Source organism: Halovibrio salipaludis, from assembly GCF_002286965.1.
Lineage (GTDB): Bacteria > Pseudomonadota > Gammaproteobacteria > Pseudomonadales > Oleiphilaceae > Halospina > Halospina salipaludis.
In genome coordinates, this window is record NZ_NSKD01000001.1 from 789,869 (window position 1) to 845,488 (window position 55,620).

At 64.1% G+C, this 55,620-nt stretch carries 56 protein-coding genes (2 of these 56 only partly in view); 25 read left to right on the plus strand and 31 right to left on the minus strand.

The features are described from left to right. Positions 1-115, plus strand: the end of a protein-coding gene (locus tag CK501_RS03850) for an acyl-CoA thioesterase (protein WP_095616383.1). Its footprint begins 329 nt before the window's first position; 115 of the gene's 444 nt are visible here — the last part of the coding sequence; its start codon lies beyond the left edge, outside the window; the stop codon is at positions 113-115. A gap of 17 nt (positions 116-132) precedes the next feature. Beyond that, positions 133-1,077 carry an NADP-dependent oxidoreductase gene (locus tag CK501_RS03855; RefSeq protein WP_095616384.1) on the plus strand — a complete coding sequence of 315 codons (945 nt, stop codon included), beginning with the start codon at positions 133-135 and terminating at the stop codon, positions 1,075-1,077. A gap of 55 nt (positions 1,078-1,132) precedes the next feature. Here the strand turns inward: CK501_RS03855 and CK501_RS03860 are convergent, their stop codons facing one another. From CK501_RS03860 to tcdA, 5 genes are all read right to left on the minus strand, one after another. Then, entirely contained in the window at positions 1,133-1,642 is a 510-nt protein-coding gene (locus tag CK501_RS03860; RefSeq protein ID WP_143421377.1) for a DUF6795 domain-containing protein, read from the minus strand. A gap of 35 nt (positions 1,643-1,677) precedes the next feature. Next, positions 1,678-2,850, minus strand: a complete 1,173-nt coding sequence (locus CK501_RS03865) for a lipase family protein (RefSeq protein ID WP_095616386.1) — start codon at positions 2,848-2,850, stop codon at positions 1,678-1,680. Positions 2,851-2,890: 40 nt separating this feature from the next. Then, entirely contained in the window at positions 2,891-3,421 is a 531-nt protein-coding gene (locus CK501_RS03870) for a DUF6795 domain-containing protein (protein WP_095616387.1), read from the minus strand. Positions 3,422-3,602: 181 nt separating this feature from the next. Continuing rightward, positions 3,603-4,445 (minus strand): fructosamine kinase family protein, encoded by an 843-nt coding sequence (locus CK501_RS03875; protein ID WP_095616388.1) that lies wholly within the window; start codon positions 4,443-4,445, stop codon positions 3,603-3,605. Positions 4,446-4,447: 2 nt separating this feature from the next. Further along, positions 4,448-5,266: a tRNA cyclic N6-threonylcarbamoyladenosine(37) synthase TcdA gene (tcdA, locus tag CK501_RS03880; RefSeq protein WP_095616389.1), complete on the minus strand. Its 819-nt coding sequence runs from the start codon at positions 5,264-5,266 to the stop codon at positions 4,448-4,450. A gap of 136 nt (positions 5,267-5,402) precedes the next feature. On the opposite strand from tcdA, the gene CK501_RS03885 reads away from it, so the two are divergent. The 6 genes from CK501_RS03885 (at position 5,403) to CK501_RS03910 (ending at position 16,164) form a co-directional block, all read left to right on the plus strand. Continuing rightward, a complete protein-coding gene (locus CK501_RS03885; RefSeq protein ID WP_198949371.1) occupies positions 5,403-6,023 on the plus strand; it encodes a TetR/AcrR family transcriptional regulator in 621 nt (206 codons plus the stop codon). A 56-nt stretch (positions 6,024-6,079) separates the two neighbouring features. Further along, positions 6,080-7,288: an efflux RND transporter periplasmic adaptor subunit gene (locus tag CK501_RS03890; RefSeq protein ID WP_095616390.1), complete on the plus strand. Its 1,209-nt coding sequence runs from the start codon at positions 6,080-6,082 to the stop codon at positions 7,286-7,288. Beyond that, positions 7,288-10,428: an efflux RND transporter permease subunit gene (locus CK501_RS03895; RefSeq protein ID WP_095616391.1), complete on the plus strand. Its 3,141-nt coding sequence runs from the start codon at positions 7,288-7,290 to the stop codon at positions 10,426-10,428. The genes CK501_RS03890 and CK501_RS03895 overlap by 1 nt, the downstream gene beginning before the upstream one ends. Then, entirely contained in the window at positions 10,421-11,860 is a 1,440-nt protein-coding gene (locus tag CK501_RS03900) for an efflux transporter outer membrane subunit (RefSeq protein ID WP_095616392.1), read from the plus strand. Before CK501_RS03895 ends, CK501_RS03900 begins: the two co-directional genes overlap by 8 nt. A gap of 129 nt (positions 11,861-11,989) precedes the next feature. Beyond that, positions 11,990-12,979 carry an efflux RND transporter periplasmic adaptor subunit gene (locus tag CK501_RS03905; RefSeq protein WP_095616393.1) on the plus strand — a complete coding sequence of 330 codons (990 nt, stop codon included), beginning with the start codon at positions 11,990-11,992 and terminating at the stop codon, positions 12,977-12,979. After that, the gene (locus tag CK501_RS03910) at positions 12,979-16,164 is read left to right on the plus strand and encodes an efflux RND transporter permease subunit (RefSeq protein ID WP_095616394.1); all 3,186 of its coding nucleotides are present in this window, start codon (positions 12,979-12,981) and stop codon (positions 16,162-16,164) included. The genes CK501_RS03905 and CK501_RS03910 overlap by 1 nt, the downstream gene beginning before the upstream one ends. Here the strand turns inward: CK501_RS03910 and CK501_RS03915 are convergent. Genes CK501_RS03915 through CK501_RS03925 form a run of 3 tightly spaced genes read right to left on the minus strand, consistent with a single transcriptional unit; the run spans position 16,139 to position 19,116 of the window. Next, the gene (locus CK501_RS03915; protein ID WP_095616395.1) at positions 16,139-17,059 is read right to left on the minus strand and encodes an alpha/beta fold hydrolase; all 921 of its coding nucleotides are present in this window, start codon (positions 17,057-17,059) and stop codon (positions 16,139-16,141) included. The genes CK501_RS03910 and CK501_RS03915 overlap by 26 nt on opposite strands. After that, positions 17,056-17,925, minus strand: a complete 870-nt coding sequence (locus tag CK501_RS03920; RefSeq protein ID WP_095616396.1) for an EamA family transporter — start codon at positions 17,923-17,925, stop codon at positions 17,056-17,058. Before CK501_RS03920 ends, CK501_RS03915 begins: the two co-directional genes overlap by 4 nt. A gap of 9 nt (positions 17,926-17,934) precedes the next feature. Then, positions 17,935-19,116: a BaiN/RdsA family NAD(P)/FAD-dependent oxidoreductase gene (locus CK501_RS03925; protein ID WP_095616397.1), complete on the minus strand. Its 1,182-nt coding sequence runs from the start codon at positions 19,114-19,116 to the stop codon at positions 17,935-17,937. Positions 19,117-19,198: 82 nt separating this feature from the next. On the opposite strand from CK501_RS03925, the gene CK501_RS03930 reads away from it, so the two are divergent. Next, positions 19,199-19,840, plus strand: a complete 642-nt coding sequence (locus tag CK501_RS03930; RefSeq protein WP_095616398.1) for a TetR family transcriptional regulator — start codon at positions 19,199-19,201, stop codon at positions 19,838-19,840. A 5-nt stretch (positions 19,841-19,845) separates the two neighbouring features. Here CK501_RS03930 and CK501_RS03935 read toward each other — a convergent pair whose 3' ends face one another. The 8 genes from CK501_RS03935 to speA form a co-directional block, all read right to left on the minus strand. Continuing rightward, positions 19,846-21,705, minus strand: a complete 1,860-nt coding sequence (locus tag CK501_RS03935) for a sensor domain-containing diguanylate cyclase (RefSeq protein ID WP_095616399.1) — start codon at positions 21,703-21,705, stop codon at positions 19,846-19,848. 61 nt (positions 21,706-21,766) lie between these two features. Further along, positions 21,767-22,642, minus strand: a complete 876-nt coding sequence (locus tag CK501_RS03940; RefSeq protein WP_095616400.1) for a LysR family transcriptional regulator — start codon at positions 22,640-22,642, stop codon at positions 21,767-21,769. A gap of 213 nt (positions 22,643-22,855) precedes the next feature. Continuing rightward, on the minus strand, positions 22,856-23,761 hold the full coding sequence (locus tag CK501_RS03945; protein WP_095616401.1) for a phospholipase A: 906 nt from the start codon (positions 23,759-23,761) through the stop codon (positions 22,856-22,858). Between the two features lie 78 nt (positions 23,762-23,839). After that, positions 23,840-25,615: an acyl-CoA dehydrogenase C-terminal domain-containing protein gene (locus CK501_RS03950; protein ID WP_095616402.1), complete on the minus strand. Its 1,776-nt coding sequence runs from the start codon at positions 25,613-25,615 to the stop codon at positions 23,840-23,842. An 80-nt stretch (positions 25,616-25,695) separates the two neighbouring features. Then, positions 25,696-26,439 (minus strand): SDR family NAD(P)-dependent oxidoreductase, encoded by a 744-nt coding sequence (locus tag CK501_RS03955; RefSeq protein WP_198949372.1) that lies wholly within the window; start codon positions 26,437-26,439, stop codon positions 25,696-25,698. Positions 26,440-26,449: 10 nt separating this feature from the next. After that, positions 26,450-27,091, minus strand: coding sequence for a ChrR family anti-sigma-E factor (locus CK501_RS03960; protein WP_095616404.1), 642 nt, complete (start codon positions 27,089-27,091; stop codon positions 26,450-26,452). After that, positions 27,088-27,732, minus strand: coding sequence for a sigma-70 family RNA polymerase sigma factor (locus tag CK501_RS03965; RefSeq protein ID WP_095616405.1), 645 nt, complete (start codon positions 27,730-27,732; stop codon positions 27,088-27,090). Before CK501_RS03965 ends, CK501_RS03960 begins: the two co-directional genes overlap by 4 nt. Before the next feature lie 68 nt (positions 27,733-27,800). Beyond that, positions 27,801-29,690, minus strand: coding sequence for a biosynthetic arginine decarboxylase (gene speA, locus CK501_RS03970; protein ID WP_095616406.1), 1,890 nt, complete (start codon positions 29,688-29,690; stop codon positions 27,801-27,803). Positions 29,691-29,810: 120 nt separating this feature from the next. Between speA and speE the strand changes: the two genes are divergently transcribed. Genes speE through CK501_RS03985 form a run of 3 tightly spaced genes read left to right on the plus strand, consistent with a single transcriptional unit; the run spans position 29,811 to position 32,810 of the window. Further along, positions 29,811-30,698: a polyamine aminopropyltransferase gene (speE, locus tag CK501_RS03975; protein WP_095616407.1), complete on the plus strand. Its 888-nt coding sequence runs from the start codon at positions 29,811-29,813 to the stop codon at positions 30,696-30,698. Between the two features lie 43 nt (positions 30,699-30,741). Next, positions 30,742-31,956 carry an MFS transporter gene (locus CK501_RS03980; protein ID WP_095616408.1) on the plus strand — a complete coding sequence of 405 codons (1,215 nt, stop codon included), beginning with the start codon at positions 30,742-30,744 and terminating at the stop codon, positions 31,954-31,956. Continuing rightward, positions 31,953-32,810 (plus strand): class I SAM-dependent methyltransferase, encoded by an 858-nt coding sequence (locus CK501_RS03985; protein WP_095616409.1) that lies wholly within the window; start codon positions 31,953-31,955, stop codon positions 32,808-32,810. The genes CK501_RS03980 and CK501_RS03985 overlap by 4 nt, the downstream gene beginning before the upstream one ends. A gap of 65 nt (positions 32,811-32,875) precedes the next feature. On the opposite strand, the gene CK501_RS03990 is transcribed toward CK501_RS03985, so the two are convergent. Both CK501_RS03990 and glnK read right to left on the minus strand, forming a co-directional pair. Next, a complete protein-coding gene (locus tag CK501_RS03990) occupies positions 32,876-34,120 on the minus strand; it encodes an ammonium transporter (protein WP_095616410.1) in 1,245 nt (414 codons plus the stop codon). 70 nt (positions 34,121-34,190) lie between these two features. Next, on the minus strand, positions 34,191-34,529 hold the full coding sequence (gene glnK, locus CK501_RS03995; protein WP_095616411.1) for a P-II family nitrogen regulator: 339 nt from the start codon (positions 34,527-34,529) through the stop codon (positions 34,191-34,193). A gap of 300 nt (positions 34,530-34,829) precedes the next feature. Here glnK and CK501_RS04000 point away from each other — a divergent pair, with 300 nt between their 5' ends. Genes CK501_RS04000 through trmB form a run of 3 tightly spaced genes read left to right on the plus strand, consistent with a single transcriptional unit; the run spans position 34,830 to position 37,375 of the window. Continuing rightward, positions 34,830-35,093, plus strand: coding sequence for an accessory factor UbiK family protein (locus CK501_RS04000; protein WP_095616412.1), 264 nt, complete (start codon positions 34,830-34,832; stop codon positions 35,091-35,093). 33 nt (positions 35,094-35,126) lie between these two features. Continuing rightward, positions 35,127-36,638, plus strand: coding sequence for a YifB family Mg chelatase-like AAA ATPase (locus CK501_RS04005; protein ID WP_095616413.1), 1,512 nt, complete (start codon positions 35,127-35,129; stop codon positions 36,636-36,638). A 32-nt stretch (positions 36,639-36,670) separates the two neighbouring features. Continuing rightward, a complete protein-coding gene (gene trmB, locus CK501_RS04010; RefSeq protein ID WP_095616414.1) occupies positions 36,671-37,375 on the plus strand; it encodes a tRNA (guanosine(46)-N7)-methyltransferase TrmB in 705 nt (234 codons plus the stop codon). On the opposite strand, the gene CK501_RS04015 is transcribed toward trmB, so the two are convergent. From CK501_RS04015 to CK501_RS04060, 10 genes are all read right to left on the minus strand, one after another. Further along, complete coding sequence (locus tag CK501_RS04015; protein ID WP_095616415.1) at positions 37,369-37,920, minus strand: hypothetical protein; 552 nt, start codon at positions 37,918-37,920, stop codon at positions 37,369-37,371. The two genes, trmB and CK501_RS04015, sit on opposite strands and share 7 nt — an antisense overlap. Continuing rightward, positions 37,917-39,077 carry a radical SAM family heme chaperone HemW gene (hemW, locus tag CK501_RS04020; RefSeq protein WP_233128835.1) on the minus strand — a complete coding sequence of 387 codons (1,161 nt, stop codon included), beginning with the start codon at positions 39,075-39,077 and terminating at the stop codon, positions 37,917-37,919. The genes CK501_RS04015 and hemW overlap by 4 nt, the downstream gene beginning before the upstream one ends. Next, positions 39,061-39,669, minus strand: coding sequence for an RdgB/HAM1 family non-canonical purine NTP pyrophosphatase (rdgB, locus tag CK501_RS04025; protein WP_095616417.1), 609 nt, complete (start codon positions 39,667-39,669; stop codon positions 39,061-39,063). The genes hemW and rdgB overlap by 17 nt, the downstream gene beginning before the upstream one ends. After that, on the minus strand, positions 39,659-40,111 hold the full coding sequence (locus CK501_RS04030) for a DUF4426 domain-containing protein (RefSeq protein WP_095616418.1): 453 nt from the start codon (positions 40,109-40,111) through the stop codon (positions 39,659-39,661). Before CK501_RS04030 ends, rdgB begins: the two co-directional genes overlap by 11 nt. 13 nt (positions 40,112-40,124) lie before the next feature. Continuing rightward, on the minus strand, positions 40,125-40,718 hold the full coding sequence (gene metW / locus CK501_RS04035; protein ID WP_095616419.1) for a methionine biosynthesis protein MetW: 594 nt from the start codon (positions 40,716-40,718) through the stop codon (positions 40,125-40,127). Beyond that, a complete protein-coding gene (gene metX, locus CK501_RS04040; RefSeq protein ID WP_095616420.1) occupies positions 40,708-41,865 on the minus strand; it encodes a homoserine O-succinyltransferase MetX in 1,158 nt (385 codons plus the stop codon). The genes metW and metX overlap by 11 nt, the downstream gene beginning before the upstream one ends. 69 nt (positions 41,866-41,934) lie before the next feature. Continuing rightward, the gene (locus CK501_RS04045; RefSeq protein ID WP_095616421.1) at positions 41,935-43,869 is read right to left on the minus strand and encodes a dynamin family protein; all 1,935 of its coding nucleotides are present in this window, start codon (positions 43,867-43,869) and stop codon (positions 41,935-41,937) included. A gap of 121 nt (positions 43,870-43,990) precedes the next feature. Next, positions 43,991-44,551: a YggT family protein gene (locus CK501_RS04050; protein ID WP_095616422.1), complete on the minus strand. Its 561-nt coding sequence runs from the start codon at positions 44,549-44,551 to the stop codon at positions 43,991-43,993. Positions 44,552-44,735: 184 nt separating this feature from the next. Next, the gene (gene proC, locus CK501_RS04055; protein WP_095616423.1) at positions 44,736-45,578 is read right to left on the minus strand and encodes a pyrroline-5-carboxylate reductase; all 843 of its coding nucleotides are present in this window, start codon (positions 45,576-45,578) and stop codon (positions 44,736-44,738) included. Beyond that, entirely contained in the window at positions 45,578-46,282 is a 705-nt protein-coding gene (locus tag CK501_RS04060; protein WP_095616424.1) for a YggS family pyridoxal phosphate-dependent enzyme, read from the minus strand. The genes proC and CK501_RS04060 overlap by 1 nt, the downstream gene beginning before the upstream one ends. Between CK501_RS04060 and CK501_RS16670 the strand changes: the two genes are divergently transcribed. Genes CK501_RS16670 through cobU form a run of 6 tightly spaced genes read left to right on the plus strand, consistent with a single transcriptional unit; the run spans position 46,272 to position 50,876 of the window. Further along, positions 46,272-46,541, plus strand: coding sequence for a hypothetical protein (locus CK501_RS16670; protein WP_143421378.1), 270 nt, complete (start codon positions 46,272-46,274; stop codon positions 46,539-46,541). The two genes, CK501_RS04060 and CK501_RS16670, sit on opposite strands and share 11 nt — an antisense overlap. Before the next feature lie 7 nt (positions 46,542-46,548). Beyond that, entirely contained in the window at positions 46,549-47,583 is a 1,035-nt protein-coding gene (locus CK501_RS04065; protein ID WP_095616425.1) for a type IV pilus twitching motility protein PilT, read from the plus strand. Positions 47,584-47,604: 21 nt separating this feature from the next. Next, on the plus strand, positions 47,605-48,729 hold the full coding sequence (locus CK501_RS04070) for a PilT/PilU family type 4a pilus ATPase (protein ID WP_095616426.1): 1,125 nt from the start codon (positions 47,605-47,607) through the stop codon (positions 48,727-48,729). Continuing rightward, entirely contained in the window at positions 48,722-49,549 is an 828-nt protein-coding gene (locus CK501_RS04075) for a FecCD family ABC transporter permease (RefSeq protein WP_158223035.1), read from the plus strand. Before CK501_RS04070 ends, CK501_RS04075 begins: the two co-directional genes overlap by 8 nt. Continuing rightward, positions 49,549-50,337: an ABC transporter ATP-binding protein gene (locus tag CK501_RS04080; protein WP_095616427.1), complete on the plus strand. Its 789-nt coding sequence runs from the start codon at positions 49,549-49,551 to the stop codon at positions 50,335-50,337. Before CK501_RS04075 ends, CK501_RS04080 begins: the two co-directional genes overlap by 1 nt. Beyond that, positions 50,334-50,876 carry a bifunctional adenosylcobinamide kinase/adenosylcobinamide-phosphate guanylyltransferase gene (cobU, locus tag CK501_RS04085; RefSeq protein ID WP_095616428.1) on the plus strand — a complete coding sequence of 181 codons (543 nt, stop codon included), beginning with the start codon at positions 50,334-50,336 and terminating at the stop codon, positions 50,874-50,876. The genes CK501_RS04080 and cobU overlap by 4 nt, the downstream gene beginning before the upstream one ends. Here the strand turns inward: cobU and CK501_RS04090 are convergent. Together CK501_RS04090 and cobT are read right to left on the minus strand one after the other, a co-directional pair. Continuing rightward, on the minus strand, positions 50,839-51,471 hold the full coding sequence (locus CK501_RS04090) for a histidine phosphatase family protein (RefSeq protein ID WP_095616429.1): 633 nt from the start codon (positions 51,469-51,471) through the stop codon (positions 50,839-50,841). The two genes, cobU and CK501_RS04090, sit on opposite strands and share 38 nt — an antisense overlap. After that, a complete protein-coding gene (cobT, locus tag CK501_RS04095) occupies positions 51,464-52,513 on the minus strand; it encodes a nicotinate-nucleotide--dimethylbenzimidazole phosphoribosyltransferase (protein ID WP_332888969.1) in 1,050 nt (349 codons plus the stop codon). Before cobT ends, CK501_RS04090 begins: the two co-directional genes overlap by 8 nt. Positions 52,514-52,643: 130 nt before the next feature. On the opposite strand from cobT, the gene CK501_RS04100 reads away from it, so the two are divergent. The 4 genes from CK501_RS04100 to cobD are packed head-to-tail and all read left to right on the plus strand — an operon-like array spanning position 52,644 to position 55,616. After that, positions 52,644-53,366, plus strand: coding sequence for an AzlC family ABC transporter permease (locus CK501_RS04100; protein ID WP_095616430.1), 723 nt, complete (start codon positions 52,644-52,646; stop codon positions 53,364-53,366). Further along, positions 53,353-53,667, plus strand: coding sequence for an AzlD family protein (locus CK501_RS04105; protein WP_095616431.1), 315 nt, complete (start codon positions 53,353-53,355; stop codon positions 53,665-53,667). Before CK501_RS04100 ends, CK501_RS04105 begins: the two co-directional genes overlap by 14 nt. After that, on the plus strand, positions 53,667-54,602 hold the full coding sequence (gene cbiB, locus CK501_RS04110) for an adenosylcobinamide-phosphate synthase CbiB (protein WP_095616432.1): 936 nt from the start codon (positions 53,667-53,669) through the stop codon (positions 54,600-54,602). Before CK501_RS04105 ends, cbiB begins: the two co-directional genes overlap by 1 nt. Positions 54,603-54,605: 3 nt before the next feature. Beyond that, positions 54,606-55,616: a threonine-phosphate decarboxylase CobD gene (cobD, locus tag CK501_RS04115; RefSeq protein ID WP_198949373.1), complete on the plus strand. Its 1,011-nt coding sequence runs from the start codon at positions 54,606-54,608 to the stop codon at positions 55,614-55,616. Here the strand turns inward: cobD and CK501_RS04120 are convergent. Then, positions 55,607-55,620, minus strand: the 3' end of a protein-coding gene (locus CK501_RS04120) for a DUF3413 domain-containing protein (RefSeq protein ID WP_095616434.1). Its footprint extends 1,846 nt past the window's final position; 14 of the gene's 1,860 nt are visible here — the last part of the coding sequence; its start codon lies off the right edge, out of view — the gene reads right to left on this strand; the stop codon is at positions 55,607-55,609. The two genes, cobD and CK501_RS04120, sit on opposite strands and share 10 nt — an antisense overlap.

Genomic DNA, 55,620 nt, shown 5'->3' on the forward strand with positions numbered 1-55,620 from the left:
GACCCTGGTGGAAGCCGAGTCCCGCCATGTCTGTATTGATACCGCGACCCAGCGTCCGGCCCGGATTCCGGAACCCATGGCCGAGTTGCTGAAAAAGGCCAGCCACGACCAGTAATCCCTGGAGGATATGCCATGCGCCAGATCGTCATTCCCGAATTCGGAGATGCCAGCGTCCTTGAACTGCGTGAAGCGGCGCTGCCCGAGCCCGGCGAGGGCCAGGTGCGGGTGCGCGTGGCCAGTGCCGGGGTCAATCCCATCGACTTCAAGACCCGCTCTGGCCAGGGATTCGTGGCCAATGCCATACGTGATCATTTGCCCTGGGTGCCGGGCTTTGAAGTGGCTGGCACCATTGATGCGGTGGGCGCCGGTGTTGATGGCTGGCAAAAGGGTGACCCGGTCGTTGGCATGACCGGATTCCCTCGGGCCGGTGGCGGTTACGCGGAGCAGACCCTGGTGCGCGCCGACGAACTCTGCCGGGCGCCGGAGGGGCTGAAACTGGAAGAAATCGGCGGTGTGCCCCTGGCCGCGCTTACGGCCTGGCAGGGCCTGTTCAGCCACCTGGGGCTGCAACCCGGCCAGAAGCTCCTGATCCTCGGGGGTGCTGGCGGGGTTGGCCATTTCGCGGTGCAGTTCGCCGCCCAGCACGGCGCCCATGTGGTGACGACCGGCTCCGGGGCCAACGAGGATTTCCTCCACCAGCTTGGTGCTGACGATGTCGTCAACTATGAACAGGAAGACGTCCATGACGTCTGCTATGGACTGGACGCCGTACTTGACCTGGTCGGCGGCGAAGCCGGCAAGGCCGCGCTCAGCACCCTCGGGGAACACGGTAAGCTTGTCACCGTTCCCACGGTAACGGCCCAGGCCATCAAGGACCTTGCCGCCGAGAAAGGCATACAGGCCGCCGGCTACGTGGTTGAGCCGGATACCGACCAGCTCGAGGAGATCCTGGCCCTGCTCAACCGCCGTGACGCGGAACTCCACATCTCCGCCGCCTTCCCCCTCGGTGATGCGGCCGCTGCCCATCGCCGGCAGGATGATGGGCATGTGCGGGGGAAGTTGGTTTTGCAGCCATAGATCGGGCGAGAGCTGGCGTGATGTTTTCAGGGTAACTCGGTTATCTTTCTACCGCTCACTCCCATCGGCAGATGCTATAGACATCGTGAGCAAAGCGGGCCTCACCGGCGACAGGGAAGTGGTGAAGTTTCTCGGAGTTCGACAGATCGCAGTAGAGTGATCCCAGTTTTTCGACGACGGTCTGTTCCGGTTGGATGCTTGGGGTATTCGCATACCACAGTAAGTAAGCTTGGCCATCTTTTTCGGCATCGACAATCTGGCGGATTCTGGTCTCATCGAACATACGGCCTGGAATCCGTGAACGAATCCATTTCTCTGGAAGCTGAAAGTACCCCTCGTCGTCAGTTCGTGTCTGATCAGTGTATTCATCCTCGTAAGTGAGCTCGCGGATGACTTTTACGTTTGGTACGGGGTTCCCTCCTTCAAGAATCTGCCCCTCCACTTTTGGAGAGAGAAGGACGTCGTAACGTTTGAATGCTCCAAGCATATCGGACATAACCTCAACCGGGTTGGTGATATCACTGACAGCTACAAGAATCAGCACGCTGGGGATCAGGACTGACATGCTCCGATAGGTTGCCTTTAAACAAAGCCTCCCATTCACAATGACTCCAGAGCTTTTTTGACGCTGCGGTTCAGCGTTCCGATTGTGGTTTCGAATACCCATCGGATGAACTGATAGGTGAGCTTTGTCACTGTCACTGCAGCTTTCCCGGCAAATACCAGCATATGACCCAGAAGGCCCGCTGTCTGCTCGGCGAACTCCGTTGATGCCTCAGCGATTTTCTCCAGCGAGCGGGCCAGCCGATCATAGAAAGTCAACGCAGAACTCATTGTGGCCTGACCGGCCACAACGGAATAGTAGCCAGCGTCCTTGAGCAGCGTGATCAGGGCAGCGTTCAGCTTTTCGGACCAGTAGTTTGTGAAAGAGGCTTGGAGACGATCTTCGTAGCGGAGCCGTACGGTCTGGTTAAGGAAACGCATAGATTGGCGTTTCAGTTTTCCCCAGTCATCGGTTTCCGCCGTATTCCGATAACCAGGTGTTCCCTTGTGTCCCATTCTGTGCGCGGAGAAATTTATGCCTTCAGCGCTATCAAGCCTGTATTCACCAGCGCCTTCATTGGGTGCATGGATAAATGGCCAAACGGGGGCTAATGGAACGGGATCAGCACCATGTGTACAACGGTAATGGGCATCGATTTGGTTCGTGTTTTTCGTAGCATAGCCTTTCAGGCCGACACGAGGCGCGCCAAAGGTGTACAGTTTTACTTTTACAGGGAATTGAGATTTGAGCCAATCGGCGGTGAGTGAGGCGAGGGCGCCACCGAGACTGTGGCCTACGCAATGGACAGTGTGATTGGGGCCAGCTTGCGTGAGTCGCTTCGCAAGCCTGTCATTGAACGAAGGCCTCATACTTGCAAAAGCTTCTTCAAAGCCTGAGTGCACGCTTTGATTATTGATCCCGGTTGCAATGCCTACGTCAAAATCGGTCAGGTAATCTGCAATCGAACTGCTACCCCGGATCGCTATGAGCGTTGAATTACGATGCCTTTCTCGTCCCTCACCTATGACCGCGAAGCCAGTTGTTTGAGTATAAAGTCCGAAGATTCCTCCCGTTTCCCCCATGACTGGGCTCGGTTTGCCTTTGAAAGAGAAACGACGCTCGAGCTGAGTTGAGAGCGGCATTGGGATGTTCCCCATCGAATCTGGGGAAAAAACGCTGTAAACGGCGTCAGCACACTCCGCCGCTATGCTTGGTGACAGTGTTTCCATTATGAAGATCCTTCTTCACATTTGAATTGATCGTCCTGATTTATTCCCAGCGGCAGATACTGCCAACATTATGTTCGAATTGGGGATGTTCGTGATTATAGAAATGATGTGTTTGGTCAGGGTTGGAGATATCGCAATCGAGGCGCCCTAAGCGCTCGCGAAAGGCTTTGGGTGTTTGGAGATCTTCCGTTGCGGCTTGCCACAGGATATATGACTTTCCATCGACTTCGGCGTGTATGAGCTGTATCACCCTAGCCTCAGTCAAAGGGCGCGCCGGTAAAGACGATCGAATCTGCCGTTGCGGGAAAGCGAAGTTACCTTCAGAGTCAGTTCGTGTCCTATCAATATAGGACTTGCCATAATGAACCTCCCGCGTAATCAGGATACCTTCCAGCGGTTTCCCCCGAGCTGTAAGGCGCCCTCTCACCTTCGGCGAAAGATGCACATCATAACGCTTGAACCATCCGAACATATCGGCCATGACCTCGCTGGAATAGAGCATGTAGCCGGCAGCCACGAGGATCGGGATGAGGGCGAGCAGTCCTTGGGGGGTGGCACGATGCTTGGTCATACAGCCACCTGCGGTGCCGTTTGCCTGCAATGGTGCATCCGGGTTGGATCTGCAAAAGCGGTGCGGGCCATTTCCCTGTCCTGAGGCTGACGTCCTGTCGTTTAATCAGTGGGAATTATGCCACTGGTTCCCGCGTCGTCAAAGCAGCCTCATGATGGTGTGAGCGGCGTCACAGGCCTGGTCAGCTGAAACGCTTCAGCGTCTGCCGGACACCTCCAGCCCAGGGCCCACCGAACAGGTTCAGGTGGTTCAGCTCGTGGTAGAGGTTGTACAGCGGGGCCCGTTCCTCCCAGTCCCGTTCAACCGGGCTGTTGGCGAGGTAGGCTTCGCAGAACGGGCGCGGCTGGCTGCCGAACATCGTGGTCATGGCCAGATCTGCCTCGGCCCAGCCATAGTGGGTCGCCGGGTCGATCAGTACCGGTTCGCCGCCGGGGCCGCAGTGGATGTTGCCGGACCACAGGTCGCCGTGGATCAGGCTGGCGGGCTGTTCGGGGATCCAGCGGTCCAGGCGCCCGGCGAGCCATTCCAGTTGTCGGATGTCCCCCTGGTTCAGCCGGCCGCTGTCCCGAGCGATTCTTCCCTGGTGGAGGAGGCGGGCCTCGGCGAAGAACCGGAAGCCATCGCGCATGCGCGGATTGGGCTGGGGCGTGAGGCCGCAGAAGTTGTCCCGCTCGAAACCGAACTCCCCAGCGGTGACGCTGTGCAGTTGCGCCAGCTGTTCCCCGAGTTGCCGGGCGAAGTCCTGGCCCGGCCGGCCATCCAGCCACTCCAGAACCAGCCCGTCCTCAGCAACCGCGACCACTGAGGGAATGCGTACGGCATTCGCGCTGCCCAATGCCTGCAACCCTGCCGCTTCCGCCTCGAAAAAGCCGGCCGGTGGTGAGGGGTGAGTCTTGAGAAACAGCGTCCGGCCGTCTTCGAGCGTCAGCCGGGCGGCATCGTTGATGCTGCCACCGCCAATGGGCTGGGCGGTGGCAATCGGGCTGTCGATCTGCGCTGCGAGGCTCTCGGGGATGCGGGCCATGGTCACTGGTCGTCGGTTTCTGCTCTTGCGCGCATTGTTTCATGGCGGCGGGCCAGATGTTCAAGCACCTTCGAGGCGGCCACGAAGCCGAAGGTACCGGTCACGAAGCTGGCAGCACCAAAGCCCGTGCTGCAGTCCAGCCGGGTAGGGCCGTCCCCGGGCTTTTCATGGGTGGTGCCGCCATCCGGCGAGGGGTAGGTGAGCTGTTCCTCGGAATAGATGGCGGGGATAGTAAAGCGCCGCTTCGGGTTGCGTGAGAAGCCGTATTCCCGGCGCAGCAGGTTGCGCACCTTGGCAAGCAACGGGTCCTGGGTGGTGCGGCTGAGATCGGCCACGCGGATGCGGGTCGGGTCCATCTGGCCCCCGGCGCCCCCGGCGCAGATCACCCATTGTTTGCGCCGGCGGCAGTGGGCCAGCAGGGCCGCCTTGTGGTTGACGCTGTCGATGGCGTCCACCACCGCCTCGCAGTTCCCGGGAAGCACGTTCTCCATGTTGCGGGTGGTCACGAACTGCGGAACCGCTGTAACCCGGCATTCCGGATTGATTCCCTGGAGCCGCTCCGCCATGACCTCTACCTTCGGGCGCCCGATGGTTCCCACCAGCGTGTGGACCTGGCGGTTGGTGTTGGTCACACAGATGTCATCCATGTCGATCAGGGTAAGGGCGCCAATGCCACTGCGGGCCAGTGCTTCGGCCGCCCAGGACCCCACACCCCCGATCCCGGCGATGACCACATGGGCTCCGGCAAGGGTGCGTGCGGTGTCCTGGCCGTAGAGGCGCTCCATGCCCCCAAAGCGCTGGGAAAAGGAATCCGGCGTCATGGCGGCTCCTTGGTGGGTTTCGGTTTGTGCGGATTCTACCAGAAACCGGGTTTCAGGATTACGGACTTGTCAGTCCAGATTAAGATCCGTATGATCCGACGGACTAGTCAGTCCGTTTCCCGTGAGGCCGATACACGTGACCGATTCACCGCGCCCGACGCGCACCCACAAGGCTCCGGAACAACGCCGAAAAGAGGTCCTGGAGGCCGCCGCCGTGGTGTTTGCGGAGGTGGGGTACCGTTGCGCTGAGATGGATCGCATTGCGGAGCGTGCCGGTGCCGGCAAGGGCACGGTTTACCGTTGTTTTGCCAGCAAGGAAGCCCTTTTCATGGCAACCGTTGAGAAGGCGCTGGAGGACCTGACCTGTTATGTGAATGAGGCGGTTGACCCGCTTGAGGATCCCCTTGAGCAGCTTCGCCTGGGTATCCGCCGTTACCTGGAGTTCTTTGAGTGTAACCCCGAGACGGTGGAGCTGTTCATCCAGGAGCGGGCGGAGTTCCCGAAGAACGGCAAGCCCCTCTACTTTGTGTACCAGGAAACCAGCGGCGGCAAATGGCGCGCCCGGTTCGAAAAGCTGATCGAACAGGGTCGTATGCGGCCGGATATGTCGCCGGCACTGGCTCAGGAAGTCTTCAGCGACCTGCTCTATGGGGCGGTCTTTTCCCAGCTTCTTGCAGGCGATCGGGAATCGCGTGCGCAGCGGGCGGATGAAATTAGCGCATTACTGTTCAGGGGCATCCTCAAGCCCGAGGGTTGAGCCGGCTGAACGCAGTTTTAACCACACCGATTTGTCACTTTGCGGAGAGAGGAACCATGAATCAGTTGACCCGGACAGACGTCAGAGGGAGCAGCCGAGCCCGTCGTATTGGCGGACTCAGTACCGCGCTGGTACTGACGCTGGGGCTGACCGCCTGTGGCGGCAGTGGTGACGGTGGTCAGGGCCAGAAGGGCGGCGGGACGCCGCCTCCACCGGTGTCGGTCACTGAGGTTCAGACCGAGGATGTGACCATTCGCGAGGACTATGCCGGGCGTGTCCGGGGTGCCCGTGAAGTGGCTGTCCGGGCCCGCGTCGAGGGCGTTCTGGAAGAGCGCCTCTACGACGAGGGCAAGGTGGTCAAACAGGGTCAGCCCCTGTTCCGGATCGATCCGGAACCCTTTGAGGTGGCCCTGCAGGCCGCAGAAGCCCAGCTCCAGTCCGCCCGGGCGGATCTCAACCAGGCTGAGCGGGAGTGGAACCGGGTTTCCAGTCTCTACGAGAAAAACGCGGTCAGTGAGCGCGAGCGGGACAATGCGCAGTCCGCGTTCGAACTGGCACAGGCCCAGGTGGCGGTTGCAGAGGCCGAAGTCGAACGTGCTGAGCTGGAACTGGGTTACACCGATGTGGAGGCGCCGGTAACCGGCGTGACCGGCCTCGAGACCCAGTCCGAGGGTAACCTGATCGAGCGCGGCACCGAGCTTACCCACATCACCCAGATGAACCCGGTGCATGTGCGCTTCGCGCTGCCGGAGAACGATGCCGCGGCACGCCGCCGTGCGCGCGAAGCCATGCAGTCGGGTAGCAACGGCGATCATCGCAGCACCGCGAAGCTGATCCTTCCGGACGGCTCTGAATACGAACACACCGGTACCATCGACTTCACGGCCAGCACCATTGACCCGGAAACCGGGACCGTTACGGCGCGCGCGGTGTTCCCGAACAAGGAGCAGCGCATTGTGCCCGGCCAGTTCGTCCGCATCCGGGTGAAGCTCAACACACTGGAGGATGTGATGACCGTCCCCGCCAAAGCGGTGAGCGATGGCGGGAACGGCGGCCTTCAGGTCTTTGTGCTCGACGACGACAACAAGGCCCAGCCCCGCTCGGTTGAGACCGGCCAGGTGGTTGATGGTCGCCGCATCATCACGGACGGACTGGAAGCAGGTGAACGCGTTGTGGTCGGCGGCATGGCCGGCATCAGGCAGCCGGGTATGAAGGTGAAAGTCGAGAACGGTCAGAAAGGCCAGAATGGCGGGGAGAGTAACTGATGTTCCGATTCTTCATTGACCGCCCGATCTTCTCGGCGGTCATCTCCATCATCATCCTGATTGCCGGTGCGGCTGCCCTCATGGGATTGCCCGTGAAGCAGTACCCGGACGTGGTTCCGCCGGAAGTGGTCGTGGAGGCCAACTACCCCGGGGCCAGTGCCGAGGTTCTGGCGGACAGTGTGGCGGCACCGCTGGAGCAGGAGATCAACGGCGTTGACGACATGATCTACATGGAGTCCGCCAGCACCGATGCCGGCAGTGTGCAGATCACCGTCTCCTTTGAGGTGGGCACGGACCCGGACCAGGCGACGATCAACGTCAACAACCGGGTCCAGAGGGCCATGTCCAGTCTTCCCCAGGCGGTACGGGATCAGGGCGTGACCGTTGAGGCGCGCTCCACCTCGATCCTGCAGGTGGTGGCACTGTCCTCGAAATCCGGTGATACCAGCACCATTGAGATCTCCAACTACGCGCTGCTGAACGTCATTGACGAGCTGGTCCGCACACCGGGGGTGGGTAACGCCTCGCTGTTCGGTGCCAAGGACTATTCCATGCGGATATGGCTCCAGCCGGACAAGATGGCGGAATACAATGTCTCCCCGATGGATGTGGCCAGTGCGCTGCGTTCCCAGAACGCGCAGTATGCTGCCGGCCGACTGGGGGCGCAGCCGGCACCGGTGGATCAGGCATTCACCTTCAGCGTGTCCACACCGCAGCAGATGTCGGATCCCAGGGAGTTCGAGGACATCATGCTGCGCACCACCAGCGATGGCGCCTCGCTGCGCCTCGGAGATGTGGCTCGGGTTGAGCTGGGGGCACAGAATTACGATTTCTCCGCCTCCTTCAATGGCCAGGCAGCCGTACCGGTGGGGGTCTATCTCCAGCCGGGCGCCAACGCACTGGAGACAGCGACCAACGTTCGTGAGGCGCTCAGGGACCTGGAGGAGCGCTTCCCGGAGGACCTCCAGTACGAGATCCCTTACGACACCACCACCTTCATCCAGATGTCGATCCAGGAGGTGCTGATCACGCTGGTGATCGCCCTGGTTCTGGTGTCGCTGGTGACCTTCATCTTCCTGCAGCACCTGCGCGCCACCCTGATTCCCCTGGCGGCCATTCCGGTTGCCCTGATTGGCACCTTTGCCGGTATGACGCTGCTTGGCTTCTCGGTGAACCTGCTGACCCTGTTCGGACTGATTCTTGCCATCGGGGTTGTGGTGGATAACGCCATCATCGTCATGGAGAACGTTGAGCGGCTCATGCAGGAACACAATATGAGCGCCTATGAGGCTTCGGTGGAAACCATGGGGCAGGTTTCCGGCGCGGTCGTGTCCTCCACGCTGGTCCTGGTGGCGGTGTTCGCACCGGTTGGCTTCCTTGGCGGGCTGACGGGCGAACTCTATCGCCAGTTCGCCGTGACCATTGCGGTCTCCATTGTCATCTCCGGGATTGTCGCGCTGACGCTGACTCCGGCCATGTGCGCACGCCTTCTGGATGGCGAGCCGAAGGATGTGTCAAAGCCATTCCAGTGGTTCAACGCCGGTTTTGAGAAGATCACCAATGCCTTTGTCGCGGGTGTGACCTGGATACTGAATCATGCGGTGATCGGTGTGACTCTCTTCTTCCTGTTCATTGGCAGCACTCTCTGGATGCTGGATCGTCTGCCCTCGGGGCTGGTGCCCCAGGAAGACCAGGGGTTTGTGCTGATGGCCTCCTACCTGCCTCCGGCATCAGCGCTGGGCCGGACCGAGGAAGTGCGTGAGGAGCTGGTCAACAGGGTTCTGGAAATGCCGGAAGTGGAGAACATTGTCGCCTTTGCCGGCTATGACCTGCTCGCTGGTGCGCTGCGCCCCAATGCGAGCATCGCCTTTGTGACCTTCAAGGACTGGTCGCAGCGTCAGGGCCCGGGGCAGTCCGCCTCGGCAATGACGAAGAAGATCATGGGCGCCGGAGCCGGTGTGGAAGAGGCGAACGTCATGTCATTCTCGCCACCGCCGATCCAGGGGCTGTCCCTGACCGGGGGCGTGGAGGCATTCATCCAGGACCAGAAAGGCATGAGCACCGAGGAGCTGCATGCACTGGCCCAGGACATGGTCGAGGCCGCCAACGCCCACCCGGTGCTGACCAATGCCCGTACTGACCTGGACGTGAGCATCCCCCGTTACCGGGCGGACGTTGATCGTGAAAAGGCACGGGCCCTGGATGTGCCCATCAGTGAAGTCTTCTCCGCCATGCAGAGCACCTTCGGTACCCTGTATGTGAACGATTTCACCATGCGGGGCCGGAACTGGCAGGTGAACATGCAGGCTGAAGGTGAGTTCCGCAGCCGCCCGGAGGATCTGCGGCGTGTGTTCGTGCGCTCGAACAGTGGCCAGATGATCCCGGTCAGCTCGCTGGTGACGCTGACGCGGGAGACAGGGGCGGACATCATCAACCGCTTCAACGTCTATCCCGCTGCCAACATTGCTGCGGATCCGGCAGAGGGCTATACGACCGGTGATGCCATGAACGCACTGCGCGAGGTTGCGGACGAGAACCTCGGGTCCAACACGCCCCTGGGCTGGATCGGTCAGGGCTATCAGCTGGCGGCTGCCGGGCAGGCAGGGACCATTGCCTTTGCCCTTGGCCTGGTCATGGTATTCCTGATTCTCGCGGCGCAGTACGAGCGCCTGACCCTGCCGCTGGCGGTGGCCACGGCGATTCCGTTTGGCGTATTCGGGGCCGCGCTGGCCTCGCTGCTGCGCGGCTTCCCCAATGACATCTATTTCCAGGTGGGGCTGCTGGTACTGATCGGCCTGGCGGCGAAGAACGCCATCCTGATCGTGGAATTCGCCGCCCAGAACCGCAAGGAGGGGCTGTCGCCCAAGGACGCGGCCATAGCGGCCGCCCAGCAGCGCTTCCGGGCCATCATGATGACGGCGCTGACCTTCATCATCGGCTCCCTGCCTCTGGTGGTGGCTACCGGCGCCGGCGCTTCCAGTCGCCAGGAAATCGGCACCGTGGTGGTTGGTGGCATGATCGTCGCCAGCACCCTGGCCCTGTTCTTCGTGCCGCTGTTCTATCGGCTTTTCGAGGAGTTCTCGATCTGGTTGAGCAATCGCGGGAGCAACAACAGCTCCAGAGAGGTTTCCGATGCGTAGGCTACTGTTTGCAACACTGACGTTCCCTCTGCTCCTGGCCGGCTGTGCGGTCGGCCCGGAATACAAGGAGCCCCAGGTGGACCTCCCGGAGGAATGGCCGGACGAGGTGCTTCTGACCAATGATGAGCGTGCGGACTGGTCCAACTGGTGGCACCGGTTTGATGACCCCACGCTTAATCGCCTTGTGGAACGGGCCCTGGACGACAACCTCAATATGCAGCTGCAGTACCAGCGGCTGCAGGAGGCCCGGGCGCGGCTGGGGCTGGCGGATGCCCAGGAGATGCCCACTATCGAGGGCCAGGCTGATGCCGCCCGGGGGCGTGAATCCGGGGCTGCCAATCCGCTGGGCGGCGGGACCACCGACAACATGTTCTCGGTGACCGGCCTGCTCAGCTATGAGGTGGACCTCTGGGGCCGGCTGGAGAGCCAGAGCGATGCCGCCGAGGCCGCGCTCCAGGAATCGGTGTTCACCCATGATTCGGTGCGTCTCAGCACCATCGCGGATGTGGTCGCCACCTATACGGAGCTGCGTGCGGCCCAGCGTTCCCTGGCGATCACCCAGCGGACCCTGGAGACGCGCGAGGAGACCGTGCGGATCGAACGCGCCCGCTACGAAGGCGGCGACACCGACGAGCTGACCCTGCGCCAGGCTCAGTCCGAGCTGGAAGCCACCCGTGCCCTGGTTCCCCAGCAGCGCCAGCGTGTTGCCCGGCTGAAGACAGCCCTGGGTGTACTCGTGGGCATGACCCCGCGCGAACTCACCAGCGATCTGGATTTCGGCGAAGGCAGCCTCAGTGGGATCACGCTGCCTGACGAGGTTCCGGAAGTCCTGCCCTCGGATCTTCTGGAGCGCCGGCCGGACATCCGTGCGGCCGAGGCGGCCATCATCGCCGCCACCGAAGAGGTGGGCGTCGCCGAGGCCCAGCGCCTGCCCAGCTTCAACCTCCGTGGCTCCATAGGCAGTGCGGCCATTGAATCCGATGACCTGTTCACGGGCCCTGCCGAGACCTGGGAGATCGGTGCCTCCGTCCTTGGTCCCATATTCGACTTCGGCCGCAACAAGGCCAGGGTTGAAACCGCCCGGAGTCTGCGCGATCAGGCGGAAACCCGTTACCGCGTCACGCTCCAGGAGGCGTTCAGCGAGGTGCGGGACGCGCTGGCCGTCTATGAGGCGACGGATGAACGGGTCAGTCGGCTCCGGGACCAGGTGTCGGCGCTGGAGAAAACGCTGGAGCTGGCCGAGCTGCGCTATGAGGAAGGCCTCACGGACTTCCTGACGGTGCAGGACACCCAGCGGGTCCTGTTGGACGCGGAGTTGACCCTCACCAATGCCATCCGCGACCGGCTCAACGCCACGGCCACGCTGTTCAAGGCGATGGGCGGCGGCTGGGCCGATGGCAAAGCCGTTGATCCGGAAAGCGGAGACTCCTGACCAGGGCAGGGCTCTGTTTACAGGTTTGCCGGCCCGTGCAAGCGCGGAGCCGGCAGCCGTCACCTTCCTGCCAGGCCATGCGGGTGCTAGACTTAAATATTAGGTTACACTAAATTTAAGGAGGCAGGCATGCGCCGAGCCCTAATGATGGTTCTCTGCTTCTGCCTTTCGGGCGCAGCCCAGGCCGCCTCAGCACAGTGGGTGGATGTGAAGCGGGAAACGCTGACAGAAACCCTCCGCCTTGATGGCATGATCGAGGCTGTGCGGGAAAGCACCGTATCCGCCCAGACAGCGGGAACCGTTGTCGAGCTGCCCTACGACGTGGACGACGCCGTTCCGGAAGGCGAGCTGATTGTCCGGCTCGAGGACAGTGATGAACAGGCTCGTGTGGAGCAGGCCCGGGCCAGCCTGGAAGAGGCTCAGGCCGAGCTCACTGATGCCCGCCAGAACCTGGAGCGCGTGGAGCAGCTGCACGAACGCGATGTCGCCTCACAACAGGATCTGGATCAGGCCCGTAACCGTTTCGAGGCAGCCAGAGCCCGTGTTTCACGCGCCGAAGGCGCGCTTTCCGAAGCACGGGAGCAGCTCAGTTACACCCGTGTACACGCCCCTTACAGTGGCATCGTGACCGAGCGCATGGTCGAGGTGGGGGAGTCCGTCTCGCCAGGGCAACCGCTGATGCGGGGTCTGTCGCTGGAGCAGCTGCGGGTGGTGGTCTCTCTTCCCCAGCAGTACGCGGAGCGCGTGCGCTCGGAGCGCGAGGCGGTTGTGACCCTTGATGGTGGAACGCAGCTCGAAACCGACGGCATGACGTTCTACCCCTATGCGGATCAGCAGAGCCACAGCTTCCGGCTGAGGCTTGAGCTTGCCGACCCCGAGGCCCGCCTCTTCCCCGGTATGCTGGTACGCGTGGGCATCCCGACCGAGACGCGCGAGGCACTCTGGGTGCCCGAATCCAGCATCTACCGGCGTGGTGAACTGCGTGCCGTGTTCGTGCGCGGCCCGGATGATGAGCCCCGTCTGCGTCAGGTGCGTCTCGGGAGCCGTCGGGACGGGCTGGTGGAAGTGCTTTCCGGTGTCAGTGAGGGGGAATCCGTGCGCCGTGAGGCACTGTACTGATGACACAGCATGGCAGGCTCGGTCCGTCCGGCCAGATCGCGCGGGTCTTCCAGAACAGTCGCCTCACCCCTCTGCTTGCACTGATCGGGCTGCTGCTCGGTATTGTTGCCGTCATCGTGACGCCCAAGGAGGAAGAACCCCAGATCGATGTGACCATGGTGGACGTCATGGTGCCGTTTCCCGGGGCCAGTGCCCGGGAGGTGGCGAGCCTGATCGCCACTCCGGGTGAACAGATCCTGGACGAGATCCGGGGCGTTGAGGACATCTATTCGGTCTCGCGCCAGGGCCAGGCGGTCATCACGGTCCAGTTCGAGGTGGGGCTGCCGCGGCGGGAAGCGCTGGTGCGCATCCACAACAAGGTCCAGTCCAACCGCGACTGGTTCCCCGAGGGGCTGGGGGCGGGCGAGCCCGTGGTCAAACCAAGGGGGATTGATGATGTTCCGGTCATGACCCTGACCCTCTATGACCCGCAAAGGCGCCAGAGTGGCGAAGACCTGACCCGTCTTGCCCATACCCTGGAGACGGAGCTCAAGCGGGTGTCCGGTACCCGGGATATCTACACGGTCGGCGGCGTGCCGGATCGCATCGATGTGCGGGTTGAGCCCGCCAGCCTGGCCGGTTACGGCCTGGGTATCAGTGACCTGCGGGAGGCGATCCGGGCCGCCAATGCCACTGGCCAGGAAACCAGGGTTACGCGTGCGGGGCTGTCCATCCCGGTTCAGCCGGGGGAGCCGCTCCAGCAGGTTGAGGAACTGAGGTCGCTCGTTGTGGCGCGCAGCAATGGGGCTTCCGTTCACCTGTCGGATGTGGCCTCCGTCAGTCGTGGCGGTACTGTGCCGGACGCATCGGTGCAGCTGGGTTTCGGACCTGCAGGGGAAGGCGAGCCCGGCGAGCGCTATGCGGCAGTGACCCTTGCCGTCGCCAAGAAAACCGGCGAGAACGCCATTGATGTAACCACGGCTGTTTCAGACCGGCTCGAACAGCTGCGGGGGCGGGTGATTCCCGATGATGTTGAGGTGCTCACCACCCGCAACTATGGCCAGACCGCCAGTGACAAGGCGCGCAAGCTGATCTCGGACCTGATCATGGCCACCCTGTCCGTCATGCTTCTGGTGCTGGCGTTCATGGGCTGGCGTCAGGCCATGGTCGTCGGTCTTTCGGTGCTTCTGACCCTGCTCCTGACGCTGGTGTTTTCCTGGGCATGGGGCTTCACCCTGAACCGGGTCTCTCTGTTCGCGCTCATCTTCGCCATCGGGATCCTGGTGGATGACGCCATTGTGATCGTCGAGAACGTCAACCGGCGCATCCATAACTCCGATGACCCGGCCATCCGTGTGATTCCCACAGCGGTGGATGAAGTAGGCACCCCAACCATCATGGCGAGCCTCACTATCATGGCCGCGCTTCTGCCCATGGCGTTTGTGACTGGGCTGATGGGCCCCTATATGAGTCCCATCCCGATCAATGCCTCCGCGGGGATGGTGCTCTCACAGCTCGTGGCGTTCATCCTTACTCCCTGGCTGGCATTGCGGCTGGTGCGCCCCCGTGATCGAGCCGAAGGAGACGGTGGCGGAGGGGAAGCCGTGAATCCACGGCTCTACCGTCTGTTCAGCCGGGTTCTGACACCCTTCATGGGCAACCACAGCTGGCGACGCCACGGGCTGGCCTCCGGGGTTATCGGGCTTACGCTGGCGGCGGCCGCACTGCCGGTGTTCATGCTGGTGATCCTCAAGATGCTGCCCTTTGATGACAAGTCGGAGCTGCAGGTGGTGGTGGATATGCCGGAGGACACCCCCATGGAAACCACCCAGAAGGTACTCACGGAGATGGGCGGTTATCTGGAGAGCCACGAGGCTGTCACGAACTGGCAGGCCTATGCCGGCACCGCTTCCCCCATCAACTTCAATGGACTCGTGCGCCAGTACTACCTGCGCCAGGATTCCTGGCAGGGTGACCTTCAGATCAACCTGAAGGACGAACGGGACAAGGCTTCCCATGATATTGCCCAGGCCATGCGCGAGCCGCTGACAGAGATCGGTGAGCGTTACGGGGCCGCCGTGAAGGTGGTGGAGGTGCCGCCAGGGCCGCCGGTGCTGTCGCCGCTGGTTGCCGAGGTCTATGGTCCCGGTCCCGAGGTGCGTGCCCGGGAGGCTGAGTCACTGGCGCAGCGCATGGGAGGTATCCAGGGGCTGGTGGATATCGATACCACAGTGGAGGCTCCCGTGGAGCGCTGGCGTGTGGTGGTGGATCGCCAGCGTGCTGCCACCCTGGGTGTTTCCCAGGCCCAGGTCGTGGATCTGCTCTCCGTCACGTTGGGCAAGCGTAATCTTGAATACTTTCACGATCCGAATGCCAAATACGCGGTTCCGATACGGGTGATCCTGGATGAAGGCGACAGGGCCCAGAAAGCCGCGCTGCTGTCCCTCAAGGTCCGGAGCCGTTCCGGCGATATGGTGCCGCTGGCGCAGGTGGCCTCAATCGAACCGAGCAGCTGGCCAGGGGCGATCCATCACAAGAACCTGATGCCGGTCACCTACGTCACTGCCGACATGGCCGGCGACGTGGACTCCCCGCTGTACGGCATGTTCCGTATGGCCGAGGATCTGGAAGACCTGCCCCAGTACTACATCCAGCAGCCGGAATGGCCGGACGAGGCCGCCATCAAGTGGGACGGGGAGTGGCAGATCACCTATGAGACCTTCCGGGACATGGGGATCGCCTATGCCGTCGGGATCGTCGCCATCTTCCTGCTTCTGGTGGCGCAGTTCGGCTCCTACGGGCTGCCGCTGATCGTGATGATGCCCATCCCACTGACGCTCATCGGGATCATGCCGGGCCATGCGCTGTTGGGTAAGGAATTCACCGCGACCAGCATGATCGGCATGATCGCGCTGGCCGGCATCATTGTCCGCAACTCCATCCTGCTGGTGGTGTTCATCCGGGATATGCTGCGCGAGGGGACACCGCTGGAAGAGGCGGTTGTGATGGCCAGTGCCGTGCGCATCAAGCCCATAGCGCTGACCGCGGTCTCCGCCATGCTGGGGGCGTTCTTCATCCTGACGGACCCGATCTTCAACGGCCTGGCGATCTCGCTGATCTTCGGGCTGGCCATGTCCACCCTGCTGACGGTGATCGTGGTGCCGCTGGCCTACTATCTGTTCATCGGCCAGCGCGAGGCGCGTTGAGTGCGTCCTCGATACGCTGGAACAGATCGCCCTGAAAGGGTCGGCTCAGGGGATAGAAGTGGCCGGAGTGGGGGAGCATGGTGAGTTCGGCATCAGGGAGGGTTGCAGCCAGGTGCCGGGCGTAGGCCGGGGGCAGAAGCTGATCCTCGGCGCCCTGGTGGACCAGTGTTGGTGTCCGGATGGCCCCGAGCCGGAATCCCCAGTCCCCCATCTCCGTGAGCAGGTCCGTGGCAATGGCGTGGGCGCCTGAGTTGAGGCAGGCCAGCTGGCTGGCGCGGAAGCGCCGGATCTGGCCAGGGTCTCCCAGGATGGCGTGATCCGCGTCGCTGAACAGGCTGCGTGCCCGGGCCATGTAGAAATCCGGCCGCCGCTGGGCAATGGCGGTGATCAGCGCGACGGTCGCCCGGAACAGGGCCTGACTGATATCCGCAATGACAGGCCCGGGCCAGAGCGTGCGCAGCAACAGTCGCCGGGCACCGGCCATTTCCCGGAAATGGGTATAGCTGGAAAGCAGCACCGCGAGCCGTATCCGCCCGGGCAGTTCATGGGCGGCCGCCATGGTGCGGGATCCGCCGCTGGACCAGCCCATGTGGATGCAGCGGTCGATCCCCAGGTGATCCAGGAACAGGGCCAGGTCCCGGGGGTAGTCGAGCAGTGTCCGGTCCTGCTGGTAGCTGGAGCCGCGGATGCCGGGCCTGTCCAGCGCCAGTATCCGGAAACCGGCGATCCGTGCCTGCTCATGGAAGAACAGGGCCTCCAGCGCTGAGCCGGGCATGCCGTGCGCGTAGACCACGGGAATGCCGTCCTCGGCGCCGGTTTCCAGGCCCACCAGCTGCCGGTTATCCGGCGTCCGCAGGGTATGGACCCGTGTAGGCTCGTCCATGCCGATGCTCATGCCCCAGCTTCCTTCAGTTCAGGGCGGAAGTACTGGTTGACCCAGAGCGAAACGCCGATCAGCCCGCCGCCGAGAGCCAGCGCGAGCAGATCCGCATCCCGGTTCCAGATCAGCAGGTTCACCAGCAGTCCCGCGGGCACCAGGGCATTGTTCATGACCGCCAGGGTGCCCGCATCCACTTTCCGTGCTCCCTGGTTCCAGAAGAACAGGCCCGCCCCGGAGGCGGCGAAGCCCAGCCAGCCCAGAACCAGCCAATGCCAGGGCGTGGCGGGCAGCATGGTGCGGTCGCCGAACGTCATGAAGGACGGCAACGCCACCAGTATGGCGCCCAGAAAGAAGTAGCCGAACAGCCGCCAGGCGGGCGCCGTCAGTGAATACCGCTCATAGAGGCGCCGGTACCCGACCTGGCCGGCGGCAAAGGCGAGATTGGCGCCCTGCAGCATGACAAAGCCGGTGATGTAGGACTCACTGAGTCCATCGTAGCGGATGATCGCCGCCCCCAGCGTGGCCAGTGCGGCAGCCAGAAGGGCCACTGGGGCAAACCGGCGGTGGAGGGCGTCATCCATCAGCGTGATGTAGATGGGCGTGAAGACCGTGAACAGCAACACCTCCGGCACCGTCAGGAAGGCGAACGAGCGGTACAGCAGCAGGTAGGTGATGCCGAACTGGCTGGCACCGACCAGCATCATTCCCAGCCGGAAGCCGCCGGGAACCCCGCGCCAGCGCAGAAGCGGCAGGAACACCAGGGCACCGCACAGCACGCGCGTCAGCACGGCGAAGTCGTTGTCCACGTTCCCGGCGAGATAGACGCCGATCAGGCTGAAGGAAAAGGCCCAGAGAATGGTGACGAGAACAAGGATGATCATACGCTGCTCCTAGACCGCCTGGCCGGCGGCGACGCCGGAGGCCCAGGCCCACTGGAAATTATGCCCGCCGAGGTGGCCGGTGACGTCGACCACCTCGCCGATGAAGAAGAGCCCGGGCTGGTCGTGGACCTCCATGGTCTTCGAGGACAGTGCCCGGGTATCCACTCCGCCCAGGGTTACTTCGGCGGTCCGGTAGCCTTCGGTGCCCGCCGGCGTCAACTGCCAGCTATTGAGGGTCTGTGCCGCCTGCGTCAGGTCCGCCCTGCTGAAATGCTGGAGCGGTTCCCGCCAGCCCTGGAGTTCCGAGAAGGCCTGGGCAAAGCGCTTCGGAAGCTCCTCGCCGAGGGCCCGTGCCGCGCTGCGGTTGGGGTGGTTCTGGCGCTGTTCCGTCAGCCACTGGCTCGCATCCTGATCCGGCAGCAGATCGATCCCCAGGGCATCACCGGGTTCCCAGAAACTGGAGATCTGCAGCATGGCGGGGCCGCTCAGCCCCTTATGGGTCACCAGCATGGGTTCCCGGAATCGTTCGCCGTTGCACGAGACCGCCACCGGGCAGCTGATGCCCGCCAGTGGCGCCAGCTGCTCCCGGAGCTCCGGCGCCAGCGTAAAGGGCACCAGGCCGGCCCGGGTGGGTATGATATCGAGCCCGAACTGGCGGGCCAGCTCATAGCCGAAACCAGTGGCCCCCATGGTGGGGATGGAAAGGCCGCCGCAGGCAACCACCAGGGCTTCCGCGTGGAATTCGCCGGCGCTGGTCGCCAGGGTATAGCCGTTATCGGAGGTGGCGACCGTTGCCACCGTCGTGCGGGTCATGACATCGACGCCCGCCCACTCGGCCTCGGTCATCAGAAGATCCACAATCTCGCGGCTTGAGTCCTGGCAGAACAGCTGCCCCGCCGCTTTTTCCTCGTGCTCAATGCCATGGCGTTGCACCAGCTCAAGGAAGTGTTCGGGGGTGTAGCGCTTGAGGGCGGAAATACAGAACCCCGGGTTGTCCGAGAGAAAGTTCGCCGGGGTGCTGTTGAGGTTGGTAAAATTACAGCGCCCCCCACCGGACATCAGGATCTTGCGCCCGGGGCGGCGTGCGTGCTCGATCACCAGCACACGCCGGCCACGGTAGCCGGCAGTCGCGGCGCACATGAGCCCGGCGGCGCCGGCGCCGATGATGATGACGTCATAGGTGGTGGGCATGATGGGGGTGGCCTGTCCGAATGTGCTGCTGAGCGCGTATTCTAAGGCCCGTGAACCCGAGTGAACCAGTGGAAAGAGGCCGATGATCGGACCTGGCACCCAGTCCATCCCGGAAGGGAAGATGAAACTGCTCCAGGCATCGCTGCGCCTGGTGACCAGCAGTCGCAGCATCAGTTCGCTGGGTATCCGGGAGCTGGCCCGTGAGGCTGGCCTCAATCCCAACACCTTTTACCGTCACTTCTCGGATCTGGATGATTTCGGCCTGTTCGTGCTGGAGTGCATCGCCTCGGAGGTCAAGCGCCAGGTCCGGCGTCTGCGCACAGCGGCGGCGACCTCGGATCAGGCGGCCCACGATTCGGTCTATTTCGTGTACGAGTACTTCCGCGTTAATCCGGCGGTGGTCATGGTCGCGGTGCGGGAACTTCACGGGCCCTCACTGGTGCTCAGGCAGGCCCTGGCGCGGCAGCTGGAGGAAGCGGCCAGCGAGATGGCCGATGACGTGACCGAGCGGGAGCTGGTCCCCCAGGTTGACCGGACCACGGTGCTGGACATTGCCAGGACCGTCGTCCGGTTCATGCTGTTCCGCGGCATGGATTACATCGAGTACCCGGAACAGCAGAAAGCCATCCAGAAGGAGACGGAGCGCTTCCTCCGCCGCCAGTTCATGGGGGCCATGGCCGAGATCCTTTCCCCGGGTCTGGATGCCAGGCTGGCAGGCTCCTAGAGCCATCAGGCCGGTTGCCCATCGCTGTCGACAAAGACCCGGTTGCGTCCGGAATGCTTGGCGGCATATAGGGCCTGGTCCGCGTCTTCAAACAGGCGCTGGGTGATCTCGGCCGTCTCGGGAATCCGGCCGCTGATGCCGATGCTCACCGTCAGGTGGATGGTCTCCCGGGAAACCTGGAAAGGCGTTTCGGCCACGCGCCGGCGGATCCGTTCGGCCACGCAGCGGGCCCCTTCAACCGCGGTATCCGGGAGCACCACCACGAACTCCTCGCCGCCATAGCGGGCGACAATGTCCTCGGGGCGTGTCACCAGATTGGCAATGCATTCCGCCACCATCCGCAGGCAGTCGTCACCCACCAGGTGCCCGTAACGGTCGTTGAAGGCCTTGAAGTGGTCAATGTCCAGGACCATTACAGACAGCGGCTGGCGGTACCGGAATGCTTCCACGCAATAGTTCGGGAAAACCTCTTCAAAGTAGCCGCGGTTGCGCAGACCGGTGAGGGCGTCCGTGGTGCTGAATTCCAGAAGCTTGGCATTGGCGGCTTCCAGAGCCTCGGTACGCTCGTGCACCCGATGCTCCAGACGGGTATTGGCCTCTTCCTGGACCCGCAGCGTTTCCGCCTGTGCCATGCGGGCATTGCGCTCCTCGCGCAGGGCCTGTTGCTGGGCTTCCAGCGCCGCCTTTTTCTCCTTGTTGAGGCGATCGGCAATGGCGAATGAGAGCACGATGACCCCTAGGGCCGAGCCCACCTGGACCGCGTTCTGGGTGAACACGGTGTTGGGGACCACTGCGAACTTGTTCAGGGCCAGGATGATGCCGCCGGCAAGCATGGCGAACCAGGCGACCGTATAGTAACGCGCTGCCTGTACTCCTTTGAGGAGACGGACAATCCCCACAAGAAGCATCAGGCAGCAGGCCACGAAGGCCACGCCGATGCTCGGCAGTACAATGGTGCTGAAGGGCACGAAGAGGGCCGCCAGGATGATGAGCAGGGCGGCAGCGATCAGGTTTGAGGTAGCCCGCAGCAGGAAGGGATGGTTGTCGCTGTTGATGGACAGGAAGCGGATGGTGAACAGGGCACCGAAGACCACCACGCTCATCAGGAAGATCATCATCAGCTGGTTGTTCCACCAGGTCGCGCCGGGCCAGAGGAACTGGTAGGCGAGGCCGCCCAGCGTGGCGAGGAACAGGGGCATGGCGGAGATGTAACCGATGTAGTAGAGGAAGGCCCGTTCGCGCACCGCGATGTAGACGAAGATGTGGTAGAAGATCATGGCCACGGCAATGCCGAAATAGATGCCCTGGAACAGCAGGTCTGACTGTTCATAGACCAGAAACGCTTCCGATTCCCAGAGGGTCAGCGGCACCTGCATGGAGCTGCCCGTCTCCACGCGCATGAACACCGTCAGCGTTTCCCCGGGTGCGAGTTGCAGGGGGATCACGAAGTTACGGTGTTCCAGCGGGCGCTGCCCGAAAGGCAGCTGATTGCCCATGGTCTGTGTCTGGACCGTCTCGCCACCACTGAGTACATGCAGGTCAATGTGGTGCAGTGCGGGGTAACCGATTTCCAGATAGGGATTGAGCGGAGTGTCCGTGGGGTTGTGGATCCGGGTCCGGAACCAGTAGGGCTCATCCACATAGCCGTGGCTGATGGACGGCGGCTCTTCCGGTGTCCAGGCTTCACGCGGCAGGCTGCGGACGTCACCGAGGCTGGCGTCGCCACTGGTGTCGACCCACGACTGGGTATGGCCCTCAAGTGGGAGGTTCCGTTCGTTCCCGGACCACTGGGCAGTCTCTGCGGACGCGGGGCCTGCCAGCAGCAGGAGTCCGTAGAGTAGCAACCGAATCAGTATGCGGCTCATTATCAGCATCCCTTTTCCGCTCAGTGTAGTGGCGGTCCCGGGATGCCGTGTTGCCCTCTGGTTACCGACCGTAACCGACGAAGTCCGCCAGGTAATCAATGCCGGCGTCGGCCTGGCGGTACACCAGATACAGTGTCTTGTGGACCCCTTCCTCACCCAGGCGCCGGGTAGCGATGGGGTGACTGTCGCGATAGCGTTCAGCCAGCCAGTCCGGCAGGGTGCAGACACCCCGGTTGGCCGCCACCAGCTGGAGCATGATCTCCATGGCTTCCACTTCCTGCTGGTGGACCGGTTCCAGTCCGGCAGGTGACAGGAAGTGAGTGAACACATCCAGCCGCTCCCGGGCCACCGGGAAGTGGATCAGCCGTGTCTGGCTGAGGCGCTCAGGCGTTATGGCACCGCCGCCGGCAAGGGCGTTTTCCTGCGCGGCCACGAGCATGAGCTCGTAGTCAAAGACCGGTGTATGGCAGAGGTCACTGCTGAACACGGGATCGCTGGTGATGAGGATGTCGATCCGGTGCTGGGTCAGGGCTTCGAGGCCGTTGAAGCGGAACTTCTGGATCACGTCCAGATCCACGTCCGGCCAGCGCCGCAGGTAGGGTTGGACAACCGTCAGCAGCCATTCGTAGCAGGGATGGCATTCCATGCCGATCCGCAGGCGTCCGCGCCGCCCTTCACCGAAGGCGCGCAGGGTCGCATCCGCCTCCTGCAGACGCGGCAGCAGCTGCTGGCCCAGTTCCAGCAGGTAGCTGCCGGCCTGCGTCAGCTGCAGGCGTCGGCCCTGCTTGGACCACAGCCGGGCCCCGCTCTGCTCCTCCAGCTTATGCATGGAATGGGAGAGGGCCGACTGGGTCAGGCAGAGGTGGCTGGCGGCTTCGCCAAGGGTGCCCTTCTCGTGCAGAGCCATGAGGATTTCAAGATGGTGACGCTGAATCATGAGCGGAACTCACGGATCGAATAGAAATAATCATTTTCCATCATCGATTACCGTGAGTAAAGTGTAACCAGCATCAAGGCGCGGGTTCAGGGAAGAGCGGGTTTGCCCGTGCATTGTGATGCAGCCGGTTACCGGTCAGGCTCCTCGGCTGGCCGGCAGCCCCTTCCATGGGCAGGCGTCCGCCTGCCCATTCCTTTCCGATTCCACTGTTGTTCAGAGCCAGTCGTTCAGGGAAACGCCCAGACCGATGCGGTGGGTGCGTTCGTTGTAGTCGATGAGGGACTCACCGTATCCGTTGTAGTACTGGATGTGGGCCTTGATGGAATCGCTGACCGGGAAGGACCAGTTGATCTCGACGGAGGTCCGGTTGTTTTCATCCCTCAGGTTGTTCATCAGCGAGATTCCGAGCGCGTGGGTCCCTGCCGGGTTGTAGACCGCGTTGAGCTCGCCGTACCCGAGATACCGCTCAATGTCCGGGTTATCGTCTTCTGCCCTTGAGGGCTTGAGCCGGTACCAGGGCTCCAGGGCGATGGTCCAGTTGTCGGTGCTGTAGACCATGCCCGCCTTCACCCGGTTCCAGCTGCGCGAAAAAGGCTCCTCACGGCCATTCGACTCATGATTGAAACCGATGATGAGCGTGTCGAGTTTGCCCGGGCCAATCTCCCAGCCCAGGTCATGGGTCATGAAGATCTCGGGTTCGAAGTTGATCTCGCGGAACGGTGAGGATTCCTCGGTGTTGTACAGCTGCCAGAACGCCAGCTGGGTGTAGCCGAACCACAGCCGGTTGGGGCCTTCAAACACACCGGTCAGCAGTGGCAGGCGGAAGCTGAGCTGGAACTTGACCTCCTCCTTTTCCACCTGCTCGCCATGGGGTTGCGGCGTGTAGGTGGGGGTGGTGGGTATCTGGTTGGGCGATCCCGTCCGCGTGGCCGGCAGCAGGTAATTGCGCCGGTGCGGCTGGAGGATGCTTGACTCGCCGAGCATGCGCTCCCGGGGTTGCGGTTCGGAGGTTGCCTCCGCCTCGCTGTCGGTGTCCTCATGAGGATGTGCCGGGCTGGGGACCGTGTAGAGCCCGACCAGGAAGGTCATCAGCAGTGTCAGGTGGTGTAGTCGCTTCATGGTCGGAGTTTACGCCAGGCATGGGTCGCACACAAAAACGCCGGGCACTGGGCCCGGCGTCGAGTGCGGCGTAATGGTTTACAGGGCCCACTGGTCGTCATCAAGGGCCATAAGACTCTCCTTGCCGTCCACGATGTCCGCAAGCAGAGCGTCCTTCTCCGGTAGAAGCTTGTCGAAGAAGAAGCGCGCCGAGACCTGCTTGGCCTCGTGGAAAGCCTGGTTACCCTCGCCATTGGCCAGCGCCTGGCCGGCCGCGTCCGCCATACGGGTCCACATCCAGGCTATCACGGTCAGTCCCGTGAGCCGCAGGAAGGGCGTGGCCGCGGCACCAGCCTGCTCCGGGTCCTGGCGCGCGTTGTCATTGAGCCAGTTCACCGCCTCTTCCAGCGTTGCCAGGGCCCCTTTCAGCGCATCCCGGTGCGCGCAGTCCGGGTTGGCTTTTAGGTAGCCGGTCATGTCCGCGAACAGGCTCTGTACCAGGCGGCCCTTGTGCAGGCTCAGCTTGCGCCCCACCAGGTCCATGGCCTGGATGCCGTTGGTGCCCTCGTAGATGCGGGCGATGCGGCCATCACGCACGTACTGTTCAATGGGCCAGTCCTGGGTGAAACCGGAACCGCCCAGCACCTGCAGGCCGGTATTGGCATTGGCGTAGCCCTCATCCGTCAGGAAGGCTTTCACCACGGGCGTCATGATCTGGACGATGTCATCGGCTGTCTGGCGGGTGTCAGCGTCCGGGTGGGCCTTGGACAGATCCAGTTGGTGTCCGGCGTACAGGGCCATGGCTCGCATGCCTTCGTTGAGCACCTTCTGGCGCATCAGCATGCGGCGCACATCCGGATGCACAATGACCGGATCGGCGGGGCCGTCCGGGTTCTTCGGGCCGGCGAGGGAGCGGCTCTGCAGGCGCTCCTTCGCGAAACCGAGACTCACCTGGTACGCGGCCTCGGCCAGCCCCAGCCCCTGCATGCCGACCATCAGACGGGCCTCGTTCATCATGGTGAACATCTGGCGCATACCGTCATGGGGCTCGCCCACCAGCCAGCCCCGGGCCTCGTCCATGTTCATGACGCAGGTGGCGGAGCCCTTGATGCCCATCTTGTGCTCCAGGCCACCACAGAAGATGCTGTTGCGCTCACCGGTCTCCGGGATCACCTTGGGCACCACGAACAGGGAGATGCCCTTGGTACCGGCAGGTGCATCCGGCAGCTTGGCCAGCACCAGGTGCATGATGTTGTCCGTCAGATCATGCTCGCCACCGGTGATCCAGATCTTGGTACCGCTGATCCGATAGCTGCCGTCGGCATCCGGCTGGGCCTTGGTCCGGATCAGGCCCAGGTCGGTCCCGCACTGGGGTTCGGTCAGGCACATGGTGCCGGTCCATTCGCCGGAGATCAGTTTCTCCAGGTAGGTGTCCTTCAATTCCCGGGAGCCGTGCTCGTGCAGGGTGCTGATGGCGCCGTGGGTAAGCCCGGGGTACATGCCCAGCGACAGGTTGGTGGCGCATACCATCTCATCGACGATGAACTTGAGGATGTGCGGCAGGCCCTGGCCACCGTACTCGACCGGCGCGTCCAGCGATGTCCAGCCGCCTTCGGAAAACTGGCGGTAGGCTTCCTGGAAACCGGAGGGAGTGGTGACACTGGCGTCCTCAGGGTTGAACTGGCAGCCCTCGCGGTCGCCCGGTACGTTGGTTGGCTCCATGATATCCCGCATGAAGCGGCCGCCTTCCTCCAGGATGGCGTTGATCAGGTCCGGAGTCGCCTCCGTGTAGGGCTCGAGTTCGCACAGGCGGTCGGCACCCAGGACGTTGTAGAGGAGGAAACGGTAATCGGTAACCGGTGCATCGTAGGCCATGAAACGCCTCGCTATGGTGAGGTGAATGGAGATTCAGGATGTATCAGTGTTTACGGATGAGGCGGGGTGCTGGTTCAGGGTTACCAGGGGAGTTCCGAACCATCCCAGCTCAGGAAACGACCGCTGTCCCCAGGACCCAGGTCATCGAGGACCGCCCAGAGGTTGGCGGCGGTATCAGCGGGACTGTGCACCCTGAGGTGCGCCAGGGACTGCGGGAAAGGGGCGGTCAGGGCCGTTTCGGTGGTGCCGGGGTGAAGGGCCACCACCGTCGCGGGCCGGAGCCGGCGCTGGGTTTCGATAGCGAGATTGCGCACCGCCATATTGAGGGCGGCCTTGCTGCAGCGGTAGCCGTACCAGCCGCCATAGCTGTTATCGCCGATGGAGCCGACCTTGGCGGAAACCGCGGCGATCAGCTTGGGGTCGCGATGGCGCAGCCATGGGAGCAGCGCCTGTACGGTGTTGAGGAATCCCAGCGTATTGACCCGGTAGCTGTGCAGCATGGCCTCCGGGTCCACGTCCTCCAGCCGTTTTTCCGGAAACAACCCTTCGCCATGGAGCACGCCAACGGCATAGAGGATGCGGGTGAGCCGGGCATCTCCGGGTAAATGGTCAGAAAGGGCAGCATCCAGGGAGCCCCTCTCGGCCACGTCGGCATCCACCAGGCTGAGCCGCCCGGGAAAGGCCTCCGCCAGGGCGCAGGCCTCGTGGTTCCGGGAAGCGCTGCGGCTCAGTCCCACCACATGGGTTTCGGGATTGCGCTGCAGCTCATGGGCCGCCAGCGCCAGGCCGATGCCGCCACTGATTCCGGCAACCAGGGTATCCATCAGCCCCGGGCTAGCGGATGAAGGGGTTGAGCAGCCGCGTCAGCCGGCCGGTGAGTTTCACGGGGGCGTCCATCACCGAGAGGGTGATGCAGTCCTCACCGTGCAGTGCCACCGGCTGGTGGTCATGGTGGTGGTCCAGGATCACGAAGTCCCCCTTGCTGAATACACCATTGGCATCGGCAAAGGCACCGGTCAGCACCAGTGTGGCCTCGGAGCCGTGGTGACTGTGGGAAGGGGCCCGTCCACCGGCGCACAGCTTCTGCAGGGTGACGCGCTCATCCCCGGGGAAGCGGTCGCTCAGATCATAGACGCTGACATCGGCCAGCTGGCGCTTCCAGGGCAGCTCCTGCAGGTCACTGCCAAGCAGCCGTTCGAGCGGGGAATCATGGGAGGGCTTCTCCGTCTCCGCCTCACGGGGCGCCGGTTCGCTGTCAATCTGCGCGACAATATTGTCGAACAGATCGTCGGAGACCCGGCTGGCCTGTTGGCTGTGGTCGAGCATGATCGCGCCCAGGCTGTTCAGCATGTCCAGCTGGCCGCGGCACTGGGAGCACCGGTCGAGATGCATGCGCATGCACAGGGCCATGGGCTCGGAGAGCGTGCCCGCACTGTACTCCATCAGAAGGACTTCATCGGGATGATGGGTACTCATAGGTCCTGATCCTGAAGAATCACTTTCAGTTTGCCCAGTGCCAGACGGACACGGCTCTTGACGGTACCGAGTGGAATGTCGAGATCCTCAGCCACGGCCTGGTGCGACTTGTGTTCGAGATAGACCTGTTTGAGCACGGTCAGCTGTTCCTGCGGCAGGTATTCGAAAGAGTCCCGGATACGCCGTTCGGCAATGATACGGTGAAGGGAGGGCACTGGATCCTTCTCATCGTCACCGGGGATCTGCCAAAGGTCTTCCGTTTCGATGGCCATCTCGGCACTGCCGCGCTGGATCTTGCGCAGCATGTCGATGCGCTGGTTACGGGCAATGGTGAAGATCCAGGTGGAGGCAGCCGCCTTGCGCCAGTCATAGGTGGAGGCCCGCCGCCAGATGGAGATCATGACCTCCTGGACGAGTTCTTCCGCCTGATGGGCGATGCCATTGGAAATGGCATAGTACTTGATCTGGGGACCGAAGTGCTCGAACAGCTCGTGGAAGGCCGCCCTGTCCTGATGGCTGGCGACCCGCTCGAGGAGCTGGCTCCAGTGGTCCTTGCTGCGCTCGGCGCGCGAACTGTCCGGGGCTGTGGTCACGTTGCGACTCTTGGCTGCTGCCGTCTGGCTGCTTCTTATGAGTTCCATTGTAGGTGCCCGTAGCCATGTTGGGAAATCAAACCTGAACAGGGTTACGCGGGCGCGGCGGGTATGGATCAGTCACCGGTGAGATAGGTGTAGCTTCCCAGCCCCTGGCGGATCTGTTCCAGCAGCCGCAGACGCTCTTCGTCCGACAGTCCGGCGGTCTCGATCCGGGATTCCAGCTGGCGGAACAGGTTCTCCGGGTCATGGTTGACCTGGCGCAGTACGCTGGCCAGCGTCTCACCCCGGGCCAGGTGGGTGACCTGGGCGTTGCCCGCGGCATCCAGGCTGACATCGGCGGCGTCCGTGTCGCCGAACAGGTTGTGCATGTCCCCCAGGATCTCCTGGTAGGCGCCGGTCATGAAGAAGGCGAGCTGGTCCACGTCCGTGGCATCGGGCAGGGGCAGGGTGGTCTCAATCCCGTCGCCATCCACGTAGTGGTCGATGCGGCCATCGGAGTCGCAGGTCATGTCCCTCAGCACCGCCCGCCGCGTGGTCGGCTGGTCCAGTCCCTGCAGCGGCAGGATGGGGAATATCTGGTCAATGCCCCAGATGTCCGGCAGTGACTGGAAGATCGACAGATTCATGAACAGCCGTTCCGCGCACTGTTCGTTGAGCTCATCAAGCAGGTCGCGGTGCACGCGGTTGCCGGGATTGAGGCGGGTGCGCAGCCGCATGGCCACCTGGCGCTGGAGCTGTTCCGCCTGGGCGCGCTGCTGCAGGGACAGTAGCCCATGGGCGAATTCGGTCTGAACGTCCGCCATGGCCTGCGCCGCATCATGATGGATCTCCACGGCCGAGCGTTCGGGCCCGTCGCCGCTGAGCGCCTGGTAATCCGCCCAGAGACTGCGCAGTGGCGCCGGTGCGGTTTCGGGGACCGGTTCCGGGGTGGCCGCTTCGGGCGCTTCCCGGTCGATGATGTTGGTCACCAGTACCGCGTGATGGGCGGTCATGGCGCGGCCGGACTCGGTGATCAGGTGCGGGTGGGGCAGGTTGTTACGGGTGCAGGACTCGTGGAAGGTCTGCACCACCTGGCGGGCGTATTCCTCCATACTGTAGTTCATGGAGCAGGCACTGCGCGAACGGGTGCCCTCGTAATCCACGCCCAGGCCGCCGCCCACGTCCACGGTGTTCAGGGGCGCGCCGGCCTCGTGCAGGGTATGGTGGAAGCGAGCCGCCTCGCGCAGGCCGGTCTGGATGTCCCGGATGTTGGCGATCTGGGATCCCAGGTGGAAATGCAGCAGCTGCAGGCGATCCAGGGCATCGGCCTCACGCAGCTGCTCCACCACCGTCAGGACCTGCTGTGCGGACAGTCCGAACTTGGACTTCTCGCCCCCGGTGTTCTGCCAGTTGCCCTCGCCAATGGTGGCCAGCCGCGCGCGAACCCCGATGAGAGGGCGCAAACCCAGGCGGCGGGACTCGTCCAGGATCAGCGGCAACTCCGAGGCTTTCTCCACCACGATGAACACACGGTGGCCGAGGCGCTGCCCCATCAGTGCCAGACGGATGGTCTCGCGGTCCTTGTAGCCGTTGCAGATGATGCGGGCATTGGGTGGCGCCAGAGCCAGCACCGCGAAGAGTTCCGGTTTGCTGCCGGCCTCCAGGCCGATCTGGCCCTCTCGGGCGGCCGGTTCGCTGCGCAGGATCTCTTCCACCACGCGGCGCTGCTGGTTGACCTTGATGGGGTAGACAGCGGTGTAGCCTCCCTCGTAGCCAAGGTTCCGGATGGGCTCATTGAAAGCACGGCACAGACGGTTCACACGGTGACGGAGAATGTCGCTGAAGCGGATCAGCACCGGCAGGCGGGCGCCCTGGTGCTGTACCTGTGCCACGACCTCGGCCAGTGCCACCCCGGGGCTCCGGGTATCGGGGTTTATGCGCAGCTCACCTCCGGCGCCGACCGTGACGTAGCCCTCGCTCCAGCGATCGATGTTCCAGGTGCGGCCAGGGGTATCACTGTGCATGCGGGCTCCGGGCAGATGGCTTTCCGGGGATTGTAAGGCCGCGCGCGTCTATGGAACAGGCTTCTGTCCGTTGCCGGCGGGTCGTACAATGATCCCTTTACCCATGCACAGGAGGGAGTCATGAGCGGACTCGACGACAACTGGTTCACTGAGATCTACCCGGAGGAGTCTTCCGCCTTTTCCCTCCGGATCAGGGGGAGGGTGCACGCGGAGCAGTCGCCCTACCAGAGCATCAGCATCTACGAGACCGCGACATTCGGGTACCTGATGGCGATCGACGGCTGCGTCATGCTCTCCACCCGGGACAACTTCCTTTACCACGAGATGATGGCCCATCCGGTGCTGTTCACTCACCGCAATCCCAGGCGGGTCGCCATCATTGGCGGTGGTGACTGCGGCACGCTGCGCGAGGTGCTGCGCCATGACGGTGTTGAGGAGGTCTGGCAGGCGGAGATCGATCAGCGTGTGACGGAGCTGTCCGAGCAGTGGTTCCCGGAACTGTGCGAGGCGAATGAGGATCCGCGTGCCAATTTCTTCTTCGGCGACGGCATCAAGTGGATCCAGGACACGGATCCGGGTTATTTCGATGTCATCATCATCGACAGCACGGACCCCGTGGGCCCGGCGGAAGGGCTGTTCACGAAGGATTTCTACCGCGACTGCCACATGGCGCTGGGGGAGAACGGCCTGATGGTGCAGCAGACCGAGTCGCCGCTGATGGAGGGGCCGAAATCGATCATCCGTAAGGCCCATGAGGACATGAAAGCCGCGGGCTACCATCACAGCAAGACGCTGGTGTTCCCGCAGCCCGTCTACCCCACGGGCTGGTGGAGTTGCACCATCGCGGGCAAGGTGACGCCGCTGGAACACTTCCGGGAGGCGGATGCCGGGGCGCGCCCGTTCCCGACCCGCTACTACAGCGCGGACGTGCACCGGGGAGCCCTGGCGACACCGCCCTTCCTGCAGGATATCATCGGCGAGGATCATCCCGTCGGCGGCGAAGGGTGAAGCCTCGACTGGAACCGGACGCAAACGCAAAGGAGTGCTCTGAATGACCCGACAACAGCAGCGTGTCTATCTCCTGGCTCTGTGCCAGGCCCTGTTTCTCACCTGTGCGGTGGCCTCGGTGTCGGTCGCCGCGATTGTGGGCTCGGAACTGGCGCCCACCCCCTGGATGACCACACTGCCCTATGGCCTGCAGTTCGCGGTTGTGATCCTGTGCGCCTACCCGGTCTCAAGGCTCATGGGAGCTCTGGGGCGGCGGCCCGTTTTCCTGATGGGCGCCTGTTTCGCCATGGCAGCGGGTGTGACCGGCTATCTGGCCATCCGCGGTGGCTCCTTCACCGGGCTTATCCTCAGCCATGTGCTGCTGGGCATCTTCATTACCCACGCCAACTACTACCGGTTCGCCGCCACCGATGGGGTTGAAGCGGAGCTGAGAGGGCGGGCGGTGGCGCTGGTCACAGCGGGCGGCGTCCTGGCCGGGATCCTGGCGCCACTGCTGACGCTGGAAGCCGGGGCCCTGTTCGAGGGCCAGTCCTTCGCCCACAGTTACCTGATCTTCTCACTGGCTGGTGCGATCACCTTCCTGGTCATGCTCGCGGTGCCGGGGCTCAATGCCGGTGGGCCAGCGCCGGAGGCGGGGAAGGCGTCGCAGGTGCCCGCCGTTCCACCCGCCATGGCCGGCTTTGGAGCCTTTCTGGCCATGTACTGCGCGGGTGCCGGCTACATGGTCATGAACCTGCTCATGGTCCAGTCCACGCTGGCCCTCAACAGCGGGCCGGGCAGCCACACGCTGGTGGGCGTCGCCATCCAGCTCCATGTGGTTGCCATGTTCCTGCCCTCGTTCTTCACCGGGCGGTTGCTGGAGAGACTGGGGCATGGCCGTGTTCTGGCGCTCGGTTTTCTGCTGCTGGCGCTTTCCGCCCTTACGGGGATGCCGGGCAGGGCGCCGGTATTCGTGGTTCCGTCGCTCATTCTCCTTGGGGTCGCCTGGAACTTTCTCTACGTGGGTGGCAGCGCTTTCCTGACGCTGTGCCACTCACCGGAGCGGGCGCACCGTATTCAGGGCATCAACGATACGATCGTCTCCGGCCTGGCCGCGGTGGGCGCACTGACAGCGGGTGCGCTCTATCACCTGCTGGGCTGGTCCGGGAGTCTGGTGCTGTCACTGCCGGTTGCCGGTGTGGGCCTGGCGATGCTGGTCTACTGGCAGCGAGCAGCCGCCGCTTCCGGGGTACGGACAGGGGAGGCCCCCGAATCATGAGACGACAGTCCGACGACACCGCATCCATAAGCTTTACCGGCCTCTATACCGGAGAGGTCTGGCGCCGCAACGACCTGGCGCCACACTGGCTTGGTTCCGGGGCGGGGCCCTGGCTGTACCGCGGGCTGGTACCCGTGGAATGGCTGAGTCGCACCCTTGGCGGCAGCAACCTGCGCACCATCCTGCTGCAGCGCCACCGCATCATGGACCACCTCCTGGCGCACTGGATCCGGGAGGAGGGCGTTACCCAGGTGCTGGAGATTGCCAGCGGCCTGTCCCCGCGTGGCCACCGCTTCCGGCAGTGTTTCCCGGAGCTGACCTATGTGGAGACCGACATGCCGGGGATGGCCGAGCGCAAGCGCCGGGCCCTGGAACAGGAGGGGGCCTTGAGCGAGGGGCATCAGGTGTTGCCGCTCAATGTCTTTCACCGGGAGGGGCCGGAATCCATGGAAGCTGTGGTGGCGCAGTGTTTCCGGCCAAGTGAGCCCATTGTAGTGATCACCGAGGGGCTGACCAGTTACTTCACGCTTGAGGATATGGTCCCGTTCTGGGAACGCATAGCCGCTCTCGGTGCGCGCCATCCAGGCAGTCGCTATCTCATGGAGACCTATCTCGTGCCACGCAGTGGCGCGTTCAGTCGTGCCATCCGTATGGGGGCGAACGCGCTGGGGCGGCTCAGTGACAGTGACGTGACCTTCCATTTCGCGGATGCCGGCGAGGTGGAGCAGGTATTCCGGGGGGTTGGTTTTGCCGGCGTGCGGGTCCATGACCCGGCGGAGTACCGGGAGCACCTGGACCTGCCATCCAATCGTGGCGATGCGGTGGTGCGTGTGGTGGCGGCAGGTACCGGCTGAACCATGAAAAAGGGGCGCCCCGTGGGGCGCCCCTGTGTTGCCTGCTTTGTTACCCGTTGTCCGGATCAGTTGGTGTGTTCGAACTCGGGGTAGGCTTCCATGCCGCACTCGGCAATGTCGAGGCCTTCGTACTCCTGCTCCTCGGTGACCCGGATGCCCATCACGGCCTTGAGGATGCCCCAGACAACCAGGCTGGCCACGAAGACCCACACAAAGATGGTCAGGGCACCGATGATCTGGCCGCTGAAGCTCGCGCCGCCGTTGGTGATCGGCACCAGCAGCAGGCCCAGAAGACCCACCGTACCGTGCACGGAGATGGCACCTACCGGATCGTCGATGCGCAGCTTGTCCAGTGCCACGATCGAGAAGACCACCAGGATACCGCCAAGGGCGCCGAACAGTGTGGCAGCCAGCGGTGTCGGCGTGGAGGGCTCGGCGGTAATGGCAACCAGCCCGGCCAGCGCCCCGTTGAGGAGCATGGTCAGGTCGGCCTTGCCGAACATCAGCCGGGAGACGATCAGGGCAGCCACGGCACCACCGGCAGCGGCGGTATTGGTGTTGAGGAACACAATGGCTATGGAGTTGGCGGACTCAACGCTGGCTGCTGCCAGAACGGAACCGCCGTTGAAGCCGAACCAGCCCATCCAGAGGATGAAGGTGCCCAGCGTGGCCAGCGGCAGGTTGGCGCCCGGAATTGCACGCACCTCGCCGTTGGGACCGTATTTGCCCTTACGCGGGCCCAGCAGCAGGACACCCGCCAGCGCCGCGGACGCCCCGGCCATGTGCACGATGCCGGACCCGGCGAAGTCACTGAAGCCCAGATCCGCCAGGTTGTACATGCCGAATACGGCAGCACCGCCCCAGGTCCAGGCGCCTTCCATCGGGTAGATGAAACCGGTCAGGACAACGGTGAAGGCGAAGAACGCCCAGAGCTTCATCCGTTCAGCCACAGCCCCGGAGACGATGGACATGGCGGTTGCCACGAACACGACCTGGAAGAAGAAATCCGAGGCCGGCGCGTAGGTCGAAACCGCTTCATAGGTGAAGCCCTCGGAGACACCGGGGTCCATGATGCCGGACAGGAAGGTGCCGCCGCTGTACATGATGGCGTAACCGCAGACCATGTACATGATGCAGGCGATGGAATAGAGACCAACGTTCTTGGTCAGGATCTCGGTGGTGTTCTTGGCCCGGACCAGTCCGGACTCAAGCATGGTGAAGCCTGCCGCCATCCACATGACGAAGGCACCACAGATCAGGAAGTAGAAGGTATCGAGCGCAAACTGCAGTTCGTTAACTGTGTTTTCCATTGGAATAAGCCCTCCGCACAAGGCTTTTCAACTTCGGGAATGGTGTTCTGGCATCTGGAGTAGCCGGGCGTCAGACGGCTTCCTCGCCGGTCTCGCCGGTCCGGATCCGGATCGCCTGCTCCATCTCACTGACGAAGATCTTGCCGTCACCGATCTTGCCGGTATTGGCGGCCTTCGAAATGGACTCGATGACCTGGTCCAGCAGCTTTTCGCTGATGGCGATCTCGACTTTCACCTTGGGCAGGAAATCAACGACGTATTCCGCGCCGCGATAGAGTTCGGTGTGGCCTTTCTGCCGGCCGAAGCCTTTGACTTCCGTGACGGTGACACCCTGGACACCGATTTCGGACAGGGCTTCGCGCACGTCATCAAGCTTGAACGGCTTAATAATCGCTGTCACAAGTTTCATGGGTTTCTCCTTTCGTTGCCGGCCCAGCCGAACTGGGTATGGCGGCCTTAATCGGGGTGCGTACCAGGCCCGCAGCAGGTTGTGCGGACTCTGCTCAGGCCTTTGCACGCCCTGTGCCAACGCAGAAACGAACTGTAAAACAGGAAGTTACCTGATGCCGCCGGGGTGCGGCCCGGCTGCATTGCCCCATTGTAGCGCATTCGCCCCCGACGTGACCCAACATTGGGCGTCAGGTGGCCTGTGGGAGCGCCCTGGTCGCTGTGCTAGCATACCGCCATCAATGAACCGAGGAGTTTAGCCATGCCCCGTAGCCCCCAGGATCTTTTCAGCGAACTGCGTGGTCAGCTGGACCAGTTCATGCCGGACATGGCCCGGGTGGCCCGGGATGACGTGGAGCAGCACGTGCGCATGGCGGTGACCTCGGTGATCGATCGACTGGACCTGGTGACCCGGGAAGAGTTCGATGCCCAGTCCGCCGTCCTTACCCGCACGCGAGAGAAGGTCGAGGCGCTTGAGAAGCGCGTTGCGGCACTGGAAGAGCAGCTGGGCCGCGACCAGCAGTAACCGCACAACACCACCAACAACAGGGATGTTGCCATGAGTTTTGCCGTGATCCACACACGGGCAAGGGTGGGCGTGGATGCCCCCGCCGTTACCGTTGAGACCCACCTTTCCGGCGGGCTGCCGTCACTGTCCATTGTGGGCATGCCCGAGGCAGGCGTGCGCGAAAGCAAGGACCGGGTGCGCAGTGCCCTGCTTAACAGCGGTTTCGATTTCCCCGCCCGCCGCATCACCATCAACCTGGCACCCGCCGACCTGCCCAAGGAAGGCAGCCGCTTCGATCTGCCCATCGCCCTGGGCATACTGGCCGCGTCCGGGCAGGTTGAGCCGGAGGCTGTGGCCGGTATGGAATTCCTGGGGGAGCTCGCGCTGGACGGCAGCCTGCGTCCATTGGAGGGCATACTGCCCGCCGTGATGGGCGCACGCGGTATGGAGCGCACCATAATGGTGCCTGCCGGCAATGCCGACGAAGCGGCCCTTGCCAGCCGGGAGGATACCTTCGCCGCGGACCATCTGCTGAGCGTCTGTGCCCACCTCAAAGGCGAGCAGCGGCTGACGGCCATTGCGCCCCGCGAGGCGGACGATCTGGGGCAGGGCGCCGTGCCGGATCTGGCGGACGTTCAGGGACAGCATATTCCCAAGCGAGCCCTGGAGATCGCCGCTGCCGGGGGCCACAACCTGCTGTTCCATGGCCCGCCCGGGACCGGCAAGAGCATGCTGGCGAGCCGGCTGCCCGGGCTGCTGCCACCGCTGGCGCGGGAGGTGGCACTGGAGGTCGCCTCCGTGCACTCAGTGGCGGGCTCGTTCAGCCAGGCGCGGGGATGGCGCACGCCGCCCTACCGGGCACCCCACCATACCGCCTCGGCCGTGGCCCTGGTCGGAGGTGGCAGCAGCCCGCGCCCCGGAGAGATTTCGCTGGCGCACCGGGGGGTGCTCTTTCTGGATGAGCTGCCGGAGTTCGACCGCAAGGTGCTGGAAGTGCTGCGCGAGCCCATGGAATCCGGTGAGATTGTCATCTCAAGGGCGAATACCCGGGTGACCTTCCCGGCCCGGTTCCAGGTGGTGGCTGCCATGAACCCGTGCCCCTGTGGCTATGAAGGGCACCCGGATATCGCCTGCCGCTGTTCGGCGCAGCAGGTACTGCGCTACCAGAGCCGCCTCTCAGGGCCCCTGATGGACCGCTTTGATATGCACGTGGGCGTGCCTGTTCAGGACGGGCGCACACTGCTTCGCCCGGAGAAGGGCGAGACCAGCAGTGCCGAGGTGCGTGATCGGGTCAGCCGGTTGCGCACCTTCCAGCACCAGCGTGGTGCACTGAACGCGGAGCTGGCGGGCGATGCCCTGCACCAGGCCTGTGCTCTGGACGGCGACGGTGAAACCCTGCTGGAGCAGGCCATGGGGCGGCTGGGGCTGTCCGCCCGGGCGCTGCATCGGGTGCTGAGGGTGAGCCGCACCATTGCGGACCTGGCCGGTGCGGAACGGGTGGAAAAGGCGCATCTGGTGGAGGCCCTGGGTTACCGATTGCAGTCCGGCGCCGAATCCGGATAATCCGTGGCCCAAACCCCAGAGCCGGAGGCCCCATGACTGATTCCAGCGACGACCTGGCCCGCAGCAAGGAGCGGTCCGTGCGCAGTTTCGTGCTGCGCGCCGGGCGCATGACCCGTGGTCAGCAGAACGCCTGGGATCGGCTCTGGCCGCGCTATGGGCTCAGCCTGGCGGATGGCGTGATTGACCGTGAGCAGCTGTTCGGTCGTCATGCCCCCCTGAACCTGGAAATTGGTTTCGGCATGGGGCAATCGCTGGCCGAAATGGCCGAGGCGGCGCCGGAACAGGATTTCATCGGCGTGGAGGTGCACAAGCCGGGCTGCGGTGCACTGCTGATGGAGATGGAAACGCGCGGTCTGGACAACATCCGCCTCTACCGGGCGGATGCCCTGGACGTGCTCAGCGAGGCGATTCCGGAAGCCAGCCTGGACCGGGCACTGATCCTGTTCCCGGACCCCTGGCCCAAGAAGAAGCACCACAAGCGCCGCCTGATCCAGCCGGCGTTCGTGGCGACGCTGCACCGATACATCCGCCCCGGTGGCCTGCTGCACATCGCCACGGACTGGGAGCCCTACGCCGAGCACATTCTGGAGGTCATGAACGAGGCCCCGGGCTACCGGAACCTGTCAGACGATGGCACCACGGTGCCGCGCCCGGCGGACCGGCCACTGACCAAGTTCGAGAAGCGGGGCGAGGCCCGTGGCCACGGCGTGGCCGATATGCTGTTCGAGCGTCAGTGACGCCAGTCTTCAGGCTGCACCGGCTGGCGCCGGGCGGCCCGGACCACCAGAAGGCAGGCGCCGCCCACCAGCAGCCCGGTGAACTTGACCAGGGTGGCGACGGTGGCCATGGGTGGCCAGAGTTCGGTTTCCGGCTGGTGGATCGCGGTGATCAGGAAGGCGTTCTCCGCCGCATCGCCCAGGGCACCGACCACCAGCAGAACCTTTGCGAGGCGTCCGGCCTTGCGTTCCCGGATCCCCGGACGGTCGTACAGGAAGTGGTTGGCCAGGGCCACCAGGAAAACCGCGTAGAGCCCGATGAACACGAAATCCACCCAGAGGGTGAGCTCCGGCAGGGGCGTGTGGTTACGCTGCCACTGGCGGTGCAGCCGCTCGGCGCGTTCCGGCTCATCCGCCAGCTCATAGCTCATGACATGCTGGGGAATCTCGGGGCTCGCCAGGTACTGGTTGGTGAGCATCACCGCCACCAGTGCCGCACCGGTGAGCAGGGCCAGCCAGCGCAGCCTGTGGGACCAGGGTCGGGGTTCCACGCCGAAGAGTTTCATGGCACGAAGGCCTCCAGCACATCGTTCAGGAAGCGCTGGCCCTGGTCGGTCACGGCCAGGCGCTGTTCATCCGCCACCAGCAACCCGCGCCTGCGGAGCTGTTCGAGCTGATCATGGATGCGCTCCAAGGGTAGGCCGGTTCGCGCCGGGAAGGAAGAGGTCGGCACACCGGCGCTCAGCCGCAGGGTATTCAGCAGGAACTCCAGCGGGCGATCCTCGTGTTCCAGCTCCTGGCGGCCGGCGGTGCGGCTGCCGATGCGGTTGAGGTAGTCCTCGGGCCGGCGGGTCTTCCAGTAGCGCGTGATCCGGTCGGCTCCCGGGTGGGTCAGCTTGCCGTGGCCGCCGGCGCCGATGGCCAGATAGTCCCCGAAGCGCCAGTAGTTCAGGTTGTGCCGGCATTCCTCGCCAGGGCGCGACCAGGCCGAGACCTCATAGCGCTGCAGCCCGTGTTCCTGCAGGCAGGCTTCGCCGGCCTCCTGGATGGTGGCCAGGGTGTCCTCGTCCGGCAGCGTGGGCGGCTGCGAGTGGAATACCGTGTTGGGCTCAATGGTGAGCTGGTACCAGGAGATATGGCCCGTGTTGAAGGCCAGGGCGGTCCGCAGGTCCGTCACTGCCTGTTCCGGTGTCTGTTGCGGGAGGCCGTGCATCAGGTCGATGTTGATGCGTTCGAAACCCGCGGCCTGGGCCGCCGTCACCGCGCGCGAGGCGTCATCGCCGTCATGGATGCGGCCGAGGCGCTCCAGGTGCGCGGGGTCAAAGCTCTGGACCCCCAGTGACAGCCGGTTGATGCCCGCCCGGCGGAAGCCGGTGAAACGGGCTTCCTCCACGGTGCCGGGGTTGGCCTCCAGCGTGACTTCGTCGAGCCGGGACAGATCCAGGCGGCGTGCCAGCGCCTCGAAAAGCCGTTCGTAGAACCCTGGCGACATGAGCGAGGGCGTGCCGCCGCCAATGAAAATGGCTTCAATGGGGCGGGGTTCCGGTGTCGTCAGGTCCGCATCCAGATCCGCCAGCAGGGCGTCCAGGTAGTCGTCCTCCGGGATCGTCTGCGGCGCCGTATGGGAGTTGAAGTCGCAGTACGGGCACTTGCGCACGCACCAGGGCGTATGCACGTAGAGCGTCAGCGGCGGGGCGGTGAAAGCTTCAGGCGACGCTGTCACCAAGGCGCTCCCTGAGCTCGGCCATGGCACGGCCGCGGTGACTGACCTGGGCCTTGCGCTGCGCTGGCAGTTCGGCGGCAGTGCAGCCTTCTTCCGGCACTAGGAACAGTGGGTCATAGCCGAAGCCACCACCCCCGGCCGTTTCTCGGGCGATCCGGCCAGGCCACTGGCCGTGGCAGATCATGGGAATGGGGTCCTCGGCGGAACGCATCAGCACCAGTACGCAGTGGAAGCGGGCGGTGCGTTCGGCATCCGGCACGTTGGCCAGGGCATCCAGCAGTTTGCGGTTGTTGGCGTCATCGTCCGCCGGCTCGCCCGCATAGCGGGCGGAATAGACACCGGGGGCGCCGCCCAGGGCATCCACCGCCAGCCCGGAATCATCCGCGAGTGCCGGCAGGCCACTGATGCGCGCGGCATGGCGGGCCTTGATCAGCGCGTTCTCCACGAAGGTGGTGGCGGTCTCCTCGGGCGAGTCCACGCCCAGGTCCTTCTGCGCGCTGACCTCTATGCCCCAGGGCTGGAGCAGCCGGTTGAACTCGGCGATCTTGCCGGCGTTGTTGCTGGCCAGCACCCAGTGGCGATCACTCGTCATCATAGAGCTCCCGGGAGAAACGCACCGGCAGGGTTTTGGCATCCCCGTAGGGGGCCGGTTCAAGCTCAAAAATCAGGAGCTCACCCTGGCGGTACTGGAACTGGGCGAGGTAATAGACGGCGTCACCCTCCTGCACGCGCCGGAAGGACAGCTCCTTGGTCTGGCGGGCCTCATTGGTGAAGGTGCCCTTGACCTGAGCCGTGATGGGCTTGGGGGCATCGTCCCCGGAGGTCTTATGGACCGCGACATTGAGAAGGCCAACGGAACGGCTGCGGGTCAGGTCATATTCCCGGGCGACCTTCTTTTCCAGGAAGGTCGACGGGATGACGGAGTAGTGAACCCGGTAGTTGTCGAACTCGGTGATGCCCTGGTTCTCGTCGGGTAGCGCATGGGCGAGCGGGCTGGCAAGCAGCAGGGCAAGGGCCAGGAGACGTTTTGCCATGGGATGACCTCCGTCAGCGGGTGACGCGATAGACCGCGATCTGCCCCAGGAAGTTGGGCCAGAGCCGGTTGTACCAGCGGGAACGGTGAGCGTTGTCCACCACCGTCCGATCCTTGATACGGATCCGGTGCTCCTGGCACAGCGCCTCAAAATCGCGCACCGTGCACAGGTGAATATTGGGCGTATTGTACCATGTGTGCGGCAGGGTGCTGGACATGGGCATGCGCCCGTTCCACAGCTGGTGCAGCCGCAGGCGCCAGTAGCCGAAGTTGGGGAAGGTCACGATGCCTTCACGACCGAGGCGCAGCATTTCCGTCAGGGCGCGGTCGGGGCGGCGCACGGCCTGAAGGGCCTGGGTCATGATCACGGTGTCGAAGGTCTGGTCCCGGAAGCTGTGCAGCCGGTCCTCATCCAGGTCCTGTTCGATCACGTTCACGCCCTTGCGCACGCACTCCTCGATGTAGTCCGGGTTGATCTCCAGCCCGTAACCGACAACGCTCTTCTCGCGCTGGAGGTAGTCCATCAGGGTGCCGTCACCACAGCCCAGGTCGAGCACGCGGGAGCCGGGGGCCACCCAGGGTTCGATCAGCTTGAGATCAGCCCGCATCGCCGTGCTCCTTTGCCACCCGGTTCATGTAGGCCCGGAACAGGCTCTCGTAGCGCTCGTTGGGCACCAGGAAGGCATCGTGGCCCCAGTCGGAGTCGATCTCCGCGTAGCTGACGTCGCGCCGGGCATCGACCATGGCGTTGACCAGCTTCTGGGAGTGCTCCGGGGCAAAGCGCCAGTCGGAGCTGAACGACAGCACCAGGAAGCGGCAGCGGGCCTCGGCCATGGCGCGGGTCAGGTCGTTGCCGAATTCCCGCGCCGGGTCGAAATAGTCCAGGGCGCGCGTCATCAGCAGATAGGTATTGGCATCAAAGGACTCGGAGAAGCGTACCCCCTGGTACTGCAGGTAGCTCTCCACCTGGAATTCGACATCGAAGCCGAAGTGATAGGCGTGGTCGCGCAGCTCCCGGCCGAACTTCTCCCCCATGGAGACGTCGGATAGATAGGTGATATGCCCGACCATGCGCGCGAGCATCAGTCCGCGCTGGGGGATGGCGTTGTTTTCCAGGTAGCGCCCTTCGTGGAATTCCGGATCCGAGGTGATGGCGCGCCTGGCCACCTCGTTGAAGGCGATGTTCTGGGCGGTCAGCCTGGGGGTGGCGGCGATCACCACGGCATGGCGGATACGCTCCGGGTAGTGGATGGCCCAGTCGAGTGCCTGCATGCCACCGAGTGACCCACCGATCACCGCGGCCCACTGGTCAATGCCGAGGCGGTCGGCCAGCCGGGCCTGGCTCTTGACCCAGTCCCGGACCGTGATCACCGGGAAATCGGGCCCGTAGGGCCGGCCTGTATCGGGGTTCTCGGACGCCGGGCCGGTGCTGCCGTGGCAGCCACCGAGGTTGTTCGGGCACACCACGAAGAATTTGTTGGTATCGATGGGCTTGCCGGGGCCGATGCAGGCATCCCACCAGCCGGGCTTGCGGTCTTCACGGGAATGATAGCCGGCGGCGTGATGATGGCCGCTCAGGGCGTGACAGATGAGCACCGCGTTGCTGGCATCCGCGTTCAGGGTGCCATAGGTCTCAAACACCAGATTGAATTCCGGCAGGGTATGGCCGGACTCCAGCCGGATGGGCTCCGGGAAGTGCAGGCTCTGTGGTTCGACAATGCCCACCGAGTCGGCGGCCTGGGATTCAGCAGCCATGAATGCGAAAAGGATCCTTCGGTGATGGACGGTTCCGGTCAGGCCGGGCAGTGTATCGAGGGGGCAGCCCTAAGGCAACTGTGCGCCGGGAGGCGGCGCGATACGTTCCTCCAGTTTTCGCGCCACACGCAACTGCTGATCCAGGGTCCCGCGCTGCTGTCGCAGCTTGTCCGCTTCGGCCTTCAGTTCCTTCTCATCGTCCACAATATGGCGCAGACGCTGGAACTGGCTCTCAAGGCGCTGTTTCTGCTGCTGGGTGTGCTGCAGAAGGGGCATCAGGGCCTCGCCCGGCCAGCGGTCAATGTCCTGCATGGTGCGGTGGATGATCTGGCGGGCCTCGCTGACAATGGTGGTCAGGAACTGCTGGATCAGCCGGCTCTGCTGCATCAGCAGCGAGCGTGGGTCCCGGCGGAAGCGATCCGCGCGGCTGCGCAGGTCGCGCAGGGCAATCAGGTGCCGGCCCAGGCGCAGCGGCACCGGCTCCAGCGTGCGGTCATCGTCGCCGCTCGTATGGCGGCGGTAGATGGATCCCACCATCTTCTCCGCCCGACGGCCTTCCGCCATCAGGTTGTTGAAGTCGTTCTCCAGCACCTCGAAAAGGGCATTCATGGCACTGGCCAGCCCCGGGGTGGTCCAGCTGCCTTCCAGGCGCTGGCGGGTGCGTTCAGCGTGCTGCTCAAAACGCTCGGGGTTGAGAATGCGCCGCAGCATATCGCCCTGGGAGGCCATGAGGCGCCGGCTGGATTTCAGGGTGATCAGCCGGCGGTTGAAGAAGTCATAGTCGTGCCGGGTCTTCTCCGCCAGCTCAGCGATTTCCTGGCGGTCGGTGCCCTGGGCCTCCAGGAGCTCGAGTTCTGCAGCCAGTGATGCCTGCTGGTTCTCCAGCTCCGCCTGGTTGGAGCGGATCATGGAGCGCAGATCAGAGACCAGTTCGCCGCTGATCAGCTGTTCCCGGCGCCCGAGGATGCGTTCACTGACCAGCTCCTCCAGTTGCGCCACGCCGCTTTTGCGGCGCAGCCCGTCGTCATCGCGGATGCGAGCCAGCAGACCCTGTTTGGCGGAGACAGGCAGCACGTCCTCCATGCCGAGGCCAAGCTGGCGGGCCGTGGTCTCGCGCACACGCTCAATGGCATTGCCGGTATGGTCACTGCCGGAAGGGTCATCCCACAGCACATCGATCTTGTTGAGAATCGCGAAGCGCCCGGCACGGTGGTCCGCATCCCGGGTGTCGATATGCTCACGCCAGATGGTCATATCGCTGGCCGTGACGCCGGCATCCGCCGCCAGCAGGAAGACCACCGCCTGGGTCGAGGGCAGCATGGAGACGGTCAGCTCCGGTTCCGAACCCAGCGCATTGAGGCCCGGGGTGTCCAAGATTCGCAGGCCGCGCTCAAGGATCGGATGCTGGAGGCTGATCAGGGCATGGCGCCAGGCGGGAATGAGCACCTGCGTGGGGTCGTCCGGAGAGGCGTCAAGCATGGCATCGTTGAAGCCCAGATCCGCCGCCTCGGCGCGCGGGACAGTGCGCGTCTCGGCAACCCGGGCGAGTGTGGCCGCCATGGTCTCCGTGTCGGCCGGGTCAAGTGCCACGGTCTCCCAGGCACCCGATTCATGACGCAGCTGCTGCAGGGACATGGCGCCGTTGCGGGTCTCGATGGGCAGCAGCATCAGGTAACTGGTGCGGGCGTGCCGGTCGTAGAACAGCTCCGTGGGGCACATGGTGGTACGCCCGGCCTCAGAGGGCAGCAGCCGCTGACCGTGACCGGCGAAGAAAAGGGCATTGATCAGCTCGGTCTTGCCCCGGGAATATTCGCCCACAAAGGCGATGGTCAGTTCGTCCTCCACCAGGAGGCGGATGCTGCGCTGGAGGTGGCGTTCAATATCCCCCTCAAGCAGCTCGTTGAACTGGAGCCAGCGCCGGTAACGTGTGATGTTCCGGACCAGTTCCTTTTTCCAGCTGTGGTAGGCCTCAACCTGATCCGTGAGGGTAACTGCATCTGCCATCGTGGGCCCCTGAGCTTCCGTAATCCGTTTGACGGGATTTTGCGGAAGTATAGAACGTCCCTGGAAGAGGGGCATGTAATGCCCCTGTGCCTTTATGTTTCGGTTTGAATACGCGGAGTCGTCAGAACGGCATGCCGGCGGCCTGCTGGAGATTGCTCATGACCACCTGGACCATGTTCAGCACCAGGAAGACCAGGATCGGCGACAGATCAAGTCCGCCCATGGGGGGCAGCAGGTTGCGGAACGGCGCCATGATGGGCTCGGTGATCTGGTGGATGATCTGGATGCCGGGGTGGGGATTGCCGGGCGCCAGCCAGCTGATCACGATCATGCCGATGATGGCGAAGAAGTAGATGGTCAGCACCAGGCTGATCACCTTGAGCAGCCCCCAGACCAGCAGTGCCAGCGGCGGGAAGGCGTAGCCGGCGAGGCTGAGGATGATCAGGTACATGAGGGCCTGGAAAAGGATGGCAACAATCAGCGAGGCGCCGTCAAAGCGCTTGACCGGCGGGACCACCTTGCGCACGGGATCGGTGACCGGATTGGTGGCCTTGGCGATGAACTGGCTGATGGGGTTGAAGAAGTCCACCTGACAGAGCTGGAACAGGAACCGGAGGATCAGCAGTGTCAGGTAGAAGGTGGTGAGCATCTGGAGGGATGAAACCAGGATTTCGGTGCCCATTGTGTTGTTTACTCCAGTTGGGTGCTTTGGGTCGTTGTCTCATTCAGACGAGGAGAGGCCGGGAGTGCTGTATGGGAAACGCTGTGAATACATCCCTGTACGCTGCTCTTCCGCCATCCATGGCTCCAGAGCTTCCCATACAGCACTCCCGGCCTCTCCTCTGTGTTGTTGCCAGCTGGTTGGATTATAAAGCTTTTTTCAACTGCTCCGACAGCTCCGCCGAACGCGTCTTAGCCGCATTGAACGCCTTTTTCACGATGTCCCGCAGGCCACCTTTCTCGAGAGCATCAACCGCCTGCTCCGTGGTGCCGCCGGGGGACATGACGTTGCGGCGCAGCTGATCGGGGGCTTCGTCGCCCCGTGAGCACATCTCCGCGGCGCCCGCCATGGTCTGGATGGCAAGCTGACGGGCGGTGTCCGGGTGTACGCCGGCGTCGATCGCCGCCGCTTCCATGGACTCCACCAACAGATAGCAATAGGCGGGGCCGCTGCCGGAGAGGGCGGTGACGGCGTGCATCTCTTCTTCCTGCTCGAGCCAGACGGCGAGGCCGATACTGCTGAAGATATCAGTCACGGTGTCACGCTGTTCCCGGGAGACGCCGTCCGTGGCATAGAGCGCGGTCGCGCCCTTGCCGACCAGTGACGGCGTGTTGGGCATACAGCGGACCATTGGCACATCACCACCAAGCCAGTTACCGATGGTTTCCGAGTCCAGGCCGGCGGCGATGGAGACAGCCAGGGGGCGGGTATTCTGGACCACGCTGGCAATGTCCTGGCAGGCCTCCGCCATGATCTGGGGCTTGACCGCCAGGATCAGGATGTCCGCCTGGCTGGCGCAGTGGCGGTTGTCCGTGGTGGTATAGATACCGAAGTCGTCGCGCAGGCTCTGAAGGTGCTTGTCCTCCGGCGCGCTGGCCCAGATCCGCGAAGGATCATAGCCGTTGGCGACCAGACCCCCCAGGATGGCGCGGGCCATGTTGCCGGCGCCGATGAACGAAATGGCGGGTTGCTGCGGATCCTGTTGCATCACTGAGCCTCGTAGTCGCGGGGTCCGAAAAGGGCAGTGCCCAGGCGCACGATGGTCGCGCCCTCGGCGATGGCGGCTTCCAGGTCGCCGGACATGCCCATGGACAGAGTGTCCAGAGCCCCATTATCCACGCCGCGCCTTACCTCAGCCAGCAAACCGGCCAGTTCACGGAAACGCTCACGCTGCACCGCCGCCGGATTGGCCGGGTCCGGAATCGCCATCAGCCCCCGCAACCGGCACCCTTCAAGCCCACTCAGCTCCTGCGCCAGCCCCGGCACCTCCTCCGGACGCACGCCGGATTTGGTCGGTTCATCATCGATATTGACCTGAATACAAAGGTTCAGCGGCGCCATGCCCTCAGGCCGCTGCTCACTCAGCCGCCGCGCCACCTTGGCGCGATCAATGCTGTGAACCCAACTGAAATGCTCCGCCACCGGGCGCGTCTTGTTCGACTGCAACGGCCCAATAAAATGCCACTCCAGCCCCGGCAGATCCGAAAGCGCCTCAATCTTATCCAGCGCCTCCTGGATGTAGTTCTCGCCAAACGCCTTCTGACCCGCGTTCGCCGCCTCCCGCAGCAGCTCCGCAGGCTTGGTCTTGGACACGGCCAGCAACTGGACCCCCGACGGATCCCGCCCGGCCTCCTCGGCTGCGGAACGGATGCGCGTGGCTGCCTTTTCGAGGTTCTCTGCTATGCTGATCATTGGCTCTGCCCGGGGGAATGTGACGGCTCATAAAGTAACGTCTGCCCCTGTAAAAACCAAGCACGACGAATACTTGGTTGTTTTGGGCGTTTTCGTGACGTCCGTAGGCGGTGAGGTTGGCAGGCCTTTCCGGGAAGCTCTGGAGCCATGGATGGCGGAAGAGCAGCGTACAGGGAAGTATTCACAGCGTTTCCCGGAAAGGCCTGCCAACCTCATCGCTGCAACAAAACCCGAAGTCTTTCTGCGATGTTCTGTCTGAGGGCACCATGGATATAACCGAACTGCTTGCGTTCTCCGCCAAACAGGGCGCATCCGACCTCCACCTCTCCGCCGGCCTCCCCCCCATGATCCGGGTCGACGGCGATGTCCGGAGAATCAACCTCCCGCCCATGGAGCACAAGGAAGTGCACCGGCTCATCTACGACATCATGAACGACAAGCAGCGCAAGGACTACGAAGAGTTCCTCGAGACCGACTTCTCCTTCGAAGTCCCCGGCGTCGCCCGCTTCCGTGTCAACGTCTTCAACCAGAACCGCGGCGCCGGCGCCGTCTTCCGGACCATCCCATCCAAAGTCCTGACCATGGAAGACCTCGGCATGGGCCAGGTGTTCAAGGACATCTCCTCCAACCCGCGCGGCCTGGTGCTGGTCACCGGCCCCACCGGTTCGGGTAAGTCCACCACGCTGGCCGCGATGATCGACTACATCAACGAAACCCGGTACGACCACATCCTCACCATCGAGGACCCGATCGAGTTCGTGCACGACTCCAAGAAGTGCCTGATGAACCAGCGGGAAGTACACCGCGACACACTCGGTTTCAATGAATCCCTGCGTTCCGCGCTGCGTGAGGACCCCGACATCATCCTGGTCGGCGAGCTGCGGGACCTCGAGACCATCCGTCTGGCCCTGACCGCGGCTGAGACCGGCCACCTGGTATTCGGCACCCTGCACACCACCTCCGCGGCCAAAACCATCGACCGCGTAGTGGACGTATTCCCGGCTGAGGAAAAGGCCATGGTACGCTCGATGCTGTCGGAATCCCTGCAGGCGGTGGTCTCCCAGGCACTGCTGAAGAAAAACGGTGGCGGCCGGGTTGCCGCGCACGAGATCATGATCGGCAACTCGGCGATCCGGAACCTGATCCGCGAGGACAAGGTGGCGCAGATGTACTCCGCCATCCAGACGGGCGGCCAGCTGGGCATGCAGACCCTGGACCAGCACCTGCAGAACCTGCTTCAGAAGGGCACCATCACCCGCGAAGAGGCCCAGGCCAAGGCCAAGATGCCGGACAATTTCTGATAACGGGCGGGGAATAAGGTCATGGAACTCGAAAAACTGCTCAAGGTTGTGGTCGACAAGAACGGCTCGGACCTGTTCATTACCACGGGTGTGCCACCGAGCGTGAAGATCAACGGGCGCATCGTGCCGATCACCAAGGACCCCCTGACGCCGGAGAAAACCCGGGAGCTGGTGTACGGCTCAATGACGGACAAGCAGGCGCGGGAGTTCGACGAGAACAACGAATGCAACTACGCGCTCAGTGCCCGGGGTATCGGGCGCTTCCGTGTCAGCGCCTTCTTCCAGCGCAACCTGTGCGGCATGGTGCTGCGCCGGATCGAGACCGAGATTCCCCAGCTGGATGATCTGGGCCTGCCCGACATCATCAGTGAGCTGGCCATGACCAAGCGGGGCCTGATCATCTTCGTGGGGGCCACCGGTACGGGTAAGTCCACCTCGCTGGCGGCAATGCTCGGCTACCGCAACCAGAACAGCCGCGGGCACATTGTGTCAGTGGAAGACCCCATCGAGTTCATCCACCAGCACCGGGGCTGCATCGTGACCCAGCGCGAGGTGGGGGTGGATACGGACTCGTTTGAGACCGCGCTCAAGAACACCCTGCGCCAGGCGCCGGATGTGATCCTGATCGGTGAGGTGCGTACCGCCAAGACCATGGAATACGCCGTCACCTTCGCCGAGACCGGGCACCTGTGCCTGGCCACGCTGCACGCCAACAACGCCAACCAGGCGCTGGACCGGATCATCAACTTCTTCAACCCGGAAGTGCACAACCAGATCTGGATGGACCTGTCGCTCAACCTCAAGGCCATCGTGGCCCAGCAGCTCATCCCCACGCCCGACGGCAACGGCCGGGTCGCGGCGATCGAGGTGCTGATCAATACGCCGCTGGCCCAGGACATGATCCGCAAGGGCGAGGTGGACAAGCTCAAGGACCTGATGACCAAATCCGGCGAGGCGGGCATGCAGACCTTCGATCAGGCGCTGTACCACCACTACGCCGACGGCCGGATCACCTACAAGGATGCCCTGGCCCACGCGGACTCGGCCAACGATCTGCGCCTGATGATCAAGCTCGGTGCCGATGCGGCCACGGCGGATGAGCTTTCCAGCTCGGTGGACAAGCTCTCCATCCAGGACGATGGGTAACGCCCTGCTGGCGGAGGTGCTGACCGGGTTTGCCGTCGGGGGCATGCTGGCCATGGCCGGTGTGCTCATGCAGGTGCTGCTGCGCACGCCCCTGGCGGAGCCCTATGTACTCGGGGTTTCCGGCGGGGCCGCCAGTGCCGGTCTGGCCTGCATGCTGCTCGGGCTGGGCGGCTGGTGGATCTCCGGTTCCGCGCTGGTGACCAGTCTCTTTTCCCTGGCGGTGGTGTTCCTGGTCGGCGGCGGTGATGCCCGTGTGCCCCGGGAACGGCTGCTGCTGACCGGGGTCGTGATGGCCGCCGGGTGGAGCACCGTCATCAGCTTCCTGCTGGCAATGGAGTCCAGCGCTTCCGTGCACGAGATGCTCTACTGGCTGATGGGCGACCTGACCCGTTCCATTTCCCCCTGGTGGGGCCTGATCGCCCTGGCGCTGGCACTGGTGGCCGGCTGGGTCATGGCCCCGGCCTTGGATCTGCTGGTTCGGGGGGACGAGCAGGCCGCTGTGCTGGGCGTGGAAGTGCACCGGGTGCGCCTGGTGTGCTACGTGCTGGCGGCGGTGCTGACGGCCCTGGCGGTGACCCTGGCCGGGCCCATCGGGTTCGTCGGCCTGGTGGTACCGCACCTGGTCCGGCTCCGTCTGGGCGCACGCCACCGCATACTGCTGCCGTTCTCGGTTCTGGTGGGTGGCATCTATCTCACCGGCCTCAATGCAATCGCTGGTCTGCCGCTGATCCCGGGGTCGATTCCGGTCGGCATTCTCTCGGCCATCGTGGGCATTCCGGTGTTTCTCTACATGCTGCAGCGAACAAGGATCGGTGGCTGATGGCATCACTGCAGCTGGATGGGCTTGTTTTCGGGCATCGCGGCCAGGGGCTCACCAGGCCGGTGACGGTGGAGGCCCGATCCGGGGAATTCTGGGCCGTCCTGGGTGAGAACGGCTCTGGTAAGAGCACGCTCATGGCAACCCTGGCGGGCCTTCGGCCGCCCCTCGCGGGGCAGGTGGCGGTGGACGGCGTGAATCTCCGGCGTATGCCGCGCAAGGTTCTGGCGCGCCGGCTCGGCCTGCTTCTCCAGCACCAGGACGTGGCGTTCCCCTATTCGGTGCGCGAGACGGTCAGCGCCGGGCGCTATGCCCACCGCCCGCCATGGCGGCCCCTGAGCCGGGAGGATCACGACGCGGTTGAGCGCGCCCTGGCGGAAACCGGTCTCCTGGAATTTGCCGAGTTGCGGGCCGACCAGGTCTCCGGCGGCGAGCAGCGCCGTGTGGCCATCGCCACCCTTCTTGCGCAGGAGCCCGGCGCCCTGCTTCTGGATGAGCCCGTCAACCACCTGGACGTGCGCCACGAAGTGGCCCTGATGGACCGCTTCCGTGGCTATGCGGATGACGGGCGGCTGATCATGGTCTCGCTGCACGATGTGAATCTCGCCAGCCAGTACGCGGACCGCCTGCTGATGCTGTACGCTGACGGCACCTGGGAGGCCGGTGATACGGCGGAATTACTGACCGAGGACCGGCTGGAACACCTCTACGGGGTCCCCCTGAAGGAAGTCGGCTCGGACGAGACGCCCTTCTGGGTGCCACTGGGCCACCGCAAACGGAGCCGACGATGAGCAACCGGACACTGATCCTGGGCGGTATCCGCTCAGGCAAGAGCGCCCTGGCCGAAGCCGAGGCGGCTGCCAGCGGCCTTCCTGTGGTGTACGTGGCCACGGCCACTGCTGATGACGGCGAAATGGTCGACCGGATCGCCCGTCACCAGCAGCGGCGCCCGGAGGACTGGGGGCTGGATGAGGAGCCGGTGGCGCTGGGCGGCGTCCTGGCAAGACACCGGGAAGAAGCACCCTGCCTGCTGATTGACTGCATGAGTCTCTGGCTGGGCAACCTTCTGGGAGAAGAGGAGGGCGCGCTGGAACGCGAGCGCGAGGCCTTTCTGGTCCAGCTGGAACGCTACCCCGGGCCGCTGGTGATCGTCAGCAACGAAGTGGGGCTGGGTGTGATCGGTATGGACGCACTGACCCGCCGCTTCTGCGATGAAATGGGCTGGCTCAACCAGGCGCTGGCCCAGCGCTGCGATCAGGTGGTGCTGTCGGTGGCCGGGCTGCCCCAGGTCCTCAAGGGTTCCCGGGCTGGTGGGCAATCAGGCAGCTGAGCCACTCGCTGGTTTCCGCGATCCGGTCCATCCGGATCCGGCTGCGGCAGGCAAAGGGCACGGACACGGCGCCCATGGCGTTCTCCAGCGGCGTGGCCATGACCATCCCCAGGATCATGCGGATCACCCCGCCATGGCAGACCAGCAGTGTGCGCTGGTTTTCCAGCTGTTCCCGCCAGTGCAGCATGGCGCCCTCAACCCGCCGGTAGAAAACGGCGATGTTCTCGCCGCCCGGCGGAGGGCAGTGGACCGGGTCCCGCCAGAACGCCCTGAGCGCTTCCGGGGTTTCCCGGGCGATCGCCTCCGGCGTGTGACCGTCCCAGTCACCAAAGCTCATCTCGCGCAGGTCCGGCTCCTCCAGCAGGGGCAGGCCCCGGGCCTCGGCCACCGAGGCGGCAAAATCGGCACAGCGTTTCAGGGGTGAGGTCAGAACCGCATCCCACTGATCCGATTCAAAAACCTGGGCCTGCATCTGCTGCCAGCCCTGGTCACTCAGCGGGTCATCGATCAGGCCGCGGTACTTGCGGCCCCCTTCCGGCTCGCCATGGCGGATCAGGTCGAAAAAGGTGCCCGTTTGCTCGGCGCTGTCAGCCATCGCTTACTCCCGCTTCCGTGAAGGTTGCCATCTCATTGTGGAGCGCACAGGCAGAGCGTAGCACTGGAACGGCCACGGCGGCACCGCTGCCTTCGCCCAGGCGCATGTCCAGGTCCAGAACCGGTGTGGCCCCCATGGCGCCAAGCAGGTAACGGTGGCCGGGCTCGCGGGACTGGTGGGAGAAATGCAGCCAGGCCATGAGGTTCGGGCTCAGATGCGTTGCGGCCAGGGCGGCCGCGGTGACGATGAATCCGTCCACCAGCACCGGGATGCCGCGGTGGGCGGCACCGATCATGGCGCCGGCAAGCGCGGCGATCTCAAAGCCGCCGAGCGAGGCGAGGGCATTGAAGGGGTCCGTGTCGCTGCCATGGCGCTGCAGGGCCGCCCGGATGCGGCGGGCCTTGCGGGCCACGCCAACCTCATCCAGCCCGGTGCCAGGCCCAACGAGCTCCTCCACACGGGCCCCGAGCAGCAGGCTGGCCAGGGCGGAGGCACTGGTGGTATTGCCGATGCCCATGTCACCGCCGATGAACAGTTCCGCCCCAGCTTCCGAGGCGCGCGCCGCCGAGCGGTCGCCGGCTTCCAGGGCCTGTTCCAGCTGCTCCGCCGTCATGGCGGGTTCCTTCATGAGATTGCCGGTGCCCGCCGCAATCCATTCGTCCGTCACGCCCCGATCATCCGGCAGCGGGTGGGCCACGCCCAGATTGACCACTTCCAGTGAAGCCCCCAGCTGGCGGGCCAGAACGCTGATGGCCGCGCCGCCGGCCGCAAAGTTGGCTACCATCTGGGCCGTCACCTCCTGGGGAAAGGCCGAGACCCCGTCGGCCGCAATGCCGTGATCCGCGGCGAAAACCGCCACGTGCACCCGGTCCACGGCCGGGCAGTCGCGGTGCTGCTGGGCACAGAGGTGGCAGGCCAGTGCTTCCAGCTGCCCGAGTGAGCCCGGTGGCTTGGTCAGCTGCTGCTGGCGGGCCAGGGCCCGGTCATAGTGGGCGCGGGACGGTTGCGGAAGGGGCAGCTGCCAGAAGGGGTCGGTCATCATTCAGTATCGCATTGCTGAAATGGGTGCACCTTACTCCGAAGACCGAGGGAGTGCCAGGGTGGCGCCTTTACCGGGCACTGTCCGGGCTATAGAATCCCCGTTCGATCCATCCGATTGCCCGGGACACCTCATGGCCACTGACGCGAAGACGGACACCTATCGGCTCAACCCCGATCAGGTGAAAGCCGAGTTCTTCCAGTTATTGCCCATTGCGGTTTTTGTAACCGTGTTCGGTATCGCGTTCGGTCTGGCGGCCGGGCAGGCGGGGCTGCTGCCGTGGCAGGCAGGCCTGATGAGTGTCACGGTCTTCGCCGGTGCCGCCCAGTTCGCGGCTCTGGGGCTCTGGGGGCAGGAGGTCTCGCTGATCCCCCTGGTCGCCATTGTACTGGCCATCAACTCCCGTCACATCCTCATGGGCGCCTCGCTCTACCCCGTGCTCCGGAAGCTCCCGCCGGCGCGGCGCTACGGCATCCTGCTGGTGCTGACCGACGCCAACTGGGCGCGTTCCTTCCAGCAGTACCAGGCCGGGCGCGAGAACCTTGAAGCCATCCTCGGTGGTGGTCTGGTGCTGTGGATGGCCTGGGTGGCGGGTACCCTCTTCGGTGGCTATTTCGGCGGGCTTGTTCAGAACCCGGAAGCCTTCGGGCTGGATATGGTGCTGGGGTGCTTCCTGTTGACCATGGCACTGGGCGGGCCGAAATCACGCCGGATCCTGGTGGCATGGACTGTGGCGGGCATCTCGGCGGTGCTCGCCTGGCGGTGGCTGCCGCCGCATACCCACGTGATCGTGGGCGCGCTGGCCGGCGGCGTGGTGGGACTGTTCTGGCTGGAGCCTTCCCATGACCAGTATTGAGACCACAACCCTCGGTATCCTGGCCATCATCCTGGTCATGACGCTGGTCACACTGGCGACCCGTTTCGGGGGTGCCTTCCTGATGGCACGGGTCCCCCTGAGCCGCCGGGTGGAGAGCTTCATCAATGCCATGGCCAGCTCCGTGCTGATTGCCATTGTCGTGCCCATGGCCTTCGCCGGGGATCTGGGTGCCAAGGCGGCGCTGCTGACCACGGCGGTGATCATGGTTGCCACGGGCCGCTCCCTGCCGGCCATCGGCGCCGGGTTCGTGGCGGCAGCGCTGGTGCGGCAGTTTCTGTGATGGCAGTGGCGCTTCTGGCCTGCCTGCTGGCCCTCGTCCTGGATTTTCTGGTGGGCGAACCCCGCCGGTGGCATCCACTGGTGGGCCTGGGCTGGTATGCGGACCGCATTGAAGCCGCGCTGAATCCTGCCGGGCAGGGGGGCATCCTGGCTGGCGGGCTGGCAACCGTGCTGGTGGTTCTGCCGGTGATCGGCGTTGCCCTGGTGGCGTCGGCGCTGCCGTGGCCCTATGGGCTGGTCGTGGCGGTGATTCTTCTGTGGGTCTGCATCGGCCACAGCAGTCTGGCGGAGCACGGTATGGCGGTCTACCAGCCACTGATGGACGAGGATCTGGAGACGGCCCGTGAGCGCGTGGGCATGATCGTCAGCCGCAATACCCGGGGGCTGGGCGAAGAAGCCATCGCCAAGGCTACGACGGAATCCCTGCTGGAAAACGGCGCGGATGCGATCTTCGCGAGCCTCTTCTGGTTCCTGGTCGCCGGTCTTCCGGGGCTGCTGCTGCATCGGGCCGTGAATACACTGGACGCCATGTGGGGCTACCGCAGCGACCGCTTCAACCGCTTTGGCCGGGTGGCGGCCCGGCTGGACGATGTCCTGAACTGGGTTCCGGCACGGCTGACCGCGCTGGGGTACGCGCTGGCGGGCCGCACGCGGATGGCACTGAGGTGCTGGAGAACCCAGGCGCGGGCATGGGAAAGCCCCAATGCCGGTCCTGTAATGGCAGCGGGTGCGGGCGCGCTGGGCGTGCGGCTTGGCGGGCGTGCGCCCTATCATGACGGTTGGCGTGAGCGGCCGCTGCTTGGCCATGGCGAGCCTGCGGACGCCCTGACCATTCCATCGGCCATCACTCTGATCCAGCGCAGTCTCGTGCTGTGGATGCTTGTGGCGGGGGGGGTCACGGTGCTGGTGGAAGTCCTGAATCGGGGAGTGCTGTAAGTGGTGGCAACACACGGGGGTCGGTTGAACCAGGCGGCGCGCGACTGGGGGATTCCGCTGGAGCAGTGGCTGGATCTCTCCACTGGCATCAACCCTCGCCCCTGGCCGGTGCCCGAGCTGCCGGTAGAGGTCTGGCAGCGCCTCCCGGAAGACGATGATGGCCTGCCGGCACTCGCCCGACGCTGGGCCGGCGCACCAGCAAGCGCAGGCTGCCTCCCCGTGGCGGGGACCCAGGCGGCGATCCAGGCGCTTCCCCGCTTACGCAGGCCTGGCCGAATCGGGGTACCGGAACCGGCCTACGTGGAACATGCCGAGGGGTGGCGCGCCGCCGGCCATGAAGTGGTGCCCTTCAGTGCTTTCCCTTCGGACGAGGCCCTTGCCGGACTGGACGCCCTGGTCTGGATCAACCCCAATAACCCCACGGGTGAAACCGTGACAGCGAACCGCCTGCTGGCAAGCCACAAACGCCTTGTGGCCCATGGGGGCTGGCTCGTGGTGGACGAGGCCTTTATTGATGCGGAGCCGGCTCAGACCCTGGTCCCGGAAACGGGGCGTGAGGGCCTGGTGGTGTACCGCTCACTGGGTAAGTTCTTTGGCCTGGCGGGCCTGCGTGCCGGGTTGGTGTTCGGGCCCGGGGCGCTCTGTGATCAGCTTGGCGACATGCTGGGCCCCTGGTCGGTCAGTCATCCGGCCCGCTACCTGATGCAGCGGGCGCTGGCGGATACCGGGTGGCAGAAGGCAGCGGCCGAGCGGCTCAGGGCCGACAGTGACCGCCTTGCCGGAATGCTCCGGGCGGCTGGCCTGGCCCCGCAGGGCGGGACCCCGCTGTTCATGTACTGCCCCCACGACAATGCCCGGCGGGTGGCGGACGCCCTGGCGGAGCAGGCGGTGCTGGTGCGTGTTTTCGAGTCACCCCCGGCGCTGCGCTTTGGTCTGCCCGGCCCGGAAGCCGAATGGCAGCACCTTGAGAACGCCCTGGCCGCAATGCCGGGGAGTCAGGGCGGCTACCGGTAGAACC

Coding starts and splice junctions, on each gene's coding strand:
- CK501_RS03955 (WP_198949372.1), bottom strand. CDS start 26,439: ATGGATACCCTGGTTGCCGGAATCAGTGGCGGCATCGGCCTGGCGCTG.
- CK501_RS03945 (WP_095616401.1), bottom strand. CDS start 23,761: ATGAAGCGACTACACCACCTGACACTGCTGATGACCTTCCTGGTCGGG.
- CK501_RS03920 (WP_095616396.1), bottom strand. CDS start 17,925: ATGATCATCCTTGTTCTCGTCACCATTCTCTGGGCCTTTTCCTTCAGC.
- CK501_RS03940 (WP_095616400.1), bottom strand. CDS start 22,642: ATGATTCAGCGTCACCATCTTGAAATCCTCATGGCTCTGCACGAGAAG.
- CK501_RS04060 (WP_095616424.1), bottom strand. CDS start 46,282: ATGATCAGCATAGCAGAGAACCTCGAAAAGGCAGCCACGCGCATCCGT.
- CK501_RS04100 (WP_095616430.1), top strand. CDS start 52,644: ATGGCCACTGACGCGAAGACGGACACCTATCGGCTCAACCCCGATCAG.
- cobT (WP_332888969.1), bottom strand. CDS start 52,513: ATGATGACCGACCCCTTCTGGCAGCTGCCCCTTCCGCAACCGTCCCGC.
- CK501_RS04005 (WP_095616413.1), top strand. CDS start 35,127: ATGAGTTTTGCCGTGATCCACACACGGGCAAGGGTGGGCGTGGATGCC.
- trmB (WP_095616414.1), top strand. CDS start 36,671: ATGACTGATTCCAGCGACGACCTGGCCCGCAGCAAGGAGCGGTCCGTG.
- rdgB (WP_095616417.1), bottom strand. CDS start 39,669: ATGACGAGTGATCGCCACTGGGTGCTGGCCAGCAACAACGCCGGCAAG.
- CK501_RS04090 (WP_095616429.1), bottom strand. CDS start 51,471: ATGGCTGACAGCGCCGAGCAAACGGGCACCTTTTTCGACCTGATCCGC.
- CK501_RS03950 (WP_095616402.1), bottom strand. CDS start 25,615: ATGGCCTACGATGCACCGGTTACCGATTACCGTTTCCTCCTCTACAAC.
- CK501_RS03870 (WP_095616387.1), bottom strand. CDS start 3,421: ATGACCAAGCATCGTGCCACCCCCCAAGGACTGCTCGCCCTCATCCCG.
- CK501_RS04015 (WP_095616415.1), bottom strand. CDS start 37,920: ATGAAACTCTTCGGCGTGGAACCCCGACCCTGGTCCCACAGGCTGCGC.
- CK501_RS04075 (WP_158223035.1), top strand. CDS start 48,722: ATGGGTAACGCCCTGCTGGCGGAGGTGCTGACCGGGTTTGCCGTCGGG.
- CK501_RS04105 (WP_095616431.1), top strand. CDS start 53,353: ATGACCAGTATTGAGACCACAACCCTCGGTATCCTGGCCATCATCCTG.
- CK501_RS03875 (WP_095616388.1), bottom strand. CDS start 4,445: ATGGCCCGCATCCCCGAGAGCCTCGCAGCGCAGATCGACAGCCCGATT.
- CK501_RS03890 (WP_095616390.1), top strand. CDS start 6,080: ATGAATCAGTTGACCCGGACAGACGTCAGAGGGAGCAGCCGAGCCCGT.
- CK501_RS04050 (WP_095616422.1), bottom strand. CDS start 44,551: ATGGGCACCGAAATCCTGGTTTCATCCCTCCAGATGCTCACCACCTTC.
- CK501_RS03860 (WP_143421377.1), bottom strand. CDS start 1,642: ATGTCAGTCCTGATCCCCAGCGTGCTGATTCTTGTAGCTGTCAGTGAT.
- CK501_RS03865 (WP_095616386.1), bottom strand. CDS start 2,850: ATGGAAACACTGTCACCAAGCATAGCGGCGGAGTGTGCTGACGCCGTT.
- speE (WP_095616407.1), top strand. CDS start 29,811: ATGAGCGGACTCGACGACAACTGGTTCACTGAGATCTACCCGGAGGAG.
- CK501_RS03960 (WP_095616404.1), bottom strand. CDS start 27,091: ATGAGTACCCATCATCCCGATGAAGTCCTTCTGATGGAGTACAGTGCG.
- glnK (WP_095616411.1), bottom strand. CDS start 34,529: ATGAAACTTGTGACAGCGATTATTAAGCCGTTCAAGCTTGATGACGTG.
- CK501_RS03965 (WP_095616405.1), bottom strand. CDS start 27,732: ATGGAACTCATAAGAAGCAGCCAGACGGCAGCAGCCAAGAGTCGCAAC.
- tcdA (WP_095616389.1), bottom strand. CDS start 5,266: ATGACGCCGGATTCCTTTTCCCAGCGCTTTGGGGGCATGGAGCGCCTC.
- metW (WP_095616419.1), bottom strand. CDS start 40,718: ATGCGGGCTGATCTCAAGCTGATCGAACCCTGGGTGGCCCCCGGCTCC.
- speA (WP_095616406.1), bottom strand. CDS start 29,690: ATGCACAGTGATACCCCTGGCCGCACCTGGAACATCGATCGCTGGAGC.
- CK501_RS16670 (WP_143421378.1), top strand. CDS start 46,272: ATGCTGATCATTGGCTCTGCCCGGGGGAATGTGACGGCTCATAAAGTA.
- CK501_RS03915 (WP_095616395.1), bottom strand. CDS start 17,059: ATGAGCATCGGCATGGACGAGCCTACACGGGTCCATACCCTGCGGACG.
- CK501_RS03895 (WP_095616391.1), top strand. CDS start 7,288: ATGTTCCGATTCTTCATTGACCGCCCGATCTTCTCGGCGGTCATCTCC.
- CK501_RS04045 (WP_095616421.1), bottom strand. CDS start 43,869: ATGGCAGATGCAGTTACCCTCACGGATCAGGTTGAGGCCTACCACAGC.
- proC (WP_095616423.1), bottom strand. CDS start 45,578: ATGCAACAGGATCCGCAGCAACCCGCCATTTCGTTCATCGGCGCCGGC.
- CK501_RS03900 (WP_095616392.1), top strand. CDS start 10,421: ATGCGTAGGCTACTGTTTGCAACACTGACGTTCCCTCTGCTCCTGGCC.
- cobU (WP_095616428.1), top strand. CDS start 50,334: ATGAGCAACCGGACACTGATCCTGGGCGGTATCCGCTCAGGCAAGAGC.
- CK501_RS03910 (WP_095616394.1), top strand. CDS start 12,979: ATGACACAGCATGGCAGGCTCGGTCCGTCCGGCCAGATCGCGCGGGTC.
- CK501_RS04000 (WP_095616412.1), top strand. CDS start 34,830: ATGCCCCGTAGCCCCCAGGATCTTTTCAGCGAACTGCGTGGTCAGCTG.
- metX (WP_095616420.1), bottom strand. CDS start 41,865: ATGGCTGCTGAATCCCAGGCCGCCGACTCGGTGGGCATTGTCGAACCA.
- CK501_RS03990 (WP_095616410.1), bottom strand. CDS start 34,120: ATGGAAAACACAGTTAACGAACTGCAGTTTGCGCTCGATACCTTCTAC.
- CK501_RS03985 (WP_095616409.1), top strand. CDS start 31,953: ATGAGACGACAGTCCGACGACACCGCATCCATAAGCTTTACCGGCCTC.
- CK501_RS04080 (WP_095616427.1), top strand. CDS start 49,549: ATGGCATCACTGCAGCTGGATGGGCTTGTTTTCGGGCATCGCGGCCAG.
- CK501_RS03980 (WP_095616408.1), top strand. CDS start 30,742: ATGACCCGACAACAGCAGCGTGTCTATCTCCTGGCTCTGTGCCAGGCC.
- CK501_RS03905 (WP_095616393.1), top strand. CDS start 11,990: ATGCGCCGAGCCCTAATGATGGTTCTCTGCTTCTGCCTTTCGGGCGCA.
- CK501_RS03930 (WP_095616398.1), top strand. CDS start 19,199: ATGATCGGACCTGGCACCCAGTCCATCCCGGAAGGGAAGATGAAACTG.
- CK501_RS03925 (WP_095616397.1), bottom strand. CDS start 19,116: ATGCCCACCACCTATGACGTCATCATCATCGGCGCCGGCGCCGCCGGG.
- cbiB (WP_095616432.1), top strand. CDS start 53,667: ATGGCAGTGGCGCTTCTGGCCTGCCTGCTGGCCCTCGTCCTGGATTTT.
- CK501_RS04065 (WP_095616425.1), top strand. CDS start 46,549: ATGGATATAACCGAACTGCTTGCGTTCTCCGCCAAACAGGGCGCATCC.
- CK501_RS04030 (WP_095616418.1), bottom strand. CDS start 40,111: ATGGCAAAACGTCTCCTGGCCCTTGCCCTGCTGCTTGCCAGCCCGCTC.
- CK501_RS03855 (WP_095616384.1), top strand. CDS start 133: ATGCGCCAGATCGTCATTCCCGAATTCGGAGATGCCAGCGTCCTTGAA.
- CK501_RS04070 (WP_095616426.1), top strand. CDS start 47,605: ATGGAACTCGAAAAACTGCTCAAGGTTGTGGTCGACAAGAACGGCTCG.
- CK501_RS03935 (WP_095616399.1), bottom strand. CDS start 21,705: ATGAGCCGCATACTGATTCGGTTGCTACTCTACGGACTCCTGCTGCTG.